Annotated in this window: 51 protein-coding genes and 1 pseudogene (1 of these 52 cut by a window edge); 30 read left to right on the top strand and 22 right to left on the bottom strand. The window is 70.0% G+C overall.

The window, feature by feature from the left end:
- Positions 1-1,303, bottom strand: partial view of a transglycosylase domain-containing protein gene (locus tag ACIRVH_RS18300; RefSeq protein WP_403954911.1) — the 5' portion only. It extends 836 nt beyond the left edge of the window; the window shows 1,303 of its 2,139 coding nt (coding positions 1-1,303); it begins with the start codon at positions 1,301-1,303; its stop codon lies off the left edge, out of view.
- Between the two features lie 333 nt (positions 1,304-1,636).
- On the opposite strand from ACIRVH_RS18300, the gene ACIRVH_RS18295 reads away from it, so the two are divergent.
- Positions 1,637-1,858: a zinc ribbon domain-containing protein gene (locus tag ACIRVH_RS18295; RefSeq protein WP_403954091.1), complete on the top strand. Its 222-nt coding sequence runs from the start codon at positions 1,637-1,639 to the stop codon at positions 1,856-1,858.
- A gap of 15 nt (positions 1,859-1,873) precedes the next feature.
- Here ACIRVH_RS18295 and ACIRVH_RS18290 read toward each other — a convergent pair whose 3' ends face one another.
- Genes ACIRVH_RS18290 through ACIRVH_RS18280 form a run of 3 tightly spaced genes read right to left on the bottom strand, consistent with a single transcriptional unit; the run spans position 1,874 to position 6,322 of the window.
- On the bottom strand, positions 1,874-2,686 hold the full coding sequence (locus ACIRVH_RS18290) for an HAD family hydrolase (RefSeq protein WP_403954088.1): 813 nt from the start codon (positions 2,684-2,686) through the stop codon (positions 1,874-1,876).
- The gene (locus ACIRVH_RS18285) at positions 2,686-5,133 is read right to left on the bottom strand and encodes a phosphoribosyltransferase (protein WP_403954086.1); all 2,448 of its coding nucleotides are present in this window, start codon (positions 5,131-5,133) and stop codon (positions 2,686-2,688) included. The genes ACIRVH_RS18290 and ACIRVH_RS18285 overlap by 1 nt, the downstream gene beginning before the upstream one ends.
- Before the next feature lie 22 nt (positions 5,134-5,155).
- Positions 5,156-6,322, bottom strand: a complete 1,167-nt coding sequence (locus tag ACIRVH_RS18280; RefSeq protein ID WP_403954084.1) for an HpcH/HpaI aldolase/citrate lyase family protein — start codon at positions 6,320-6,322, stop codon at positions 5,156-5,158.
- A gap of 176 nt (positions 6,323-6,498) precedes the next feature.
- On the opposite strand from ACIRVH_RS18280, the gene ACIRVH_RS18275 reads away from it, so the two are divergent.
- Entirely contained in the window at positions 6,499-7,302 is an 804-nt protein-coding gene (locus ACIRVH_RS18275; RefSeq protein WP_403954081.1) for a TerD family protein, read from the top strand.
- Between the two features lie 20 nt (positions 7,303-7,322).
- On the opposite strand, the gene ACIRVH_RS18270 is transcribed toward ACIRVH_RS18275, so the two are convergent.
- From ACIRVH_RS18270 to ACIRVH_RS18245, 6 genes are all read right to left on the bottom strand, one after another.
- Positions 7,323-8,057: a Tellurium resistance gene (locus ACIRVH_RS18270; protein ID WP_403954909.1), complete on the bottom strand. Its 735-nt coding sequence runs from the start codon at positions 8,055-8,057 to the stop codon at positions 7,323-7,325.
- A gap of 147 nt (positions 8,058-8,204) precedes the next feature.
- Positions 8,205-9,350, bottom strand: a complete 1,146-nt coding sequence (locus tag ACIRVH_RS18265; protein ID WP_403954078.1) for a DUF475 domain-containing protein — start codon at positions 9,348-9,350, stop codon at positions 8,205-8,207.
- A 49-nt stretch (positions 9,351-9,399) separates the two neighbouring features.
- Positions 9,400-9,978 carry a TerD family protein gene (locus ACIRVH_RS18260; protein WP_145883343.1) on the bottom strand — a complete coding sequence of 193 codons (579 nt, stop codon included), beginning with the start codon at positions 9,976-9,978 and terminating at the stop codon, positions 9,400-9,402.
- Positions 9,979-10,084: 106 nt separating this feature from the next.
- Complete coding sequence (locus ACIRVH_RS18255) at positions 10,085-10,660, bottom strand: TerD family protein (RefSeq protein WP_403954075.1); 576 nt, start codon at positions 10,658-10,660, stop codon at positions 10,085-10,087.
- 139 nt (positions 10,661-10,799) lie between these two features.
- The gene (locus ACIRVH_RS18250; protein WP_403954072.1) at positions 10,800-11,258 is read right to left on the bottom strand and encodes a peroxiredoxin; all 459 of its coding nucleotides are present in this window, start codon (positions 11,256-11,258) and stop codon (positions 10,800-10,802) included.
- A gap of 146 nt (positions 11,259-11,404) precedes the next feature.
- Positions 11,405-11,845 (bottom strand): DUF3052 domain-containing protein, encoded by a 441-nt coding sequence (locus ACIRVH_RS18245; protein WP_186581706.1) that lies wholly within the window; start codon positions 11,843-11,845, stop codon positions 11,405-11,407.
- A 406-nt stretch (positions 11,846-12,251) separates the two neighbouring features.
- On the opposite strand from ACIRVH_RS18245, the gene aceE reads away from it, so the two are divergent.
- Both aceE and ACIRVH_RS18235 read left to right on the top strand, forming a co-directional pair.
- Positions 12,252-14,999 (top strand): pyruvate dehydrogenase (acetyl-transferring), homodimeric type, encoded by a 2,748-nt coding sequence (gene aceE / locus ACIRVH_RS18240; protein WP_403954069.1) that lies wholly within the window; start codon positions 12,252-12,254, stop codon positions 14,997-14,999.
- Positions 15,000-15,076: 77 nt separating this feature from the next.
- Complete coding sequence (locus tag ACIRVH_RS18235; protein ID WP_403954906.1) at positions 15,077-15,820, top strand: potassium channel family protein; 744 nt, start codon at positions 15,077-15,079, stop codon at positions 15,818-15,820.
- A gap of 365 nt (positions 15,821-16,185) precedes the next feature.
- Here ACIRVH_RS18235 and ACIRVH_RS18230 read toward each other — a convergent pair whose 3' ends face one another.
- Complete coding sequence (locus ACIRVH_RS18230) at positions 16,186-17,805, bottom strand: MFS transporter (protein ID WP_403954066.1); 1,620 nt, start codon at positions 17,803-17,805, stop codon at positions 16,186-16,188.
- Positions 17,806-17,872: 67 nt separating this feature from the next.
- Here ACIRVH_RS18230 and ACIRVH_RS18225 point away from each other — a divergent pair, with 67 nt between their 5' ends.
- The 3 genes from ACIRVH_RS18225 to ACIRVH_RS18215 all read left to right on the top strand — a co-directional run bounded on the left by ACIRVH_RS18225 (position 17,873) and on the right by ACIRVH_RS18215 (position 20,724).
- Positions 17,873-18,499, top strand: a complete 627-nt coding sequence (locus tag ACIRVH_RS18225; protein WP_403954064.1) for a TetR family transcriptional regulator — start codon at positions 17,873-17,875, stop codon at positions 18,497-18,499.
- 92 nt (positions 18,500-18,591) lie between these two features.
- Positions 18,592-19,809 carry an alpha/beta hydrolase gene (locus ACIRVH_RS18220; RefSeq protein WP_403954061.1) on the top strand — a complete coding sequence of 406 codons (1,218 nt, stop codon included), beginning with the start codon at positions 18,592-18,594 and terminating at the stop codon, positions 19,807-19,809.
- Between the two features lie 66 nt (positions 19,810-19,875).
- Positions 19,876-20,724: a DUF4429 domain-containing protein gene (locus tag ACIRVH_RS18215; RefSeq protein WP_403954058.1), complete on the top strand. Its 849-nt coding sequence runs from the start codon at positions 19,876-19,878 to the stop codon at positions 20,722-20,724.
- On the opposite strand, the gene ACIRVH_RS18210 is transcribed toward ACIRVH_RS18215, so the two are convergent.
- Entirely contained in the window at positions 20,725-21,168 is a 444-nt protein-coding gene (locus ACIRVH_RS18210; protein ID WP_393465592.1) for a MerR family transcriptional regulator, read from the bottom strand.
- A 98-nt stretch (positions 21,169-21,266) separates the two neighbouring features.
- On the opposite strand from ACIRVH_RS18210, the gene ACIRVH_RS18205 reads away from it, so the two are divergent.
- Both ACIRVH_RS18205 and ACIRVH_RS18200 read left to right on the top strand, forming a co-directional pair.
- Positions 21,267-21,737, top strand: coding sequence for a GNAT family N-acetyltransferase (locus ACIRVH_RS18205; protein ID WP_403954054.1), 471 nt, complete (start codon positions 21,267-21,269; stop codon positions 21,735-21,737).
- A gap of 18 nt (positions 21,738-21,755) precedes the next feature.
- The gene (locus ACIRVH_RS18200; RefSeq protein WP_403954051.1) at positions 21,756-22,577 is read left to right on the top strand and encodes a serine hydrolase domain-containing protein; all 822 of its coding nucleotides are present in this window, start codon (positions 21,756-21,758) and stop codon (positions 22,575-22,577) included.
- 154 nt (positions 22,578-22,731) lie between these two features.
- On the opposite strand, the gene ACIRVH_RS18195 is transcribed toward ACIRVH_RS18200, so the two are convergent.
- Entirely contained in the window at positions 22,732-23,385 is a 654-nt protein-coding gene (locus tag ACIRVH_RS18195) for a pirin family protein (RefSeq protein ID WP_403954904.1), read from the bottom strand.
- A gap of 107 nt (positions 23,386-23,492) precedes the next feature.
- On the opposite strand from ACIRVH_RS18195, the gene ACIRVH_RS18190 reads away from it, so the two are divergent.
- The 5 genes from ACIRVH_RS18190 (at position 23,493) to fabF (ending at position 28,466) form a co-directional block, all read left to right on the top strand.
- Positions 23,493-24,698: a PucR family transcriptional regulator gene (locus ACIRVH_RS18190; protein WP_403954049.1), complete on the top strand. Its 1,206-nt coding sequence runs from the start codon at positions 23,493-23,495 to the stop codon at positions 24,696-24,698.
- An 89-nt stretch (positions 24,699-24,787) separates the two neighbouring features.
- Entirely contained in the window at positions 24,788-25,741 is a 954-nt protein-coding gene (locus ACIRVH_RS18185; protein ID WP_403954046.1) for an ACP S-malonyltransferase, read from the top strand.
- 15 nt (positions 25,742-25,756) lie between these two features.
- The gene (locus ACIRVH_RS18180; protein WP_403954043.1) at positions 25,757-26,788 is read left to right on the top strand and encodes a ketoacyl-ACP synthase III; all 1,032 of its coding nucleotides are present in this window, start codon (positions 25,757-25,759) and stop codon (positions 26,786-26,788) included.
- A gap of 80 nt (positions 26,789-26,868) precedes the next feature.
- Positions 26,869-27,117, top strand: coding sequence for an acyl carrier protein (locus tag ACIRVH_RS18175; protein WP_046425089.1), 249 nt, complete (start codon positions 26,869-26,871; stop codon positions 27,115-27,117).
- A gap of 86 nt (positions 27,118-27,203) precedes the next feature.
- Positions 27,204-28,466, top strand: coding sequence for a beta-ketoacyl-ACP synthase II (gene fabF, locus ACIRVH_RS18170; RefSeq protein ID WP_403954039.1), 1,263 nt, complete (start codon positions 27,204-27,206; stop codon positions 28,464-28,466).
- A gap of 57 nt (positions 28,467-28,523) precedes the next feature.
- On the opposite strand, the gene ACIRVH_RS18165 is transcribed toward fabF, so the two are convergent.
- Positions 28,524-29,018: a DUF3145 domain-containing protein gene (locus ACIRVH_RS18165; protein WP_403954036.1), complete on the bottom strand. Its 495-nt coding sequence runs from the start codon at positions 29,016-29,018 to the stop codon at positions 28,524-28,526.
- Between the two features lie 256 nt (positions 29,019-29,274).
- Here ACIRVH_RS18165 and ACIRVH_RS18160 point away from each other — a divergent pair, with 256 nt between their 5' ends.
- Positions 29,275-30,174, top strand: coding sequence for an SGNH/GDSL hydrolase family protein (locus ACIRVH_RS18160; protein WP_403954033.1), 900 nt, complete (start codon positions 29,275-29,277; stop codon positions 30,172-30,174).
- 15 nt (positions 30,175-30,189) lie between these two features.
- Positions 30,190-31,200 (top strand): aldose epimerase family protein, encoded by a 1,011-nt coding sequence (locus tag ACIRVH_RS18155; RefSeq protein ID WP_403954030.1) that lies wholly within the window; start codon positions 30,190-30,192, stop codon positions 31,198-31,200.
- 99 nt (positions 31,201-31,299) lie between these two features.
- On the opposite strand, the gene ACIRVH_RS18150 is transcribed toward ACIRVH_RS18155, so the two are convergent.
- A complete protein-coding gene (locus tag ACIRVH_RS18150; protein WP_403954027.1) occupies positions 31,300-33,777 on the bottom strand; it encodes a beta-glucosidase H in 2,478 nt (825 codons plus the stop codon).
- 64 nt (positions 33,778-33,841) lie between these two features.
- Between ACIRVH_RS18150 and ACIRVH_RS18145 the strand changes: the two genes are divergently transcribed.
- Positions 33,842-34,423 carry a TetR/AcrR family transcriptional regulator gene (locus ACIRVH_RS18145; RefSeq protein ID WP_403954901.1) on the top strand — a complete coding sequence of 194 codons (582 nt, stop codon included), beginning with the start codon at positions 33,842-33,844 and terminating at the stop codon, positions 34,421-34,423.
- Between the two features lie 100 nt (positions 34,424-34,523).
- The gene (locus ACIRVH_RS18140) at positions 34,524-35,831 is read left to right on the top strand and encodes a pyroglutamyl peptidase (RefSeq protein ID WP_403954025.1); all 1,308 of its coding nucleotides are present in this window, start codon (positions 34,524-34,526) and stop codon (positions 35,829-35,831) included.
- Here ACIRVH_RS18140 and ACIRVH_RS18135 read toward each other — a convergent pair.
- Positions 35,821-36,612 (bottom strand): EI24 domain-containing protein, encoded by a 792-nt coding sequence (locus ACIRVH_RS18135; protein ID WP_403954023.1) that lies wholly within the window; start codon positions 36,610-36,612, stop codon positions 35,821-35,823. The two genes, ACIRVH_RS18140 and ACIRVH_RS18135, sit on opposite strands and share 11 nt — an antisense overlap.
- Before the next feature lie 61 nt (positions 36,613-36,673).
- Positions 36,674-37,111 carry a MarR family winged helix-turn-helix transcriptional regulator gene (locus ACIRVH_RS18130; RefSeq protein ID WP_403954020.1) on the bottom strand — a complete coding sequence of 146 codons (438 nt, stop codon included), beginning with the start codon at positions 37,109-37,111 and terminating at the stop codon, positions 36,674-36,676.
- A gap of 90 nt (positions 37,112-37,201) precedes the next feature.
- Here ACIRVH_RS18130 and ACIRVH_RS18125 point away from each other — a divergent pair, with 90 nt between their 5' ends.
- Positions 37,202-38,200 carry an NADP-dependent oxidoreductase gene (locus tag ACIRVH_RS18125; protein WP_403954018.1) on the top strand — a complete coding sequence of 333 codons (999 nt, stop codon included), beginning with the start codon at positions 37,202-37,204 and terminating at the stop codon, positions 38,198-38,200.
- A gap of 108 nt (positions 38,201-38,308) precedes the next feature.
- On the top strand, positions 38,309-38,728 hold the full coding sequence (locus tag ACIRVH_RS18120) for an organic hydroperoxide resistance protein (protein ID WP_403954015.1): 420 nt from the start codon (positions 38,309-38,311) through the stop codon (positions 38,726-38,728).
- 146 nt (positions 38,729-38,874) lie between these two features.
- Here the strand turns inward: ACIRVH_RS18120 and ACIRVH_RS18115 are convergent, their stop codons facing one another.
- Both ACIRVH_RS18115 and ACIRVH_RS18110 read right to left on the bottom strand, forming a co-directional pair.
- Positions 38,875-40,032, bottom strand: coding sequence for a serine hydrolase domain-containing protein (locus tag ACIRVH_RS18115; protein WP_403954013.1), 1,158 nt, complete (start codon positions 40,030-40,032; stop codon positions 38,875-38,877).
- A gap of 247 nt (positions 40,033-40,279) precedes the next feature.
- Positions 40,280-41,263 carry a hypothetical protein gene (locus ACIRVH_RS18110; RefSeq protein ID WP_403954010.1) on the bottom strand — a complete coding sequence of 328 codons (984 nt, stop codon included), beginning with the start codon at positions 41,261-41,263 and terminating at the stop codon, positions 40,280-40,282.
- Between the two features lie 201 nt (positions 41,264-41,464).
- Here ACIRVH_RS18110 and ACIRVH_RS18105 point away from each other — a divergent pair, with 201 nt between their 5' ends.
- The 8 genes from ACIRVH_RS18105 to ACIRVH_RS18070 all read left to right on the top strand — a co-directional run bounded on the left by ACIRVH_RS18105 (position 41,465) and on the right by ACIRVH_RS18070 (position 51,994).
- Positions 41,465-42,622 carry a mandelate racemase/muconate lactonizing enzyme family protein gene (locus ACIRVH_RS18105; protein WP_403954007.1) on the top strand — a complete coding sequence of 386 codons (1,158 nt, stop codon included), beginning with the start codon at positions 41,465-41,467 and terminating at the stop codon, positions 42,620-42,622.
- Positions 42,619-43,623: a zinc-binding dehydrogenase gene (locus tag ACIRVH_RS18100; RefSeq protein ID WP_403954005.1), complete on the top strand. Its 1,005-nt coding sequence runs from the start codon at positions 42,619-42,621 to the stop codon at positions 43,621-43,623. Before ACIRVH_RS18105 ends, ACIRVH_RS18100 begins: the two co-directional genes overlap by 4 nt.
- Before the next feature lie 114 nt (positions 43,624-43,737).
- Positions 43,738-44,715, top strand: a complete 978-nt coding sequence (locus tag ACIRVH_RS18095; protein WP_403954002.1) for a hypothetical protein — start codon at positions 43,738-43,740, stop codon at positions 44,713-44,715.
- Between the two features lie 141 nt (positions 44,716-44,856).
- Positions 44,857-45,966, top strand: coding sequence for a multiple monosaccharide ABC transporter substrate-binding protein (gene chvE / locus ACIRVH_RS18090; protein WP_403954000.1), 1,110 nt, complete (start codon positions 44,857-44,859; stop codon positions 45,964-45,966).
- Between the two features lie 44 nt (positions 45,967-46,010).
- Positions 46,011-47,561: a multiple monosaccharide ABC transporter ATP-binding protein gene (mmsA, locus tag ACIRVH_RS18085; RefSeq protein ID WP_403953997.1), complete on the top strand. Its 1,551-nt coding sequence runs from the start codon at positions 46,011-46,013 to the stop codon at positions 47,559-47,561.
- Entirely contained in the window at positions 47,558-48,802 is a 1,245-nt protein-coding gene (gene mmsB / locus ACIRVH_RS18080; protein ID WP_403953994.1) for a multiple monosaccharide ABC transporter permease, read from the top strand. Before mmsA ends, mmsB begins: the two co-directional genes overlap by 4 nt.
- Before the next feature lie 162 nt (positions 48,803-48,964).
- Complete coding sequence (locus ACIRVH_RS18075) at positions 48,965-50,119, top strand: aldose epimerase family protein (RefSeq protein WP_403953991.1); 1,155 nt, start codon at positions 48,965-48,967, stop codon at positions 50,117-50,119.
- 102 nt (positions 50,120-50,221) lie between these two features.
- A complete protein-coding gene (locus ACIRVH_RS18070; RefSeq protein ID WP_403953988.1) occupies positions 50,222-51,994 on the top strand; it encodes a pyridoxal phosphate-dependent aminotransferase in 1,773 nt (590 codons plus the stop codon).
- Here the strand turns inward: ACIRVH_RS18070 and ACIRVH_RS18065 are convergent.
- Positions 51,991-52,722 (bottom strand): hypothetical protein, encoded by a 732-nt coding sequence (locus ACIRVH_RS18065; protein WP_403953985.1) that lies wholly within the window; start codon positions 52,720-52,722, stop codon positions 51,991-51,993. The genes ACIRVH_RS18070 and ACIRVH_RS18065 overlap by 4 nt on opposite strands.
- 116 nt (positions 52,723-52,838) lie before the next feature.
- A pseudogene (locus ACIRVH_RS18060) lies at positions 52,839-52,979 on the bottom strand (arabinan endo-1,5-alpha-L-arabinosidase); the annotation flags it as partial.
- A 111-nt stretch (positions 52,980-53,090) separates the two neighbouring features.
- On the opposite strand from ACIRVH_RS18060, the gene ACIRVH_RS18055 reads away from it, so the two are divergent.
- Positions 53,091-53,855, top strand: a complete 765-nt coding sequence (locus ACIRVH_RS18055; protein ID WP_403953982.1) for an intradiol ring-cleavage dioxygenase — start codon at positions 53,091-53,093, stop codon at positions 53,853-53,855.
- 59 nt (positions 53,856-53,914) lie between these two features.
- Here ACIRVH_RS18055 and ACIRVH_RS18050 read toward each other — a convergent pair whose 3' ends face one another.
- Positions 53,915-55,345 (bottom strand): family 2B encapsulin nanocompartment shell protein, encoded by a 1,431-nt coding sequence (locus ACIRVH_RS18050; RefSeq protein ID WP_403953979.1) that lies wholly within the window; start codon positions 55,343-55,345, stop codon positions 53,915-53,917.
- A gap of 468 nt (positions 55,346-55,813) precedes the next feature.
- Between ACIRVH_RS18050 and ACIRVH_RS18045 the strand changes: the two genes are divergently transcribed.
- Positions 55,814-56,575, top strand: a complete 762-nt coding sequence (locus tag ACIRVH_RS18045) for a hypothetical protein (protein ID WP_403953977.1) — start codon at positions 55,814-55,816, stop codon at positions 56,573-56,575.
- Positions 56,576-56,665 lie beyond the last annotated feature (90 nt).

Raw genomic sequence — 56,665 nt, 5'->3', positions numbered from 1 at the left:
GGTGGTCGGGACCGCCGTAGACGGCGAGGATCCGGCCGTCGGCGGCGACCGAGGCGGCGCCGTAGTGGGCGGTCCTCGCCTGCTCGGGGTGGCCCTTCTTCCCCTGCTCACGGGCCTTGGCGACAGCGCTGGTCAGCGCGGTCTCCCGCTTGCGGTCGAAGGTCGTGTAGATCTGGTAGCCGCCGAGGTCGAAGTCCCGGTCGGAGATGTGGGCGGACTTCTTGGCGTACTGCTGGGCCAGCTCCACCAGATAGTCGCTCTGCGTGCCGGTGTCGTAGACGCGCCCCGACTTGAGCGGCTCGGGGAAGGTCTTGTACTGGGCCCGCTCGGCCGGCGACAGCTTGCCGATGTCGACCATCCGGTCCAGGATCCAGGACCAGCGCTCGACGGCCCGCTTGTGGTTGGCCTCGCTGAGGGTGGGGTCGTAGAGCGCGGCGCCCTTCAGCATGGAGGCGAGTACGGCCGCCTCGCTGGCGTTGAGCTTGCTGACGTCCTTGCCGTAGTAGGCCTGGGAGGCGCGCTGGATGCCGTAGGTGCCGCGGCCGAACCAGCTGGTGTTGAGGTAGCCCTCCAGGATCTCGTCCTTGCTCATCTTGTTGTCGAGCTTGAGGGAGATCATCGCCTCGGTGAACTTACGGCTGACCGTCTGGTTCTGATTCAGGTAGACGTTCTTGACGTACTGCTGGGTGATCGTGGAACCACCCTCGGTGTCCCCCTGTCCGATGGTGCGCCATACGGCGCGGGTGATGCCTTTGACGGAAATACCGGGATCCGAGTAGAAGCTCGCGTTCTCCGCGGCGAGCACCGCCCAGCGCACCTGCTCGGGTATGTCCTTGAGGGGCATGTCCTGGCGCCGCACCCAGCCGGTGCGGGCCATCGGCGTCCCGTCGGACCAGAAGTAGATGTTGTCCTGCTGCGTGGCGAAGGTGTTGAGGTTCTTCGGTATGTCCGTCATCTCGTAGGCGATGAACAGGGACATGCTGATCACGGCGAAGCCGGACAGCACGGCGCCGAGCCACTGGCGCCAGGAGGGTATCCAGCGACGCCAGCCGATACGGCCGGGGCGCGGGTACAGCGGTCTGAGGCGACGGGCGTACGGGGCGAGCGGCGCGAGCCGGGGGCCGGCGACGGCACGCAGCCGGGCGAGGGCGGACGCGGCGGCGACCATGACGCGGTCGCGCGCCGGGAGGCGTTCGCTGCGCCGACGCTGTGCGCGGCCGCCGGAGGCGGGAGGCTCGGGCGGCGGGGGCACACGCAGCTGCATCGTGACGTCCGCACGAAGGGCGTCGACCTTCAGATGCAGAGTCGCGTCCGTCTCCTGCGGCTGCCGCTCCTCGGGCCGGGGACTCTTGTCGTCCCCGTCGCCTTCCGACCGCTGCCATGACTTGGCCAAGGCTGCGTCTCCCCTCGCACTGGTCCTTGCGCGCGCGGTTCAGACTCAGCAAAAGGTGGACACCGCCGCAATGGTCTTCGCGGCGCGGTGAACCCCCCCTTTTCCCCCGGTCTTACGGCTCCTCGCGGCTAAGCTAAGTTATCAGCGATCTTTTCAAAATCTCCGCACCAGTTTCGGGCAAGAGCGAACACTCATAAAACTTTGAAGTGCTGTGACAAGCGCCACTCCGGTTAACCTGTGCGCATGCCTCGCTATGAGTACCGCTGCCGTAACTGTGGTGACACCTTCGAACTGAGCCGTCCGATGGCGGAGTCCGGCGCGCCGGCCACCTGCCCCGCGGGCCACGACGACACGGTCAAGCTGCTGTCGACGGTGGCCGTGGGCGGCACCTCCGCCGCGCCGGCCCCGGCGCCCAGGGCGGGCGGGGGCGGGGGCGGCTGCTGCGGCGGAGGCTGTTGCGGCTGACGCCGACCGTGCGGGTCAGGCCCTCGGGCGGGAGGCCCGCAGGAACTCCCGTACGATCCGCTCCCCGGCCAGCACGCCACGCTCGGGGAGCGCGCTGATCTCCGGTGCGCTCCAGTCGCTGTCTGCCAGTTCGCCGTGGCCGGGGCGCCAGCCCCGGTCGGCGGCCAGCAGCAGGTCGGCGTCGAGCAGCGAGTCCCCGGCGGCCAGGGTGAGGTGGGCGCCGGTGCGCCGGGCCACCTCGCGGACGGCCGCGCTCTTGGTGAGCGGCTTGGGGACGGCGTAGATCTTGCGGCCCTGGAGCGAGACCGTCCAGCCCCGGTTCTCCGCCCAGGCCGCCAGCTCCTTCACCCACTCCTCGGGCAGCAGCTCGCGTTCCACGACGAGATAGGCGAACAGGTCCTCGGCGACCCGGTGCTTGCGCACCCAGGCGGGGTCGGCGGAGGTCATCAGGTGCTCCCGGATCTCCTCCAGCGGCGCGCACTCCTCGGCGAGCCTGGCCAGCACCTGTGCGTGCCAGTCCTGGTCCGTGACGCCGTCGACCAGCAGATGCCCACCGTTGGCGCAGATCGCGTAGGCCGGCTGCGGGCCGGGCAGGTTGATGCGCTGGTACTGCTTGCGGGTGCGGGTCGTGGTCGGCACGAAGACGGCTGTGTCGCCGAGGTCGCTCAGCAGCTGGGCGGCCGTCTCGGTCATGTACGACAGCGGCCTGCTCTCGTGGACCTCGACGCACAGCAGCCGGGGCGCCCGCGCGTCCGGCATGGTCAGCGCGAGGGCCGCCGAGGAGTAGATCAGCGTACGGTCGAGATCGCTCGCCACCAGCACCGGCATCAGACATTCACCGCCTTGCCGTCGGCGCCCGTGGCGCCCCTGGTGTACTTCGGGTGGATCAGCCCCACGCAGGTGTACGGCAACTCGCCGACCTCCTCCACCGGAACCCCTCTCTGTTCGGCCAGCAGTCGCACATGGTCGAGATCGGCGCCCGCACCGGCCTTGGCCAGGATCTTCCACGGCACCCGGCGCAGCAGCACCCGGGTGGTCTCGCCGACGCCGGGCTTGACCAGGTTGACGTCGTGGATGCCGTACTCCTCACTGATCCGCTCGACGGCCTGCCAGCCCTCCCAGGTCGGGGTGCGGTCCTCGGCCATCAGCTCCTTGGCCGCCGCGTCGACGGTGTCGGCGACCTCGGGGAAACAGGCGGAGACGGCGTCGAGGAAGGCCACGGAGACGTCGGCGACAGCGAGTTCGCGGTAGAACTTCGCGCCGTGGAAGTCGTTCGGGCCGACCAGGTCCGCGCGCAGGACCGTACGGGATATCAGTCCGGACACGGTCGAGTTGAGGCAGGCGGACGGGATGAGGAAGTCCTCGCGGGTGCCGTAGGTGCGCACGCACGAGCCCGGGTCGGCGAGTACGGCGATCTCCGGGTCGAAGCCGGTGATGCCCTCCTTGTCCTCGAACTCCTCGATGGCCTGGGCGAGTTCGCGGGTGATGGCGCCCTTGCCGGTCCAGCCGTCGACGAAGACGACGTCCCGGGGGTCGTGGTGGGCGGCCAGCCAGCGCAGGGCGTTGGCGTCGATGCCGCGGCCGCGGACGATCGAGACGGCGTAGTGCGGGAGTTCGAGGCCGTGCCGGAACCCGGCCCAGCGGCGCATGAGCACGCCGACCGGGGTGCCGGCGCGGGCCAGCGAGACCAGCACCGGCCGGGGCGACCGCTCGGCGATGACGGCCTCCGTCACGACACCGACGGCCTGGGCGATCCGGGCGGCGGAGGCGTCCAGGGCACTGTGGAACAGCTCCTGGTACTGCTCGCTGGGCTGGTACTCGACCGGCAGCGACTCGGCGTAGTGGGCGCCGCCGCTCTGGATGGCCTCCTCGCGCTCCTCGGTCGGCGCCTCCAGGGTCACGTCCGAGAGGTCCTGCAGCAGCCAGCCGACCTCTTCGGGGGCGTACGAGGAGAAGGCGGGGCCGCGGAGGGGCTCGGGCAGCATGGCCGGCCTTTCGGGGGAGGCGAGGGGCTCGGGGACGTACGAGGGGACGACCGCGAGCAGGACGTGCGGGGTGTGGGCGGCCAGGCGGGCCGGCAGACCGTCGGGGGCGTGCAGCGCGGAGGTGTCGGCGACCGAGTCGACCACGGCGACGACGGCGTCGAAGCCGGCACCGGCGACGTTGTAGGCGTACCGCTCGCCGGGGCCGTCGGCCGGGTCGTCGTGAGCGGGGAAGACCAGACGGGTGCGTATCGCATAGCCGGGGTCGTCGACCGCGAGGACGGGCGAGCGGGTGGTGGTGGAGAAGCGCACCTCGGCGGGGATCACCTGCTCCAGCTCGCGGGCGATCCGCAGCGGGGCGTACATCAGCTCCTCGAAGCCGAGCACCAGTACCCGCCGGGCGTCGGCGGGCAGCGCCTCGGCGACCCGCGCGGCCATGGCAGGCAGCGCGGCCTCCAGCCGGGCCCGGTGGGCGGGGGTGAACCCGTGCCGACCGCCGTCGGGGAGGCCGGGGGGCCAGTGGAGGTCGACGTGGGTGATCCGGCCGTACGAGGGCTCGGGTGCCTCCTGGACGGGCTCGTGCCGGGCGACCAGCTGCTGCCCCTTCTCCAGCACGCCCTCCGGCAGCCGTACGGTCCCGGTCGCGGCCGCGACGAGGTCCACCCGGGCGCCGATCTCGGTGGCGAACCGCTCCAGGCGGGCGGTGTCCTCGGCGGAGCGCATGTCGACCAGGGCGACCACCACGTACCGCCGTCGCGGATAGCGTTCGTGCAGGTCACGGATGGTGTTGAGGACCGTGTTCCCGGTGGAGAACTCGTCGTCGACCAGGACCAGCGGGCCATCTCCGGCCAGGAGCCCCGCGTCCTCGGGGAGCAGCAGGTGGGAGGTGGCGTGGGAGTGGGACTCCTCGAAGCCGCCCGCCCGGGCGACCCCGGCCACCGGGCGGCGCGTGGAGTGCAGGTACGGGGCGAGGCCCAGACCGTCGGCGACCGAGTGGCCGAGGCCGGTGGCGGTCTCCGCGTAGCCGAGGACGACCGCCGAGGCGGCCTCCGTCTCGCCGAGCAGCTCGCGGACCCGGCGGCCGAGACGGAAGCCGTGGCCGTAGACCACGGACGGCGACTGCGGCACGTGCTTGCCGAGCACGTGGGAGACCAGCAGGTGGGCCCGCTTGGGGTTGCGGCGCAGCGCCAGCCCGAGCAGGGCCCGGAGCCCGTCGTCGCCCTCCAGTCCGACTCCGAGCCGCTCGGCGACCCAGGTGCCGGACCAGACCCCGTCGTTCACTGCGTTCTTCATGCGTTCCTTGGGTTGAAGAGGGTCAGCCGGGTATGCCGGCGGCGAGCAGCTCCACGAAGCCGACGTCCTCGCGTGCGACACCGAAGACCTCGGCGCGGAGCAGGGTCCGCTCGGCCCAGGCACGATGCGGCTTCACTTCATTCATCTTGTTCGTGTAGGCCGACCGGAGTACACCCCCACCGCCGCGTTCCGGCCGCAGAATGTCCTGGGCGTCACTGAACTCCTCGTGACTGACCACGGACAGCGCGTGCACGGGCAGCACGTGGGAGGGGTGGATGCAGGTCTTGCCGAGCAGGCCGTTGGCCTGGTCGAGGGAGATCTCGCGCAGCAGGCCGTCCATCGCGTGCTCGATGAGCTTCTCGCGCAGCTCGACGGCCTGGACCTCCAGGAACGGGCTCTGCCGCAGCTGCGGCTTGAACATGCGCTCGGGGACCCGGAAGTACTCCCAGACCGGCCCGGTCACGGTGAAGCCGGTGCCGTCCGCCCGGCCGAGCATGTTGACCACGTCGGCGATCACGGAGGCGACGACCTGGACGTCGTAGGCGGTCATGTCGGGGGCCCGGCGCAGGCCGTAGGAGGAGCAGAAGTCGGTGACGCCGAGGCGCAGGGCCAGCACCCGGTCGCGGAACTTGTCGACCGCGCGCGCGATGCCCTCCAGGGTGTCCACCCGGGACTCGCGGTACAGCAGCTCGGGCGACTCCAGGACGGGCATGGCGAACAGCCGGCGCCCGCTCTCGGCCTCGGCGGCGGTGAGGGCCTCCAGGAACGGGAGGCCGCGCTCCTCGGTGAACTTCGGCATGACGAAGCCCGACAGCAGCCGCGCGCCGGCACCGAGGCGTCGCACGAGGTCGGGGATCTGCTCGGGGGCGCGCACCCGGATGAAGAGCAGGGGCGGTTCCGCTCCCGGGCGGGAGTCGAGGTCCGCGAACTGCCGGACGAGGTTCTCCTCGCCGGCCGCGACGTCCGCGTCGTCGATCGAGTCCTCCAGGCACAGCACCATCGAGACCACGCCGTTGCCGGTCTGCTTGACGACGTCGTCGGCGAGCCGCGGCCGGGTTGCCGGGCTGTAGAGCGTGGCGCCCAGGGCCGCGGAGAGCAGCCGGGCCGGGGAGTCGGCGGTGAACTCGCACGGCTCCTGGTGGAAGAGGCGCTGCCGCACCTCAGGGGCGATGTGCCCGAAATGACGCATATGGCTCCTTAGTGCGCGCAAGCCGAGCTTGTGGATTGGGTAAAGGGTGGCCGGTAATAGTACGTAGGGATCCATGTCGAAGGTTCCCCTCGGGCATGAATTTCCGGTAACTCACCCGTGTCGGCGCCGACACCCCCGCATTGTCGTGGCCAGGACCAAGAAGGCAGGATGACCGCATGACGCACGCGATGCTGAAGGGGTCGAACGTCCCGCTCGAAGCCACCACGGTGCGCGCCGTGCTGCGCTGGACCCCCGGACAGGGGGTCCCGGACGTGGACGCGTCGGCGCTGCTGCTGGGCACCGACGGCCGCGTGCGCTCCGACGAGGACTTCGTCTTCTACAACCAGCCCCGGCACCCTTCGGGCAAGGTCTGGCGCCTGGGCAAGAAGCGGATCACCGAGGGCCTGACCGACACCATCCAGTCGGATCTCTCCGGGGTCGAGCCCGGCGTCGGCCGCGTCCTGCTGGTCGCCTCCGCGGACGGCGAGACCTTCGACCGCGTCCCGGCCCTGTGCATCCTGCTGTACGACGCCGCCGTCGTCGACGGCGAGCCGCTGGCCCACTTCGAGATCAAGCCGGAGACGGGCGCGGAGACCGCCATGATCTGCGGTGAGCTGTACCGGCGCGGGGAGGGCTGGAAGTTCCGCGCGCTGGGCGAGGGCTACTCGAACGGCCTCAAGGGCCTCGCCACGGACTTCGGCATCTCGGTGGACGAGTCGGAGCCGGAGGAGGAGGCGCACCAGCTCCTGCCCCTGCCCGAGACCACGTCCCAGCCGCTGCCTCCCGAGCAGCCGACGACGGTCCCGCCGCAGTCGGCCTACGGCTACCCCCAGCCGACGTCACCGCAGCAGCCGGCCTACGGCTACCCCCAGCCGACGTCACCGCAGCAGCCCGCCTACGGCTATCCCCAGCCGGCCCTGACAGCCCCGGACCCGAACTTCCGGCTGCCCCCTCAAGGGCCACAGTTCATCGGGCGCTAGGGCAGCCGACTCGTGGGCGACTACTTCTCGGCCTTGGCCTTGTATCCGCGCCCCCAGGTCAGCCCCCACCCGTACAACCGGTCCAGCTCCCCCTGGAACCCGTACACGAACTTCACCTCGCGCCGGACGACCAACTCCCCCTTCACGTTCTCGATCATCACAACCGCACATGACCGAGCCTGAGGATGCCGTTCGTCCAGGCCTATCTCGATACGAGGCCCATTGCTCGGGTAAAGAGTCACGATCGCGTGCGTACGGTCGAACGCCGGCGTCTGGTCGTAGATGTACACGAAGACCAGCAGCCTCTTGATCGCGTCCCGGTGGTCCAGGTTGATGTACATCGTCTCGCCGGACGCCGACCCGAACCGGTCGTCCCCGCTGAGCTTGATGTACGGCGGTGCGTTGACATCGCCGAGGTAGCCGCCGAGCGGCTGGACGACCCCCTTGGTGCCGTCGGTCAGCTCGTACAGACAGCCCAGGTCGAGGTCGACGTTGACCATGCTCTGCCCGTGCCCGAGCACCTCCGGCGGCTTGAGCGCCCTGAACGGGTGCCGGAAGAGGCTGGTGCGCTGGTTGCCGTCGAAGTCGGTGGTCCGCATCCGCCAGGTCAGGTTGACGCGCAGATGGCCGGTGGCCGCGTCCTGCTTGGTGAGCGACACCTGGTGGTGCCGCCTGGTCAGCTCGATCGCGTTGCTCGCCGCGCTGCCCGAGTCGAACTCGGCCCGGCCGCCCCGCAGCCCGTCGAAGAACCCCATTCCCGCCCCCACGTACTCGTCCCGAACGCCGTCGGGGCGGCCGACCACGTCGGCCGCCCCGAACAGAGCGTTCCTCACCGGACGGGATGCCACACCCCGCCACGTCCCTGATCTTGCCCGTAGGGGGCGCTCAGGGGGCGCCGGACGTCAGACTCCGGACGAGATCTCAGCCTTCTCGTCCGAGCCCGCTTCCCCCTCCGTGGCCGCCAGTGCGCGGTTGCGGCGGACGGAGGACCAGAAGGACCAGGCGATCAGGACGACGCCGACGAGACCGGTGATGACCTCGTTGATCTCGTACCGGATGGTGACCATGAGGATCACGGCCAGGGCGCCGATCGCGTAGTGGGCGCCGTGCTCCAGGTAGACGTAGTCGTCGAGGGTGCCCTGGCGGACCAGGTAGACCGTCAGCGAACGGACGTACATCGCGCCGATGCCGAGGCCCAGCGCCATCAGGACGATGTCGTTGGTGATGGCGAAGGCGCCGATCACACCGTCGAAGGAGAAGGAGGCGTCCAGGACCTCGAGGTAGAGGAACATGAAGAACGCGGCCTGGCCGGCCAGGACCACCGGAGAACGTTTCTTCCCGGTGCGGGCGGCCTCTTCCTCCTCCTCGTGCTCGCGCTCCTCCTCTTCCTCCAGCTTGTCCTCGAAGTAGCCGGAGAGACCGCCGACGATCATGTAGGTGATCAAGCCGGCGATGCCGGCGATCAGGACCGTCTGCGCCTTGTCGACGTGGGCGCCGCCGTGCTGGTGGGCGTGGGTGGCGAAGGTGAAGGAGGTGATGAGCAGGACGATCAGGGAGATGCAGACCGACAGCATGTCGACCTTGCCGAGCTTGGCCAGGGGCCGCTCGATCCAGCGCAGCCACTGGATGTCCCGGTCCTCGAAGATGAAGTCGAGGAAGATCATCAGCAGGAACATGCCACCGAAGGCCGCGATCGCCGGGTGGGCGTCCGTGACCAGCTCCTGGTAGCGGACCTTGTTGTTGAGAGCGAGGTCGACGGCCTCGATCGGGCCCATCTTGGCGCTGATCGCGACGATGACGACGGGGAAGACCAGCCGCATGCCGAAGACCGCGATGAGGACGCCGACCGTGAGGAAGATCTTCTGCCAGAAGGCGTTCATCTTCTTCAGGATTCCGGCGTTGACCACCGCGTTGTCGAACGAGAGCGAAATCTCCAGGACGGAGAGGATCGCCACGATGCCGAAGGCCTCCCACCCCCCGTAGAAGACCGCAGCGACCAGACCGATCGCGGTGACCGCGAACGACCAGCCGAAGGTTTTCAGAAGCACTGGCTACCCCATCGTGTTGGTACGGGTCTCCCCCGCGCCGTACTCAGCTTTACGAAACGTTGACTCCGAAGTCTAGAGCGATGCCGCGCAGACCGGACGCGTACCCCTGGCCCACGGCCCGGAACTTCCATTCGCCCTGGTAGCGGTAGAGCTCGCCGAAGATCATGGCGGTCTCGGTGGAGGCGTCCTCGCTGAGGTCGTAGCGGGCCAGCTCCTGGCCGTCGGCCTGGTTGACCACGCGGATGAAGGCGTTGGAGACCTGTCCGAAGGTCTGGCCGCGCTCGTCGGCCAGGTGGATGGAGACGGGGAAGATGACCTTCTCGCACTGGAGCGAGACCTTGGTCAGGTCCACCAGGATCGATTCGTCGTCGCCCTCGCCCTCACCGGTGAGGTTGTCGCCGGTGTGCTCGACCGAGCCGTCGGGGCTCGTGAGCTGGTTGTAGAACACGAACCACTCGTCGCCCAGCACCCGGTTCCCGGCGCCGCACAGCAGGGCGCTGGCGTCCAGGTCGAAGGGGGCGCCGGTGGTGGAGCGCGCGTCCCAGCCGAGCCCGATCAAGACGTTGGTGAGGTTCGGTGCGGCCTTGGAGAGGGAGACATTGCCTCCCTTGGCGAGCGTGACGCCCATGATGCTGGTCCTCCCCTTGTGGTGCTTCTTTGGTTGTCCTGCGCGTCCGGCGCCGACCGTAAACGGTGCGGCGCCGGACGGTATGGGCGTCGGAACCCTGCTGGGATCAGACGTTGACGCCGAAGTCCTGGGCGATGCCGCGCAGACCGGAGGCGTACCCCTGGCCGATGGCACGGAACTTCCACTCCGGGCCGTTCCGGTACAGCTCGCCGAAGACCATGGCGGTCTCGGTCGAGGCGTCCTCGCTGAGGTCGTAGCGGGCGATCTCCTGCTCGCCCGCCTGGTTGACGACGCGGATGAACGCGTTACGGACCTGCCCGAAGGACTGCTGGCGGTTCTCGGCGTCGTAGATCGAAACCGGGAAGACGATCTTGTCCACGTCGGCCGGGACCCCGGCCAGGTTGACCTTGATCTGTTCGTCGTCGCCCTCGCCCTCACCGGTGATGTTGTCACCGGTGTGCTCCACGGAGCCGTCGGGGCTCTTGAGGTTGTTGAAGAAGACGAAGTGCTGGTCGCTCGCGACCTTGCCGGACGTGTTCAGCAGCAGCGCGCTGGCATCGAGGTCGAAGTCGGTGCCGGTCGTGGTGCGCACGTCCCACCCCAGACCGACGATGACGGCGGTCAGGCCCGGGGCCTCCTTCGTCAGCGATACGTTGCCGCCCTTGCTGAGGCTGACTCCCACGAGTCCTCCATGTGGTGTCCAGGGGCGGGGAGCCCCTTCGTGCTCGGATATGGGATCAACGTGCAGATCCTAGTGACGGGTTCCCGCCCCCCGCAGACCCTGGACCCGATGACTCACAGGTGTCGGCCCCGAGGCCGGATCACAGGGTGTCGAGCGCCTTCACGTACTCGTTCAGGTCGCGCGCGTCCGGCAGGCCGTTGATCACGGTCCACCGCACGACGCCCTCCTTGTCGATGATGAAGGTGCCGCGGACGGCGCAGCCCTTGTCCTCGTCGAAGACGCCGTAGGCGCGCGAGACGTTGCCGTGCGGCCAGAAGTCGCTGAGCAGCGGGTACTCCAGGCCCTCCTGCTCGGCGAAGACGCGCAGGGTGTGGATGGAGTCGTTCGAGACGGCGAGCAGCTGGGTGTCGCGGTCCGAGAACTGCGGCAGGCTGTCGCGCAGCGCGCACAGCTCGCCGGTGCACACGCCGGTGAAGGCGAAGGGGTAGAAGAGCACCACCACGTTCTTCTCGCCGCGGAAGTCGGAGAGCTTCACGGTGCGGCCGTGGTTGTCCTTGAGCTCGAAGTCGGGCGCCTTGTCGCCGACCTGGATCGCCATCGTCCTGCATCCCTTCGGTGGACTGATCGGGTGAGAGCGAGCAAACGCTCGGAACCACCCTACGCAGCGATCACCGCGGGTTCAGCACGGACTTTCGGACGGGCCGGGCGCTCCCGGCCCGTCCGACGTCCTCGGGACGAGGCGGGTTACTTCTTGCCGGACTTCGCGGCCTTCGGCGTCGCCAGACGCGAGCCGCTCCAGTCCTTACCGACACTGACGCTCTTGGACGCCGTCAGGCCGGCGGTCGTCGCGGCCTCCGAGATGTCACTCGGCTCCACGTACCCCGTACGGCCGGTCTTCGGCGTGAGCAGCAGGATGGCGCCGCCCTCTTCGATGTACGTGGTGGCATCGACGAGCACATCGGTCAGGTCGCCGTCCTCGTCACGGAACCACAGCACGACGGCGTCGGCCACGTCGTCGTAGTCCTCGTCCATCAGGTCGCCTTCGATGGCTTCCTCAATGGCCTCACGGAGCTCCTGATCGACGTCGTCGTCGTAGCCGATCTCCTGGACCACCTGCCCGGGCTGGAACCCCAGCCTGGCGGCAGGGTTCGTCCGCTCCTCCGCGTGGTCCGCGGTCGCGCTCACGGGTTGCCTCCTGATCATGTCTTGGTGAATGTCTCAGCCACGCGCGTGCGCGAAGCATTGGCCGTAGTCCACACGGGCGGGACGGATCGCGCAAGTACCCGGCCGTTCAGACCGCCGAAACGGTGACGATCCCGGCCGTGTCGCCGCAACTTCTGGCACCGTACCCCGATTCGCCATGACCCACATCACACCGAAGTGCCCGCTTTGCGCCGTTCGGAATCATCCGGCACTACGAGCCTCGAACAAGTTTGCCAAGTCCGTCACGGCCCGGGCGTATCGTTGCGTTTTGACCGGACCCACGCTCGGTTACCCCACGGTAGAGATGACGTGGGCCTTCCCGAGGTACACGATGGGGATCGGTGTAGGCACTAGGAAAAAAGTGGCCCTCTGACAGGTAAGGAACAGCGTGGCTTCCGGATCCGATCGCAATCCGATCATCATTGGCGGCCTTCCGAGTCAGGTTCCTGACTTCGATCCCGAAGAGACCCAGGAGTGGCTCGACTCCCTCGACGCCGCCGTGGACGAGCGCGGCCGTGAGCGGGCCCGCTACCTCATGCTGCGCCTGATCGAGCGGGCCCGCGAGAAGCGCGTGGCCGTGCCCGAGATGCGCAGCACGGACTACGTCAACACGATCCCCACCCGGGCGGAGCCGTTCTTCCCCGGCAACGAGGAGATCGAGCGCCGGATCCTCAACGCGACCCGCTGGAACGCGGCCGTGATGGTCTCGCGCGCCCAGCGCCCCGGCATCGGCGTCGGCGGCCACATCGCCACCTTCGCCTCCTCCGCCTCCCTCTACGACGTGGGCTTCAACCACTTCTTCCGCGGCAAGGACGAGGGCGACGGCGGCGACCAGGTCTTCTTCCAGGGCCACGCCTCCCCGGGCATCTACGCGCGCGCGTACATGCTCGACCGGCTCAGCGCGGACCAGCTCGACGGCTTCCGCCAGGAGAAGTCGAAGTACCCGAACGCGCTGTCCAGCTACCCGCACCCGCGCTCCATGCCGGACTTCTGGGAGTTCCCGACCGTCTCCATGGGCCTCGGCCCGCTGGGCGCGATCTACCAGGCCCGGATGAACCGCTACATGCAGGCCCGCGGCATCGCGGACACCTCCAAGTCGCACGTGTGGGCCTTCCTCGGCGACGGCGAGATGGACGAGCCGGAGTCGCTCGGCCAGCTGACCATCGCCGCGCGCGAGGGCCTGGACAACCTGACCTTCGTCGTCAACTGCAACCTGCAGCGCCTGGACGGCCCGGTGCGCGGCAACGGCAAGATCATCCAGGAGCTGGAGTCGGTCTTCCGGGGCGCCGGCTGGAACGTGATCAAGCTGGTCTGGGACCGCACCTGGGACCCGCTGCTCGCCCAGGACCGCGACGGCGTGCTGGTCAACAAGATGAACACGACCCCGGACGGTCAGTTCCAGACCTACGCCACCGAGTCCGGCGACTACATCCGCCGGCACTTCTTCGGTGACGACCACCGGCTGCGCGCGATGGTCGAGAACATGACCGACGACCAGATCCTGCACCTGGGCCGCGGCGGTCACGACCACCGCAAGATCTACGCGGCCTTCAAGGCGGCCGTCGAGCACAAGGGCCAGCCCACGGTCATCCTCGCGAAGACCATCAAGGGCTGGACGCTGGGCCCGAACTTCGAGGGCCGCAACGCCACGCACCAGATGAAGAAGCTGACGGTCGACGACCTCAAGGGCTTCCGGGACCGCCTGCACCTGCCGATCTCCGACAAGGAGCTGGAGTCCGGCCCGCCGCCGTACTACCACCCGGGGCGGAACTCGGAGGAGATCCAGTACATGCACGACCGGCGCAAGGGGCTCGGTGGGTACGTCCCGACCCGCGTCGTGCGCTCCAAGCCGCTGCAGCTGCCCGACGACAAGACGTACGCGACCGTGAAGAAGGGCACCGGTCAGCAGTCCATCGCCACGACGATGGCCTTTGTCCGGCTCCTCAAGGACCTCATGCGGGACAAGGAGATCGGCCGGCGGTTCGTGCTGATCGCGCCGGACGAGTACCGCACGTTCGGCATGGACTCCTTCTTCCCGAGCGCGAAGATCTACAACCCGCTCGGCCAGCAGTACGAAGCGGTCGACCGCGACCTGCTGCTCGCGTACAAGGAGTCGCCGACCGGCCAGATGCTGCACGACGGCATCTCGGAGGCGGGCTGCACGGCCTCCCTGATCGCGGCGGGCTCGGCCTACGCCACGCACGGCGAGCCGCTCATCCCGGTCTACGTCTTCTACTCGATGTTCGGTTTCCAGCGCACCGGCGACCAGTTCTGGCAGATGGCCGACCAGCTGTCGCGCGGATTCGTGCTGGGCGCGACCGCGGGCCGCACGACCCTGACCGGTGAGGGCCTCCAGCACGCGGACGGCCACTCCCAGCTGCTCGCCTCGACGAACCCGGCGTGCGTGGCCTACGACCCGGCGTACTCGTACGAGATCGCGCACATCGTCCAGGACGGCCTGCGCCGGATGTACGGCAGCGACGCCGAGCACCCGCACGGCGAGGACGTCTTCTACTACCTCACCGTCTACAACGAGCCCATCCAGCACCCGGCCGAGCCGGCGAACGTGGACGTCGAGGGCATCCTCAAGGGCATCCACAGGATCAGCGAGGGTACGGCGGGCTCGGTCCCGGCGCAGATCATGGCGTCCGGTGTCGCGGTGCCGTGGGCGCTGGAGGCGCAGAAGCTCCTCGCCGAGGACTGGAACGTGAAGGCCGACGTCTGGTCGGCGACCTCCTGGAACGAGCTGCGGCGCGAGGCCGTGGCGGTGGAGCAGCACAACCTGCTGCACCCGGAGGAGGAGCAGCGGGTGCCGTACGTGACGCAGAAGCTGAGCGGTGCCGAGGGGCCGTTCGTGGCCGTGTCCGACTGGATGCGATCGGTTCCGGACCAGATCGCCCGGTGGGTGCCCGGCACGTACCAGTCGCTGGGCGCCGACGGCTTCGGCTTCGCGGACACCCGTGGCGCGGCCCGCCGCTTCTTCCACATCGACGCCCAGTCGATCGTGGTGGCGGTGCTGACCGAGCTGGCCCGGGAGGGCAAGGTCGACCGGTCCGTGCTGAAGCAGGCCATCGACCGGTACCAGCTGCTGGACGTCTCGGCGGCGCATCCGGGCGCGGCGGGCGGCGACGCGTAACGCCGTACAGCCTGCGCGGACCGAGGGCGGTGGAGTTGGATTCTCCACCGCCCTTACGTTTTCTTTACGATGCGGGCATGGAGCAACAATCGGCGCAGATGCGATGGGAACGGCGCACCCAACGGCCTCTGCTGGCGCTGGCCGTGGCCTTCGCCGTCGCGTATGCCGTGCCGATCGTGGACAGTTCCGCGGGGCAGGACCTGACGGCCGTGTGCACGGTGGTGGAGTGGACGGTCTGGGGTGCGTTCGCCGTGGACTACGTGATACGGCTCGCGCTCACGCCCCGGCGCACGGAGTTCGTCCGCACGCACTGGCTCGACCTGTGCGCGGTGGTGCTGCCGATCCTGCAGCCGCTCAGGCTGCTGCGGCTGGTGTCGACGCTGATGCTGGTGGGGCGGCGGGCGCGGATGGCTCCGCAGATCCGGCTGACGACGTATGTCGTGGGCTCGGTGGTCGGGTTGTTGATGTTCGGGTCGCTCGCGGTGCTGTCGGTGGAGCGGGAGTCGCCGAACGGGAACATCCGGACGCTGGGTGATGCCGTGTGGTGGTCCTTCACGACGATGACGACCGTGGGATACGGGGATCATGCGCCGACGACCGGTCTGGGGCGGATGATCGCGGTCGGGCTGATGCTGTCGGGGATCGCGCTGTTGGGTGTCGTCACCGCGAACATCGCCGCGTGGTTCATCTCGCGGTTCGAGAAGGACGATGTGGAGGAGCGGCGGCAGACGGAGGCGATCGCTTCTTTGACGGAGGAGGTTCGGCTGCTGCGAGCTGAAGTGGCTCGGTTGGCTGCGGACCGTGAAGAACAACGGAGTTGACCCGGCACCCGGTGCTGCGGCCGGCCGGGGGTGGGTCTCGCCGGCCCGCGCCGGCGGGGTGCCCGCAGCTACGCGCATGCACTGTGCGGGTGCGGCGACTGCAACATCCCAGGGGCGCGGGGCTGTGTTTGACATGCGGCTACCGCCGCGTGGGCGCGACCAGCCCCAACCGGGCCGCAGACGACGCACAGCCAAATCGCCGAAGGCGAAGGCGCGCGCAGCCCCCTCCGCAGCGCGCGCCGCAGCCCGGTCGTCCTCCCATGCCCTGCGGAGGACTTGACCCACTGTGACCTGCGGCGCGTGCCGAGTGCGAGGAATCTTTAGCGGAGTCACCCTGATAGGGGAAATCCGCCTCGGACGGTGCCTCAGATGTGGCCGACTCCCGCGCCCGCCTCCGCGTTCTGCCCCCGCTTGGTGAGCAGCGCGACGAGCACGGCGACCGCCGCCACGCCCGCCGCCACCAGGGACGCGAGGCTCATGCCGGAGATGAACGTGTCATGGGCGACGCCGGTGATCTTCTCGACGATCGGCTCCGGGGTGCCCTTGGCGACCGGGGCCACACCGACCTGAACGGCCTCGGAGGCCTTGTCCAACTGAGCCGGGGTCAGCTGCGGCAGCCCCGCACCGGTCCAGTTGCCCGGCAGGTCGCTGTCGACCTTGGAGGCCATCACGGCACCCAGCACCGCCGTGCCGAGGCTGCCGCCGATCTGCATGGCCGCCTGCTGGAGGCCGCCCGCCACTCCGGACAGCTCCATGGGCGCGTTGCCGACGATGACCTCGGTGGCGCCGACCATGACCGGCGCGAGGCCGAAGCCGAGGAGGGCGAACCAGATCGACATCACACCGCTGCCGGTGTCGGCCTCGAGCGTCGACATGCCGTACATGGCGATCGCGGTCGCGGCCATGCCGCCGGCCAGCGGGATGCGCGGGCCGAGCTTGGTGATCGCGGCGCCCGCGAGCGGGGAGCCGACGATCATCATGCCGGTGAGGGGCAGCAGGTGCAGACCGGCCTTGATGGGGCTCATGCCGTGCACGTTCTGAAGGTAGAACGTCACGAAGAACAGGCCGCCCATGAAGGCGATCGCCATCAGGACCATCAGCACGACGCCCGCGGACAGCGGAACCGAGCGGAACAGGCCCAGCGGGATCAGGGGTTGGGCGACCCTCGCCTCCCAGAAGGCGAAGAAGGCGAAGAGCAGCACCGAGGCGGCGATGAAGAGCCACGTCCGGCCGGAGCCCCAGCCCCAGCTCGGCGCCTTGATCAGGGCCCACACCAGGCAGAACATCGCGCCGGAGAGCAGGACGATGCCGAGGAGGTCGAAGGAGCGCGGGGCGTTCGCGGCGCGGTGGTCGCGCAGGATCAGCACGCCCAGGACCAGGGCCAGCAGACCGACCGGCACGTTGATGAAGAAGACCGACTGCCAGTTGACGTGCTCGACCAGGACACCGCCGAGGATCGGACCGCCGGCGGTGGAGGCGCCGATCACCATGCCCCAGATGCCGATCGCCATGTTGAGCTTCTCGGCCGGGAAGGTGGCCCGCAGCAGACCGAGCGCGGCCGGCATCAGCAGCGCGCCGAACAGGCCCTGGAAGACGCGGAAGGTGACCACCGCGGCGATGCTGTTCGACAGCCCGATGGCGCCGGACGCGGCGGCGAAGCCGGTCACGCCGATGAGGAAGGTCTGCCGGTGGCCGAAGCGGTCACCGAGCTTGCCCGCGGTGATCAGGGAGACCGCGAGGGCGAGGAAGTACCCGTTGGTGATCCACTGGACGTCGGCGAAGCTCGCCTTGAGGTCCTTCTGGATGGCCGGGTTGGCGATCGCCACGATGGTGCCGTCGAGGGCCACCATCATGACCCCTACGGCGACGGTGATGAGGGTGAGCCACGGGTGCCCGCGCAGCCCCGCGGCCGGGGTCGCCTCCGACGGGGCTGCCGGCGCCTCGTCCTCCGGCCCCGTCGTGTCGATGGTGGTCTGACTAGTCATGTGTTCGAGGCTAGTGACAGCTGCTGACAATTGACAAACCAATTCACAAGTCGGTAACTGACACATTATGGAAACACTGCGTGAGCGCAAGAAGCAGCGCACCCGGGACGCCCTGCTGCGCTCCGCCCTCGAACTGTTCACGACCCAGGGCTACGAGCACACGACCGTCGACGAGATCGCCGAGGCCGTCGACGTGTCGCAGCGCACCTTCTTCCGCTACTTCGCCGGCAAGGAGGACGTGGCCTTCGCCGTCCAGGACCTGGCGGAGGCCCGCTTCGTGGCGGCGGTGCGGGAGCGGCCGGCGCACGAGACCCCGATGGAGACGCTGCGGCAGGCCGTACTGGAGGGCTGGGACGGGCTGCGCGAGGCCGTCGAGGCGGTCGTACCGGTCGAGTTGTACGTGCGCATGTACCGGACCATCGAGTCGACCCCGTCCCTGCTCGCCGCCCACCTGCTGCGCTCGGTGGCCACGGAGGAGACCCTGGCGCGGCTGCTCGCCGAACGGGAGGGCGTCGACGTGGACACCGACCCGCGGCCGCGGCTGGCCGTGGCCGTCTTCGGCGGGGTGATAAGGGTCACCGAGCGGCAGTGGAGCACGGGCGACGACTTCAGCGTGGAGGCGATCCGCGAACTCACCGCGTCGTACCTCGATCAGGTGGGTTCGGCGCTCACCGGGAACTGGCGTATCACCTGAGGTCGTTCGGGGTTCGTTCGACGTCTCACGAAACGTGATGCCTGTCACTCGGTTACCGCGAGACCCTCCCGTTCTCCTAGTGTGTCCTCCCAGTGACTTCCTTCGACACCTCCCCGCAACTCAACGTCTGGCGCATGCTGCTCGCGCTGGCCGTGGTGTTCGTGATGCTCGCGACCACGGGCTGGACCGCGCTGCGCACCCACCGGGAAGCGACCGCGCTGCAGGCCTCGCTCGCCAAGTGGGAGCACGGCAGCATCCACGGCCTGCACCTGCCGGACCCCAAGGGCTCCCCCGCGCGACTCGCCCACTTCTTCGCCTCGCTCACCCCGCACGAGCAGGACCGCCTCGCCCACCGCTACCCCCTCGCGGTCGGCAACATGAACGGCGCGCCCGTCTCGCTGCGCTACCGCGCCAACCACGTCGCGCTGGAGCAGGCGCGCAAGGTCGAGAAGAAGCGCATGCACGACGGCCGGCTCAGCACGGCCGGGCAGCAGGAGGCGGGGCGTCGTATGCACCGCTACGAGTCGCTGCTGAACCCCGGGCGGCAGATCCTCGCCTTCGACCCCGAGGGGTCGGGCCGGATCGCCGAGGTGATCGGGAACCTCACCAAGGCCGAGCGGATCTCCGTCGTCGTCCCCGGCGTCGACACCGACCTGCTCACCTTCCAGCGCACGAACCGCAGGTACAGCGCCCCGGTCGGCATGGCCAAGGCCCTGTACGCGGCCGAGCGGGCGCAGAGCCCCACGACCCGTACGGCCGTGATCGCCTGGGCCGACTACACCGCGCCGGACGGACTCGGCGTGGACGCGGCCACGGGGCTGCGCGCCGCGGAGGGCGCCCTGCGCCTGAACGCGCTGCTGGACGCCCTGCCCGGCGAGGCGCCGGTGTCGATGTTCTGCCACAGCTACGGCTCGGTGGTCTGCGGAGTCGCCGCGCACGGCATGCCCCGCCGGGTGACCGACATAGCGGTGGCCGCGAGCCCCGGCATGCGCGTCGGCAAGGCCTCCGACCTGGGCACCTCGGCCCGGGTGTGGGCGATGCGGGACGCCACCGACTGGGTGCAGGACGTGCCGTACCTGGAGGTCGGCGGGCTCGGGCACGGCGCCGACCCGGTCTCCTCGTCGTACGGCGCGCGGGTGCTGTCGGCGCAGGACGCGCAGGGTCACGCGGGCTATTTCCAGCCGGGCACGGACAGCCTGCGCAACCTCGCGGACATCGGGGTGGGCGCGTACGACGCGGTCACCTGCGCACGCGAGAACGATGCGTGCCGGGCCGGTCTGCCCCGCACGTCGATGGCCCAACGCGCGTAGAAACAGCAGGAAGTGCGGTCTGCGCGGGTGGCGACGGAGGAGCACGTGCCGCATACGATGAGCCGCATGGGTGACGTACTGGCGGGTTTTCATGCCGTCTGGGAGTTCGAGTCCGACTCCGTGCTCATCCGCTACGAACGGGGGATTCGAACACCGAAGCTGTTCCAGGCGCTGGGCGAACGGCGGATCCCGCTGTCCGCGGTCGAGGAAGTGACTCTCACGCCGGGCAGGCGCGGCACCGTCGCGCTGCGGCTGCGGCCGCGCGTCGGCGCCGACCCGCTGTGGGAGGCGGCGGCCGGGCAGCTGCGCGAGGGATCCGACCCATACCGGCTGGCGCTGCCGGCCGAGCGGTCGACGCTCGCGGAGTACTACGCCGACGAGCTGAAGGGGCTGCTGACCGAATCCGGACCCACCGACCGGTACCTGGTGGCCGCGCCGGAGGCACCGCTGCAGTTCAAGGCGTACGACGGGAAGGCGTCCTTCGACGGGACGACCGTGCAGTTCCGGTGGTCCTGGACGGGGGCGTCCTCGGAGAAGTGGAAGGCCGGGGACCAGAGCTTCGCGGTCGCCGGCCTGAGCGGGGTGGAGTGGCGGTCACCGGAGGTCTTCGAGGGACATCTGCGGCTGCTGCCCCGCGAGGGCGGCTCCGCCCGGCCGGCACAGCCCGACCAGGATCCGGCGTCCGTCGTCTTCGGGCTCGGCTACGGCCCGGTGCACGAGTCGCTGCCGTTCGCGGCGGCCGTCCTGGAGGCCGTACGCACCCGCGGGCCGGTACCGGCGGTACCGGCCCCGGCACGCCGGGACCCGGCCGACATCGCCGAGCGGATCCGCCACCTCGGGGAGCTGCATCAGGCGGGGCTCCTCACGGACGAGGAGTTCTCGTCGAAGAAGGCGGAACTGCTCGCCGAGCTGTAGTCAGCGCTCCGTGGAGTAGAAGCTGATCTTCCGGTCCAGCACCGAGAGGGTGTCGTGCAGCTCCGCGATCCTGGCCAGCACGTCCCGGCGGGTCGATTCCAGCAGGGCCTGGCGTTCCGGGTAGGTCGTCTCGCCCTCGCGCACCAGCTCCGCGTAGCGGACCATGTCCGCCACCGGCATGCCGGTCAGCCGGAGCTTGGTCACGAAGTCCAGCCAGTCCAGGTCGCGGTTGCTGTAGCGGCGCTGGCCGGTGTGGGAGCGGTCGATGTGGGACATCAGCCCGATCCGCTCGTACCAACGCAGGGTGTGCGCGGTCAGGCCGGTGAAGGCGACGACCTCGCTGATCGTGTAGCGGTCCTGGCCGTCGGGGCGTGGGTGCCGCCGGGGCGGGGCTGCGCAGATGTCGGTACTGCTCGCGTTCTCCTCGGTCTGCATCACCGTCATGGCCCCCACGCTATGGCCTTCGAGTGCACTCCAAGCAAGCGGAACCCGGTAAGAAATACCCACGACGGGCCCGGGGTGCGGTCATTAGCGTGCGGGACATGACTCTCGTACGCCGGGCGCTGCCCGAGGACGCCGAGGAAGTGCTGCGACTGCGGCAGGTGATGATCGATTCGATGGCGGGCGCCGACCCTTCCACCGACTGGCACGAGGAGTCCCTGCCGGGACTGCGCGCCCGGCTGGGCGAGCCGGACGGGGGCTTCGCCGCCTTCGTCGTGGATCACCCGGAGCGGCCGGGGGCACTGGCCGCGCTGGTGGCCGGGACGGTCGACTACCGGATCGGGAAGGCGGGCGATCCGTCCGGGACGGTCGGGTTCGTCTTCAGCGTCGCCACCGACCCGGGCACCCGGCGCCGGGGGTACGCGCGGGCGTGCATGGACACGCTGCTGGACTGGTTCCGCGAGCGCGGTGCCGGTCGCGTCCACCTCACCGCGTCCGCCGAGGCCGCGCCGCTCTACGCCGACCTCGGCTTCCTGCCCAGGCCCGACCCCTTGATGGAGCTGAAGCTCTGAGCGCTTAGGCTCGACGGCATGTCGCTGAAGAGCCTCGCGTTGATCGAGAACTGGCCGGTTCCCACCGCCGCGGCCGGTGTCGTACGGGCCGACGGGACCGTCCTCGGGACCCATGGGCCCGTCGGGCACCGGTTTCCGCTGGCCTCGGTGACCAAGCCGCTGGCGGCCTACGCGGCGCTGGTCGCGTACGAGGAGGGTGCCGTCGAGCTGGACGAGCCGGCCGGGCCGGCCGGGGCGACCGTCCGCCATCTGCTCGCGCACACCTCCGGGCTGGCCTTCGACGAGCACAGGGTGATGGCGCCTCCCGGGGAGCGGCGGCTGTACTCCAACGCCGGGTTCGAGCAGCTCGGGGATCACATCGCCAAGGCGACGGACATTCCGTTCACGGAATATCTGCGGCAGGCGGTGCTGGAGCCGTTGGGGATGACGCGGACGTCGCTCGACGGGTCCCCTGCCAAGGACGGCGTTTCCACGGTGGACGACCTGCTGCGGTTCGCGGCGGAGGTGCAGGCACCGAGACTGCTGGACCCGCGTACGGTCGCCGAGGCGATGACGGTGCAGTACCCGGGGACGAAGGGTGTCCTCCCCGGCTACGGGCACCAGAACCCCAACGACTGGGGGCTGGGCTTCGAGATCCGTGACTCCAAGTCGCCGCACTGGACGGGGTCTTCGTCCTCACCGCGCACCTTCGGACACTTCGGCCAGTCCGGTACGTTCCTGTGGATCGACCCGGCCGCGGGTGTGGCCGGAATCGCCCTGACGGACAGGGCGTTCGGCCCTTGGGCGACCGAGGCGTGGCCGGTGTTCACGGACGCGGTGCTCGCGGAGCTGCGGGGCTGAGGTCCACTGCTGCCGGCCGGGGGTGGGTCTCGCTCACGGTGCGTATGCAGCCGGCGGGGCCACAACTCCCCAGGGGCGCGGGCTGTATCGATGTGCGGCTCCGCCGCGTGGGAGCGACCGGCCCCCACCGGCCCGCAGCCAAAAGACGCTCCCCTTACGGCGCCATCTCCCACAGCAGCAGTTCCGCCGACGTGACCCCGACCGCTTCCAGGCCCTCCGCAGCCGTGATCCGGGCCGAGTCGCCCGGGCCCAGGGTCTCCCCCGCCAGGCGGACGTCGCCGCGCACGACGTGGACGTAGACATGCGCCGCGTCCGGCACGGCCGTGCGCTCCCCCGGGGCCAGGCGGCGGACGTGGAGCATCGCGCCGGCGGCGGGGACGGCGTACGGGGTGGAGTCGGCGATGCCCGGGACGATCGCGTAGGACGGGTCGCCGCCGGGGGTCAGGGGGGCCAGCCACATCTGGAGGAAGGTCAGCGGGGTGGAGCCGTCGTTGCGCTCCACGTGGCGGACGCCCGCCGCCGCGCTGAGGTGCTGGACGTCTCCGGGGCGGACCCGGGTCTCGTGGCCCGTGGAGTCGCGGTGGGTCAGTTCGCCCTCGACGACCCAGGTGACGATCTCCGTGTGGCTGTGCGGGTGCTCGTCGAATCCGGCGCCGGGGGCGAGCCGCTCCTCGTTGCAGGCGATCACCGCGCAGAAGCGCAGGTTCTCGGGGTCGTAGTGCGGGCCGAAGGAGAAGGCGTGGCGGGTGTCGATCCCGGTCCCGGGGTCCCCTCCGGGGTAGCGCTCTGCGGCGCGCCGTACGTCCATCACGGCACCACCGTAGACCGCGCGCACACCCCTTCGGCCCGGCGGGGCGTCTCACCTGCTGACCCCGGCGACGCACGCTCAGGTCCGGATAAGGCAGTCTTGTCCACGTGCCCGAACCCGAATCCCGTCACAGCGAACCCGCAGCACACGTCGCCCACCCGCACTCCGCAACCCTGAAGCGGCTGGAGAAGTCCTCCGGGAGTCTCGCCGCGCAGGCCATCGCACGCATGGACGAGAGCCTGTCGTGGTACCGGGCCATGCCTCCGGAGAACCGTTCCTGGATCGGGCTCGTGGCCCAGGCGGGCATCGCCGCCTTCACCGAGTGGTTCCGGCATCCCGATGCTCCGCAGGCCATCTCGACGGACGTCTTCGGGACGGCGCCCCGTGAGCTGACCCGGGCCATCACGCTGCGGCAGACCGTGGAGATGGTGCGCACCACCATCGAGGTCATGGAGAGCGCCATCGACGAGGTGGCGGCGCCCGGCGACGAGAACGTGCTGCGCGAGGCGCTGCTCGTGTACGCCCGCGAGATCGCCTTCGCCACCGCCCAGGTGTACGCCCAGGCCGCCGAGGCACGCGGTGCCTGGGACGCGCGGCTGGAGTCGCTCGTCGTCAACGCCGTGCTGAGCGGGGAGGCCGACGAGGGGGCCGTGAGCCGGGCCGCCGCGCTCGGCTGGAACTCGCCCGAGCATGTGTGTGTCGTGCTCGGGACCGCGCCCGACGGCGACAGCGAGCTGACCGTGGAGGCGATCAGGCGGGCGTCGCGGCACGCCAAGCTCCAGGTGCTCACCGGGGTGCTCGGCGACCGGCTCGTCGTCATCGCAGGTGGCAGCTCGAATCCGCTCGCCGTCGCCAAGTCGCTGATCGGGCCGTTCGCGGCCGGACCGGTCGTCGCCGGGCCCGTCGTACCCGATCTGCTGGCCGCCACGCGGTCCGCGCAGGCCGCCGCCGCGGGGCTGAAGGCGTGTTCCGCCTGGCAGGACGCGCCGCGGCCGGTGCTGGCGGACGATCTCCTGCCGGAGCGCGCCATGGCGGGCGATCCGGGCGCCCGCGAGCAGCTGGTGGAGGAGATCTACAGACCGCTGGAAGAAGCTGGATCGGCGCTCCTGGAAACGCTGAGTGTCTACCTGGAGCAGGCGAGCAGCCTGGAGGGCGCGGCCCGGATGCTCTTCGTTCACCCGAACACCGTGCGCTACCGGCTCCGACGTGTGACAGACGTCACCGGCTGGTCGCCTTCGGATGTACGATCCGCCTTCACACTGCGGATCGCGCTGATCCTGGGGCGTCTGGCCGAAGGAGACGCCCAACCCTAGGCTTTTGTCGGGGGCCCACAAAAGCCCCCCGTGTTCTTCGTCCCTGTCCCCACGGGCGGCCTTGGCCGTCCCCAAGAGAGAGTGTGAGAGTGCTCGTACTCGTCGCTCCCGGCCAGGGCGCCCAGACGCCCGGCTTCCTGACTCCCTGGCTCGACCTCCCCGGTGCCGCCGACCGTGTCGCCGCATGGTCGGACGCCATCGGACTGGACCTGGTCCACTACGGCACCCAGGCCGACGCGGACGCCATCCGCGACACCGCGGTGGCGCAGCCGCTGCTGGTCGCCGCCGGCATCCTGTCCGCCGCGGCACTCGGTGACATCTCGGAGATCGCCCCGGGCGCCGTCGCCGGCCACAGCGTCGGTGAGATCACCGCCGCCGCCTTCGCGGGCGTCCTGGACGACACCGCCGCACTCGGCCTCGTCCGCAGGCGTGGTCTGGCCATGGCCGACGCCGCCGCGATCACCGAGACTGGCATGTCCGCGCTGCTCGGCGGTGACCCCGAGGTCTCCGTCGCGCACCTGGAGAAGCTGGGCCTGACCCCCGCGAACGTCAACGGCGCGGGCCAGATCGTCGCCGCGGGCACGCTGGAGCAGCTCGCCGTGCTGAACGAGGACATGCCCGAGGGCGTCCGCAAGGTCGTCCAGCTGAAGGTCGCCGGCGCCTTCCACACGCACCACATGGCTCCTGCCGTGGACGCGCTGGCCAAGGCCGCCGCGGAGCTGACGCCCGGCGACCCGAAGATCACCTACGTCTCCAACAAGGACGGCCTGACCGTCACCACCGGCGCCGAGGTGCTGGAGCGGCTGGTCGGCCAGGTCGCCAACCCGGTGCGCTGGGACCTGTGCATGGAGACGTTCAAGGCACTGGGTGTCACCGCGCTCATCGAGGTGTGCCCGGGCGGCACGCTGACCGGCCTGGCCAAGCGGGCCCTTCCGGGCGTCAAGACGCTGGCCCTGAAGACCCCCGACGACCTCGACGCGGCCCGCGAGCTCATCGCCGCAGCAGCTGATTCCGCTGCTGCCGCAGCGGGCGCCGACGCTTAAGGAGCCGTACCGATCATGGCGAAGATCAAGCCCAGCAAGGGCGCCCCGTACGCGCGCATCCTCGGTGTCGGCGGCTACCGGCCGGTCCGGGTCGTGCCCAACGAGGTGATCCTGGAGAAGATCGACTCGTCCGACGAGTGGATCCGTTCGCGCTCCGGCATCGAGACCCGGCACTGGGCCGGCCCCGACGAGACGGTCGCCGCGATGGCCATCGAGGCCTCCGGCAAGGCGATCGCCGACGCGGGCATCGCCGCCGAGCAGATCGGCGCCGTGGTCGTCTCGACGGTCTCGCACTTCAGCCAGACCCCGGCCGTCGCCACCGAGATCGCCGACAAGCTGGGCACCGACAAGGCCGCCGCCTTCGACATCTCGGCGGGCTGCGCGGGGTTCGGCTACGGCCTCACCCTCGCCAAGGGCATGGTGGTGGAAGGTTCCGCCGACTACGTGCTCGTCATCGGCGTGGAGCGGCTGAGCGACCTGACCGACCTGGAGGACCGGGCCACGGCCTTCCTGTTCGGTGACGGCGCCGGCGCGGTCGTGGTCGGCCCCTCCGAGGAGCCGGCGATCGGCCCGACCGTGTGGGGCTCCGAGGGCGACAAGTCCGAGACCATCAAGCAGACCGTCCCCTGGGACCGGTTCCACGTCGGAGACCTCTCCGAACTGCCCGTCGACAGTGAGGGCAACATCAAGTTCCCTGCGATCACGCAGGAGGGCCAGGCGGTGTTCCGCTGGGCCGTGTTCGAGATGGCGAAGGTCGCCCAGCAGGCGCTGGACGCGGCCGGAATCAGCCCGGACGACCTGGACGTCTTCATTCCGCACCAGGCCAACGTGCGGATCATCGACTCGATGGTGAAGACACTGAAGCTGCCGGAGCACGTCACGGTCGCCCGTGACATCCGCACCACCGGCAACACCTCGGCCGCCTCGATTCCGCTCGCGATGGAGCGGCTTCTGGCGACCGGGGAGGCGAAGAGCGGCGACACCGCGCTCGTCATCGGATTCGGGGCGGGTCTCGTCTACGCCGCCACGGTCGTTACCCTCCCCTAGGCACTCCGTGCCGGATCATGCGAACCGGTACGGGATCATCTGCCACAAACCGTCTGGATTATTGAAGAAGGAGCGCCAACATGGCCGCCACTCAGGAAGAGATCGTCGAAGGTCTCGCCGAGATCGTGAACGAGATCGCCGGCATCCCGGTTGAGGACGTCCAGCTGGACAAGTCCTTCACCGACGACCTGGACGTCGACTCGCTGTCCATGGTCGAGGTCGTCGTCGCCGCCGAGGAGCGCTTCGACGTCAAGATCCCCGACGAGGACGTCAAGAACCTCAAGACCGTCGGCGACGCCACCGACTACATCCTCAAGCACCAGGCCTGAGCCACCCCTTAGGCCACAGGCTGCAAGGCCCCGCCACCCGGCGGTGGCGCCGTATGAATCCCGCATCCGTTGGAGAAAGAATTCCCGTGAGCCCGACCAATCGCACCGTGGTCGTCACCGGTATCGGCGCAACCACACCGCTGGGTGGCGACGCAGCTTCGTTCTGGGAGGCCCTGCTCGCCGGCAAGTCCGGTGTCAGTGTCCTCGAGCAGGACTGGGCGGCCGAACTGCCGGTCCGTATCGCCGCGCAGATCGCCGTCGAGCCGGGCGAGATCATCCCCCGCCCGCAGGCCCGCAAGCTGGACCGGTCCGCGCAGTTCGCGCTGATCGCCGCTCAGGAGGCCTGGAAGGACGCCGGATTCACCGCCAAGGCCGGTGAGGACGTGTCCGTGAACCCGGACCGGCTGGGTGCGGTCATCGCCTCCGGAATCGGCGGTGTGACGACGCTCCTGGACCAGTACGACGTGCTCAAGGAGAAGGGCGTACGCCGTGTCTCCCCGCACACCGTGCCGATGCTGATGCCCAACTCCCCGGCGGCCAACGTCGGTATCGAGATCGGTGCCCGCGCCGGTGTGCACACCCCGGTCTCGGCCTGCGCCTCGGGCGCGGAGGCCATCGGGTACGCGATCGAGATGATCCGCACCGGGCGTGCGGACGTGGTCGTGGCCGGTGGTACCGAGGCCGCCATCCACCCGCTTCCCATCGCCGCGTTCGGCAACATGATGGCGATGTCCAAGAACAACGACGACCCCGAGGGCGCCTCGCGTCCCTACGACTCGGGCCGCGACGGCTTCGTGCTCGGTGAGGGCGCCGGTGTCATCGTCCTGGAGTCCGAGGAGCACGCGAAGGCCCGCGGCGCGCGGATCTACGCGGAGGCGGTCGGCCAGGGCATCTCCGCCGACGCCCACCACATCACGCAGCCCGAGCCGTCCGGCAACGGCATCGCGCACGCGCTGCAGAACCTGCTGGACAGCACGGACCTGAAGCCGGCCGAGATCGTGCACGTGAACGCGCACGCCACCTCGACGCCGCAGGGTGACGTGGCCGAGATCAAGGCGCTGCGGAAGGTGTTCGGCGACGACGTCGACCACATGGCGATCTCCGCGACCAAGTCGATGACGGGTCACCTGCTCGGTGGCGCCGGCGGTATCGAGACGGTCGCGTCGATCCTGGCGCTGGTGAACCGTACGGCTCCGCCGACGATCAACCTGCGCGAGCTGGACCCCGAGGTCAACGCGGACGTCGTCGTCGGTGAGGCGCGTGCTCTCCCCGAGGGTCGGATCGCTGCGCTGAACGACTCGTTCGGGTTCGGCGGGCACAACGTGGTCCTGGCGTTCCGGACCATCTGAGAGACATGAGGAAGGGCCCCCGCCTGCCGGCGGGGGCCCTTCCTCATGTCCCGGTACTCACACCACCTGGTGCAACCAGCGCACGGGCGCGCCCTCTCCCGCGTACCTGAAGGGCTCCAGTTCGTCGTCCCACGGCTTGCCGAGGAGCTTGAGGAGTTCTGCTTCCAGGTCGGTCTCTCCGCGCTGGCTGCGGAGCAGGGCGGCGCGGAGGCGGTCCTCGGGGATGAGGATGTCGCCGTGGATGCCGGTGACGGCGTGGAAGATGCCGAGGTCCGGGGTGCAGCTGTAGCGCTCGCCCTCGGCGGTGGGGCAGGGCTCGGCGGTGACCTCGAAGCGCAGGAGGTGCCAGCCGCGCAGGGCGGAGGCCAGCTTGGAGGCCGTGCCCACCTCGCCCTGCCAGGAGAACTCCGAGCGCCAGGTGCCGGGGGCCGCGGGCTGCCGGATCCAGTCGAGGTTGACGCGCGTGCCGAGCACCCCGGCGACGGCCCACTCGACGTGCGGGCACAGCGCGCGCGGCGCGGAGTGCACGTACAGAACTCCACGTGTCGTCACCGGAACCTCCGGGCAGAGCGGGACATCTTGCGGACTGGCTGGGCGGCAGTGGCGCGACGGCCGCGTTGATGGCGAGGCTACCCTGCGGCGGCGCAAGGAGTGTGACGTACCGTCGGTCCCAGTGCCAGGAAACTCCCGCCATTCACCCAGGGGGACGCTTGTACGGGGGTGAGCCGTTCCAAGGTCCCCGGGCCGGGAACCCTCGCGCGTTGTTATGGGAGGGAGCACTGCACGTCGAGCGAGGGGATCAGCAGGGATGCGGAAACGAAGCCACCGTGCGCGGGCTGCCCTTGCCGTGGTGACGGCGGCCGTGCTGAGCACGGCGGGGTGTGACGCCTTCGGTGGTGGCGGTGACGGTACGAAGGATTCCGGGGCGAGCGCGTCCCGTCCCTCGCCCCGGCCCACGCCGGTGTGGAACCGCAGCCCGGACTCGATCGCCGCGGTCGGGGACTCCATCACCCGCGGGTTCGACGCCTGCACGGTGCTCTCCGACTGCCCCGAGGTGTCGTGGGCGACGGGCAGCGACGCCACGGTGGACAGCCTGGCGGTGCGGCTGCTGGGGGTGACGGGGGCGGCGGAGCGCAGCTGGAACTACGCGGTGACCGGTGCCCGGATGGCCGACCTCCCGGAGCAGATGGCCCAGGCGGCCACCCGCGCCCCCCAGTTGGTGACGGTCATGGTCGGCGCGAACGACGCGTGCCGCTCGTCGGCCCGGGCGATGACCTCGGTGGCCTCCTTCCGCGCGGACTTCGAGGAGTCGCTGGCCACCCTGCGCACGGCGCTGCCGAAGACGCAGGTGTACGTGGCGAGCGTGCCGAACCTGAAGCGGCTGTGGTCGGCGGGCCGGACGAACCCGCTGGGCAAACAGGTGTGGAAGCTGGGCATCTGCCCGTCGATGCTGGGGGACGCGGACGACCTGACCGGCAGGGCCACGCTGCGCCGGGACAAGGTGCAGAAGCGGGTGGAGGCCTACAACGCGGTGCTGAAGGACGTGTGCGCCAAGGACCGCCGCTGCCGCTTCGACCGGAACGCGGTCTTCGACTACCGCTTCGACACGGAACAGCTCAGCCACTGGGACTGGTTCCACCCGAGCCGGAACGGCCAGGCACGGCTCGCCGAGATCGCCTATCGCACGGTGACCGCGGAGCAGCCGTGACCTAGGGTTTCCCACATGAGGGAACTTTTCGGCACACTTTCCGACGGCACCCCGGTGCACCGCTGGACGCTGGAGCGGGCCGGGGTGCGGGTGCGGGTGTTGTCGTACGGCGGGATCGTGCAGTCGGTCGAGGTCCCGGACCGATGGGGGTCCCCCCGCTCGAGCGAAGCCGAGAGCGGGGGAGGGCATACGACGAACGTGGTGCTGGGGTTCCCGGGGCTCGACGGCTACCGGGAGCATCCGGAGCCGTTTCTCGGCGCTCTGGTCGGCCGGTACGCCAACCGCATCGCGGGCGGCCGCTTCCCGCTGGACGGCTGTACTTACGCGCTGGAGCAGAACAGCGGCCCCAACTCGCTGCACGGCGGCGTGCAGGGGTTCGACAAGCGGGTGTGGGAGGCCGAGCCGGTCGAGGACGGGCTGCGGCTGAGCCGGGTGAGCCCGCACGGCGAGGAGGGCTTCCCGGGCCGGCTGGAGGTGACGGCCACGTACACGCTGGACGCGTCCGGCGCGCTGCGGATCGCCTACGAGGCCGTCACGGACGCGCCGACCGTCATCAACCTCACCAACCACACGTACTGGAACCTGAGCGGCTCCGGCCACGCGGGCGGGCACGAACTGCGGCTGGCCGCCTCCCGGTACACCCCGGTGGACGCCGACATGATTCCCACCGGAGCGCTGACGGACGTCGCCGGCTCCCGCTTCGACTTCCGTGCGGCCCGCAAGGTGGGCTCCGGCTACGACCACAACTTCGTGCTGGACAAGGGCGTGACCGAGGCGGCCGAGCAGGTGGCCGAGCTGTACGACCCGGCGTCGGGCCGGGTGCTCACCGTGGCCACGACCGAGCCGGGCCTCCAGCTCTACACCGCCGACCACCTCGCGGACCCGTTCGCCCCCGGCGACGGCATCGCCCTGGAGACCGAGCACTTCCCGGACTCCCCGAACCACCCGGACTTCCCGAGCACCGAGCTGCGGCCGGGCCGGGTCTTCCGCTCGGAGACGGTGTACGGCTTCGGCGTGCGGAGCTAGCCCGGCCCTACGCGCACGATTGCCCCGGTCCAGGGGTCAGGTCCCGGACCGGGGCGGCTCGTGGGGGCTTTGTCCCCGGTGTGTGGGGACTGTCCCGGATCAGACGTTAATCGGCGCGGTGAGCTTGAGGTCGGAGATCGAGCGGGCGACGGTGATCTCGTACGAACCCTTCACACATGCCCACGCCTTCGTCGTGTCGTCCCACACCTCGAAGGCGCGGCGGGGCAGTTCGACGGTCACCTCGACGCTCTCCCCCGGCCCGGCCTCGGCGCCCGCGAATCCGGCCAGGAGGCGCGCCGGGCGCCGGGCGTCGGGCTCGGCCGGGGCGACGTAGACCTGGACGACCTCCCGGCCGGGCCGCTCGCCGGTGTTGCGCAGCCGGACGCGGGCGGTGGTGCCGTCCGTCTCCAGGGACTCGTAGGCCCAGTCGGTGTAGCCGAGGCCGTGGCCGAAGGGGTACGACGGGGTGCGGCCGGCCTTCTCCCAGGCGCGGTAGCCGATGAGCACGTCCTCGGTGTAGGACAGTGCGCCGCCGGTGGGGACGACCTGGGTGACGGGGGCGTCGGTGAGGGAGCCCCAGGTGGTGGGGAGGCGGCCGCCGGGCTCGTGGGCGCCGGTCAGGACGTCGGCGAGGGCGGCACCGCCCTCCTGGCCGGGGAACCAGGTCAGCAGCACGGCGGCGACCTCGTCGCGCCAGGGCAGTTCGACCGGGGAGCCGGAGTTGACGATCACGACGGTGTTCGGGTTGGCGGCGGCGACGGCGCGGACCAGGTCGTCCTGGCGGCCGGGGAGGCGGAGGTCGGTGCGGTCGAAGCCCTCGGACTCGACGCGGTCGGTGGTGGCGACCATGACGACGGCCGTGCCGGCGCCGCGGGCGGCCTCGACCGCCTCGGCGATCAGCTCGTCGGGGGCGCGCCGGGGGCCGGAGTGGGCGAGGCCGAAGGTGACGACCTTCATGGGGATGTTCTCGGGGATCCGGACCACGTAGGTCAGGGAGACGTCGACCGTCTCGCCCGCGACGAGTTCGGCCTGGGCGCGGGGCGCCGGGGGTGCGAAGAGGGTCTCGAAGGGGTCCTCGCTCTCGGGGCGCTGGACGTCGTCGTAGTACGTCGTCCCGTCGATGACGAGGGTGAAGGCGCCGATACCCTTGATGCCGAAGGTGTGCGGGCCGGACTCGCGCGGGGTGAACGTGCCGGTCAGCTCGACGGTGTGAAGGGTCTCGTGCGTGACGCCCTCGGGGAGGTCTGCGCCCATCCACTGGATCTGGCCGCCCGGGGCGGTACCCGTGCCGACGACGTTGCCGTCGGTGTCGCGGCAGACCGCGCGGAGCGTGAAGCCCTGGCCGGCGGGGGCGAGTTCCGTGGTCGGGTCGGCGCCGACGGCGTAGGTGAGGGTGCCCTCGGGGAGGGCCGCGGTGAGGCCGTCGAGCGGGGAGACGATCCGGGCGGGGAAGACGGTGGCGGAGCCGCCGCCGAGGACGCGGGCGTCGCGGGCGGCGGCGCCGATCAGGGCGACCGTGCCGGCCTTCAGCGGGAGTGCGCCGTTCTCGTTGCGCACGAGGACGAAGGAGCGGCGGGCGATCTCGCGGGCCAGGGCCTCGCCGTCGACCGGCGCGGGCGGCTCGGCGACGACGGGTTCGGCGCCGTCCAGGATGCCGACGCGGGCCGCGAGGCGCAGCACCCGGCGGACGGCCGCGTCGACGGAGGCCTCGGCGACCCGGCCGTCCCGGACGGCCCGGGCGAGGGCCTCGCCGTAGACGGTCTCGGGGCCGGGCATGGCGACGTCGAGGCCGCCCTCGATGTCGCCGACGGTGTCGCGGGCGGCCATCCAGTCGGAGACGTTGAAGCCGTCGAAGCCCCACTCGCCGCGCAGGACTTCGTTGACCAGGTAGTGGTGCTCGGTCATCGTCGTGCCGTTGACCTGGTTGTAGGCGGTCATGATCCCCCAGGGGTGGGCGTTCGCGACGATCGCCTCGAAGGGAGCCAGGTACAGCTCGCGCAGGGCGCGTTCGGAGACCAGGTTGTTCACGGTGAAGCGGTCGGTCTCGGCGTCGTTGGCGACGAAGTGCTTGACGGTGGTGCCGACACCGCCGGACTGGACGCCGGTCACATAGCCGGAGCCGATCTCGCCGGTCAGGTACGGGTCCTCGCTGTACGCCTCGAAGTGGCGGCCGCCGAGCGGGGAGCGGTGCAGGTTCACGGTCGGCGCGAGCAGGACGTGGACGCCCTTGCGGCGGGCCTCCTGGGCGAGCAGCACGCCGGCGCGGCGGGCGAGGGCCGGGTCCCAGGTGGCGGCGAGCGCGGTCGGCGAGGGCAGGGCGACGGAGGGGTCGTCGGCGGTCCAGCGCACGCCCCGGACGCCGATCGGGCCGTCGGACATGACGAGGGACTTCAGGCCGATCTCCGGCAGGGCGGGCAGGGTCCACATGTCCTGCCCGGCCAGCAGCCGTGCCTTGGCGTCGAGATCGAGCCGTCCCAGCGCGGCCTCCACGACCGTCTCGCGGACCTCGTCTGCGCGCGCCTTACCTGTCTCCGCCACGGCGGTGCCTCCTCGCTGAGTGCCTTGGGTCCCCCTCATCCTGCATCCGCTACCTGTAGATCGGTAGGTTTTGTTATCTTGCCGTTATAGTCATGGTGTGGGGATGCCGTACGGTGACGTCATGAACGCGAGGGTCAGGAGCGAGGAGCGGCGCGCGGAGATCGTGGGTGCGGCCCTGGAGGTGATCGCCGAGCGCGGCTACCGGGGGGCGAGCCTGGGCGCGGTGGCCGAGCGGGTCGGGCTGACCCAGCAGGGGCTGCTGCACTACTTCCCGACGAAGGACGCCCTGCTGGTGGCCGTGCTCCGGGAGCGGGACCGGTGGGACGCGGTGCCGGACACCCGGTGGCGGGTCGACCTGCTGGCCTCGCTGGTCGAGTACAACGCGATGCGCCCGGCCATCATCCAGACCTTCTCGGCGCTGCTCGGCGAGAGCGTGACGGAGGGCCACCCGGCGCGCTCCTACTTCACCGAGCGCTACGCCCAGGTCCGCGCGAGCATGACGGCGGTCCTGCGCACCGAGTACGGCGACCAACTGCCCAACGGCCTCACCCCCGAGCGCACCGCCCCGCTGCTCATCGCGGTGATGGACGGCCTCCAGTACCAGTGGCTGCTGGATCCCGAGTCGGTCGACATGCCGGGCGCGTTCCGGGACTTCCTGCGGCTGCTGGGCGAACCGGTGGCGTGAGGAACCGTTTTCCCTTTCGCACCATGGCGTAGACCACTCCCCGCACGCGATACTTCCGCCGCACCACGCGTCCCGCAGCGACGGAAGGACTTCCACTCCCGTGACCTCGTTACGTATACGGACCGCCGTGCTCGGTATGGCTCTGCTGGCGGGGCTGTCGGCTCCCGCGACCACGGCCTGTGCCACCCAGACGGCCGCCCCCTCCCCGACCGTCGAGGAGCAGCGGCTCGACAAGGCCGTACCGCAGGAGATCCTCCGCCGCTCCGGATTCGACGGCGTGGCACCGGAGTTCGCCGAGGCCCTGGAGCGCGCGCACTCCTACACACAGGCCCGCCGCATCGTCGTACGCGAGGGGTCCGCGCTGTGGCGGCGGGCCGTGGAGCGGGCGCAGGGGCGGGGGCCGGCGGATTCAGAAAGGCGCGAAGCGCTTCCTTGGAAGGGTGCTGGTGGGCAACGGGCGGGCCTGAGCCGGGACGACGACCGGCCGCTGTACTGGGCGCGCCTGGGGATGACCCGGGAAGTGCGTACCTGGGCGCCGGAGTTCAGTCTCGGCGACACGCAACGTTCCGCCCTGCTGGATCAGTTGGAGCGCACGTCACGCGGTCAGACCGACATCCGCTATCCCGGGCAGCCGCACCTCAGGCGGGTCCTCCTCACCGGTTTCGACCCCTTCACGCTCGACCGGGACATCCGGATCTCCAACCCCTCCGGGGCGAGCGCGCTGGCGCTGGACGGCACGGTGATCGAGACGGCCGAGGGTCCGGCCCGGGTGGAGACCGCCGTGTTCCCGGTGCGCTGGCAGGACTTCGCCGAGGGCACGGTGGAGCGGACCCTCCGGCCCTACCTGCCGAAAGTCGACCTGTTCACGACGGTGAGTCAGGGCCGGGTCGGGCGCTTCGACATCGAGCGCAGCAACGGCGCCTGGCGGGGCGGCTTCCCGGACAACGACAACGTCTCCCGCACCGAGACCGTCCCCGTCACCGATCCGGCCACCCAGCCCCAGTGGACGACGACGACCCTGCCGTACGCCGCCATCACGGCCGCGGACACGGGCCGGTTCCCGGTGTACGACCACACGGAGGTGACCGAGGTCCCGGCGGGCGGCACCGATCCCGTCGTACGGCCGGACGGCCCGACCACCGGCTCGACGGCCCGTGCGGGAGGCGGCGGCAACTACCTCTCCAACGAGATCGCCTACCGCGCGACCCTGCTCCGGGACCGGCTGGGCCTGCACGACACGCTGCCGGGCGGCCACGTGCACACGCCCGTGCTGCAGTTCGGCGCGGGCAACACCGACCCGGCGACGGGCACGGTGACCGACCCGGACTTCGTCCGGAACCGGCTGGACATCATCGCGCAGGTGCGGTCGATCGTGACGGTGGCGGCACAGGCCACGTTCAGGAAGTGACCCGCTCGCCGTCCTCGGCCTCCTCTTCCTCGGCACTCTCCTCGCCCAGCAGGTCACGGGCGAGGAGCGTGGCGCCGGCGACCGCGCCCGGCATCAGGAACACCGCGACGAACGGGACCAGGAAGGACAGGCCGAGGGGCGTGCCGAAGCCCCAGACCAGGCTCTTGCGGGAGCGGAGCAGGGTGAGCCGGGCGCGGAGTTCGACCCCGCGGCGCTGGAGGGCCACGGCGGTCAGTTCCTCGGTGAGGAAGAAACCGGTGACGAAGAAGCCGAGCACCGGGACGACCGTCTGGCCGACCACGGGCACGAAGCCGAGACCGAAGAGGAGGATGCCCCACAGCATGGCCCGGACCAGGATCCGCAGGCTGTCGCGGGCCGAGATCCACAGTTCGCGCCAGAGCGGGAGGCCGGAGCGGGGCGCGGTGCCGTCGGGCGAGACGTCGTCGTCGACCTTCTCCGACAGGCTCTCGTAGAAGGGCTGGCCGATCAGCAGGGTGACGGCCGTGAAGGTGAGGACGGCCATCAGCAGGCCGAGCGCGAAGAGGACGACCGTGAGGAAGCCGCGGAACAGACCCTGCCAGGGGCTCGACCAGTCGTCCGCGAACGGGGTCGCCCAGCCGACGCCGCTCTCGCCCCACACGGCGAGCGCGACCAGCGCCGCCGCGTACAGGACCAGCGTGATCAGGCCGGGCAGCAGGCCGAAGCCGTACTGCTTGCCGTGCCGGCCCACCCACCGCTGGCCCTTGAGGAGATAACCGAAACCCACCCCGAGATCGCGCATGGGCAAACCCTATCGGGGGACGCCGTTGACTTGTTCATGACCTTGTCCTGGCCGGCGGGCGCTACCCGTCCAGCATGCGGCGCAGCAGGTCCCTGAGGGAGCTTCGCTCCTCGTCGGTGAGGCCGGCCAGGGGCTCGCGGGCGAAGCGGAGACCCTCGCGGAGGTCACGGGCGACCCGGAGACCCTCGTCGGTCGGGGCGGCCAGCTTCACCCGGCGGTCGGCGGGGTCGGGGCGGCGCGCCACCAGGCCGCGCACCTCCAGGCGGTCCACGATCCCGGTCACGTTCGACGGCTCACACTTCAGCTTCTGGGCCAGCTTGCGCATCGGCAGCGGCTCCAGCGACAGCAGGCTGAGCAGGCGCGCCTGCGGACCGGTCAGTGCGTGTTCGCCCGCCGCCAGCTCGTAGTCCGCGTAGAAGCGGGCCACGACGTCCCCGATCAACTCGACGACCTCCATGGTCACGGCGTCGGGGCGGCGGGTCTTCTCTGGGGTGGACATGCGCCCCAGGATACTCCGTTGCTTGACATTCTGAAATATTCAGGCGCATGGTTGTTTCAGGTACTGAAGTAAATCTCGAAAGGCACTGTCATGATCAACCGCGAATGGCACCTGCTCAGCCGCCCGGTCGGCTGGCCGAAGCCCGAAGACTTCGCCCAGGTCGAGACGGAGGTCCCGACGCCGGGTGAGGGCCAGATTCTGGTACGGAACAAGTACCTCTCCGTGGACCCGTACATGCGCGGCCGGATGAGTGCCGCGAAGTCGTACGCCGCCCCCTTCGAGCTGGGCAAGGTCATGCAGGGCGGCGCGGTCGGCGAGGTCGTCGCCTCCAACGCCGAGGGCATCGCGGTCGGCGACCACGTCCTGCACTTCTTCGGCTGGCGCGAGTACGCGGCCCTGGACGCGAAGCACGTGGTCAAGGTCGACCCCGCGGCCGCACCGCTGTCGACGTACCTCGGCGTGCTCGGCATGACCGGCCTGACCGCCTACGCCGGCCTGCTGCGCACCGCCTCCCTCAAGGAGGGCGACGTCGTGTTCGTGTCCGGCGCCGCGGGTGCCGTGGGCAGCCAGGTCGGACAGATCGCCAAACTGAAGGGCGCCTCGCGGGTCATCGGCTCGGCCGGTTCCGACGAGAAGGTCAAGCTGCTGGTGGAGGAGTACGGCTTCGACGCCGCCTTCAACTACAAGAACGGCCCGGTGGCCGAGCAGCTGCGCGAGGCCGCTCCCGACGGCATCGACGTCTACTTCGACAACGTCGGCGGCGACCACCTGGAGGCGGCCATCGGCTCGCTCAACGAGGGCGGCCGGATCGCGGTCTGCGGCATGATCTCCGTCTACAACAACACCGAGCCCGCCCCCGGCCCGAGGAACCTCGCCCGGCTGATCCAGACCCGCGGCCGCATCGAGGGCTTCCTGGTCGGCGACCACTACGACCTGCAGCCGCAGTTCGTGGCCGAGGTCGGTCCCTGGGTGGCCTCCGGGCAGCTGAAGTACGGCGAGACGGTCGTCGAGGGCATCGAGAACACCCTGGAGGCGTTCCTCGGGGTCCTGCGCGGCGACAACACCGGCAAGATGATCGTCAAGCTCTGACGAGCCCCGACCTCTGGCCCGAGCTTTCCGGCATGCGGTAACTTCTTTCCGAAATCCGCCGTCGATCGTGGGCGCGAGTCGCGGCGGACCGAGGAGGAAGACAACCGCATGCCCATTCAGCAGTCCGACGTCCTGTACACCGCCGTCGCCACCGCGGAGAACGGTCGCGACGGCCGGGTCGCCACCGACGACGGCAAGCTCGACGTCGTCGTGAACCCGCCCAAGGAGATGGGCGGCAACGGCGCCGGCACCAACCCCGAGCAGCTGTTCGCCGCCGGGTACAGCGCCTGCTTCCAGGGCGCGCTCGGCGTGGTCGCCCGGCAGGAGGGCGCCGACGTCTCCGGCTCCACCGTCACCGCGAAGGTGGGGATCGGACGGAACGAGGAAGGGTTCGGGATTATCGTGGAGATCTCCGCGAACATCCCGACCGTCGAGGAGAGTGTCGCTCGGGAGCTGATCGAGAAGGCGCATCAGGTGTGCCCGTACTCGAAGGCGACTCGTGGCAACATCACCGTGACGCTGGTCTGAGAACCGTCGTTGCGTACAACGGCAGCCGCATCCTTGGACGTGGGGTGCGGCTGCGCTGCGCCGGCTTTGGCGGGTTTAGTCTGCCGGGTGCGGTGAGCGTTCGGGTGCGGGTGCGTTGCGGCTGGTCGCGCAGTTCCCCGCGCCCCTTAGGTAGTGAGCGCCGCCCGGTGCAGTGCCGCCACCAACTTTTCGTTCTCTGGCGCCGCGCCTCCTGGAAATGCGAACCGGCGGCGTGTGTAGCCGTATGCCAGGCCGCTGCGGGGGTCCGCGAAGGCCTGGGAGCCTGCTGCTCCGCTGTGGCCGATCGCGCCGGCGCCCAGGAACGGGTGCCAGGTGTCGGCCGTGGCCTGGAAACCGAGGCCGTACGACTTGTGGGTGCGGGCCACCAGGTCGTACCCGACGGAGTGCAGCTGGCCGAACTCCGCGACCGTGTCCTCCTTCAGCAGCGGTGCCTTGCCGTCGACCTCGCTGATCATCGCCGCGTACATCCCGGCCAGGCCGCGCGCCGAGGCGACACCGCCCACCGAAGCGGGGCCCTTGGCACGGACACCGCGCTCGTTCGGCAGGGCGACCAGGTCGGTCGGCTCGGACGTGTGCCGATTGAAGGCGATCGCGGAGAGGCTGTGCGGTCCGGACGGCAGCGCGTCGAGCACCGCCTGCTGCTCGGGGGTCGGCAGCATCGGCTGGACCGTGCGGAAGCGGGGCTCGCGGGAGACCGGCAGGCCCAGGTGGAAGTCCAGGGCGTAGGGGGCGCGCACCCGCTCCTCGTACAGCTCCTGGATCGTGCGGCCCGTCGCCCGGCGGACGACCTCGCCGGTCAGCGCGCCGATCACCAGCGCGTGGTAGCCGAAGGCCGTGCCCGGCCGCCAGAACGGCCGCTGGTCGGCGAGGCGTTCGGCCAGCGCACGGTCGTCGGCCAGCTCGGCGGCGCTGAAGCCGGTGTCGGTGCCGACCAGGCCCGCGCGGTGCGCGAGCACGTCGCGCAGGGTCAGCGCTCCCTTGCCCTCGGCGCTGAACTCCGGCCAGTAGTAGGTGACTTTGCGGTCCAGCTCCAGCGTGCCCTCCTGCACGAGCAGGGCCACGACGAGATGGGCGGCGCCCTTGGTGGACGAGAACACGCCGTACAGCGAGTCCCCGTCGGCACCCTCGCCCGCCCACAGGTCGACGACCCGCCGGCCGTGGACGTAGGCGCACAACTGGCCCTCGTAGTCGTCCCGTTCTTCGGCGACGAAGGCGGCGAACTCCTCGCGCACCGCTTCGAATCCCTCGGCGACCGTGCCGTGCACGGTGGTCCCCTGCGTCATCCGCTCTCCTCCGCTGAGCCGCTGCTCGCTGCTCCCCCTGTGCACAACGCCCGTTCCGCCGTCGCGCGTTCCCTGGATCGTGTACGGCGAGATGTACCTGTCCGACTCAACCGCCTCGGAGGCGTGTTGGTGTCATCGATACCCCGGATGGCCGATGGCACGGGGTGGTACGTGACAGGGGGAACCCGGTGAGGGATCAGGAGGAGGGATCACAGGGAGGGAACAGCGGCGCGGCGGAAGCGGCCGTCTACGTGCACCACCACAGGAAACGGTTGCACGTCTTCGTCGGCGACGGCAGCGGGGTCGGGTCCGAGGTCGTCGGGTCGGCGGTCGGGGTGGACGTCGGGTGGGAGGTGGCCGGGGCGGTCGGTGCCGTGCTCGGCCTGCCCGCGCCCGATGTGGCGGACTGTTCCGCCTGGTCCGTGGCGGACGGCGACTTGGAGGCCTTGTCCTTCGGTGACTTGGAGGCGGAGGCCGAGGCGTCCGGGGAGGCGGAGGCGCCCGCCTTTCCCGCGGCGCCCGAGGCGTCGTCGAGGGGCTTCGCCGTCCGGTCCGGGGACGCGGAGGAGGTACCGCCGTCCACCGACGTGTCCGCGGACGTCGCCGGCTCGTCGCTCGAGAACGGGGAGAAGGGGGCGTCCGTGCCGAGTTCGGCGGCGCCGAGGCCGCCGGCCACCAGCACGAAGCCCGCGGCGATCAGGACGGTACGACGGCGGCGGCGCCGGTGCGCGGCGGCCTTGCGATCGCGACGGCTGGCGTCGGCGGCGCCGGGGCCGCTGTCCGCGTCGCCGCCGCCCGTGGCTCCACCGCGGCCCCGGCCGCGCGACTGCCGCCGGGCGGCACGGCCCCCGGGCTCGTCGGGGGTGTCGTCGGCGTCGCCGTGCGCCTCGTCATGAGCGTCGTCAGGGGCGTCCTGGTCGGCGTGGTCGTGCGGGCCGGTGTGGCCGTCCGAGCCGTCGTACGCGTACTCCTCCGCGCCCGTGTACGCGTCCGCCGCCTCCGCGGCGCCGAACTGCGTGGGCACGCGGGGGGACTCGTGGGGGTAGTAGGCGTACTGCTGGGCCGCTGCACTCGTGAAGGTTTCCTGACCGTACGGACCCGCCGTCGCGCCCGCGTGTCCGTGCGCGACGGGCGCTTCCGCGCGCGCGGCGAGAGAGGGCGCCGGCGCGCCGCACCCGGGGCAGGCCAGGGCGCCGTTGAGGTGCCGTTGGCACGGGTGGCAGAAGTCCATGACGCCGGAAGACTAGATTCCCCATCGGTCACGTTCCTAGGCGCCGCTGTGAAGGTTTGGTGCGGGACCGAAAAGGTTCTCGAAAGTCTTGTCGAAACCGTTACCCGTTCGACCCATTGACACCCCCGCCGCGCCGTCCTTACTGTCACGCCAGCATTTCGAACATGTGACGAAATCTCGAACAGCTGAGGGGCAACTGCCGTGCGCATCACCGGAATCAGCACACACGTGGTCGGGACGCCGTGGCGCAACCTGACCTACGTCCAGGTGCACACCGACGAAGGGATCACGGGAGTCGGCGAGACCCGGATGCTCGGTCACACCGACGCGCTGATCGGCTATCTGCGGGAGGCCGAGGCCAACCACATTCTCGGATCGGACCCGTTCGCTGTCGAGGACCTCGTCCGCCGGATGAAGTACGGCGACTACGGCCGGGCGGGCGAGATCGTCATGTCCGGCATCGCGGTCGTCGAGATGGCGTGCTGGGACATCAAGGGCAAGGCCCTCGGTGTGCCGGTGTGGCAGCTGCTGGGCGGCAAGGTCACCGACAAGGTCAAGGCGTACGCCAACGGGTGGTACACGACCGAGCGAACGCCCGAGGCGTACCACAAGGCCGCCCAGGGCGTGATGGAGCGCGGGTACAAGGCGCTCAAGATCGACCCGTTCGGCACCGGGCACTTCGAGCTGGACCACGAGCAGACCCTGTACGCCGTCTCGCTCATCGAGGCCGTGCGCGACGCCATCGGTCCGGACGCCGAGCTGATGCTGGAGATGCACGGCCGCTTCTCCCCCGCCACCGCCGTCCGGCTCGCCCACGAGCTGGCGCCGTTCAAGCCCGCCTGGCTGGAGGAGCCGGTGCCCCCGGAGAACCTGAAGGCGCTGGAAAAGGTCGCCGCCAAGGTGGACGTCCCGGTCGCCACCGGTGAACGCATCCACGACCGGATCGAGTTCCGCGAGCTGTTCGAGAGCCAGGCCGCGGACATCCTCCAGCCCGACGTCGGCCACATCGGCGGCATCTGGGAGACCCGGAAGCTGGCCGCCACCGCCGAGACCCACTACATGCTGCTCGCCCCGCACAACGTGGGCGGGTCCGTACTGACCGCCGCCTCGCTCCAAGTCGGCTTCACCTCACCGAACTTCAAGATCCTGGAGCACTTCAACGACTTCGCGGACGCGGAGATCAAGAAGGTGGTCAAGGGGGCGCCGGAGGTCGTGGACGGCTACTTCCACCTCTCCGACAAGCCCGGTCTCGGCGTCGAGCTGGACACCGACGCGGCCGCCGAGTTCCCGCAGCAGCAGGCCCGGTTCGACCTGTGGGCCGACGGCTGGGAGCAGCGCAAGCCGAAGGGCTCGAAGTGAGTTCCCAGGTCCTGATCGAGGCGCCGGGCGCGCACCGGGTCGAGGAGCACACGCCCCGGGATCCCGGTCCCGGCGAGGCGCTGGTGGCCGTGCACGCGGTGGGCATCTGCGGCAGCGACCGCGAGGTGTACCAGGGCAACCGGCCCGAGGGATACGTGCGTTATCCGCTCACGCCCGGCCACGAGTGGTCGGGGACCGTGCGCGCGGTGGGCGCGGGTGTGCCCGAGAGCCTGGTCGGCCGCAAGGTCGTCGGCGAGGGCTTCCGCAACTGCCAGGTGTGCGAGCGCTGTCACGCGGGCGAGACCACGCTGTGCACGGCCGGGTACGAGGAGACCGGGTTCACCCAGCCGGGTGCCATGGCCGCCACGCTCACCCTGCCCGCCCGGCTGCTGCACCCGCTGCCGGACGACGCCGACCTCACGGCCGCCGCCCTCCTGGAGCCGGCCGCCTGCATCGCGGCCGCCGCGCTGAAGGCGAAGGGCCACCCGGGTGAGCGGGTCGCGGTGGTGGGCACGGGGACGCTCGGGATGTTCGCCGTGCAGTTCCTGAAGGCGATCTCGCCGGTGGAACTGCTCGTCGTGGGCACCCGGGGCGACCGGGAGGCGCTGTCCCGGCAGTTCGGGGCGACCGACTTCCGGCTCAGGGACCAGCACCTGCCCGACGACTTCGACGTGGTGATCGAGACCGCCGGGTCCGCGTCCGCCGCGCGCACCGCCGCCTCCCTGCTCAGGCGCGGCGGACGCCTGGTCCTGACGGGCATCCCGGCGCCGGGCGCCGACGGGCTCGACCCGACCGATCTCGTCGTACGGCAGCTGGAGGTGCACACCGTCTTCGGAGCGCCGCCGGACGCCTGGGCGCACACCGTGCGGGTGTTCGGCGCCGGGCTGCTGGACCCGCTGCCGCTGGTCACGCACGAGCTGCCGCTGACCGAGTTCCCGCGCGCCATCGAGCTGGTGGGAGCCGGCGATCCGAAGGTGGGCAAGGTGCTGCTCCGCCCCTGACCGTACGCCGGTCGGGGCGTGACCTGACGGCGCCCTGACCGGCGTACCACCAAGGCCTTTTTTCTTCCCAGAGCCGCGAACCTTGTCCGAAATACCGAACACGAAGGACAGCTTGTGACCGACGCTTCCGCCCCGGCGGCCCGCAGGCCCGGCGAGCAGGTGCTCGCCGCACTCGGCCTGGACGCGCCCGCCCTCGACCCCGCCGACACCTCCGCCCACAGCTTCCCGGGCGGCGGTCGCTGGCGCACCGAGATCCCCTCGTGCGAGGGTCCCGAGGCGCTGGCGGTCGTACTGAAGGAGGCCTCCCGCCTCGACGTGCCGATCCACCGGATCAGCCAGGGCAGCGGCGTGTGGATGCTGACCGACGCCGAGATCACCGAGATGGTCGACGCGACCGGCGAACGGGACATCGAACTCTGCCTGTTCACCGGCCCGCGCGGCACCTGGGACATCGGCGGCTCGGTGCGCACCGACTCGCGGGGGGCCGGACTGCGCGTCCGTGGCCACGACGCCGTCGCCGGCTGTGTCGAGGACGCCGTCCGCGCCACCGAGCTGGGCGTCAAGTGCCTCCTCGTCGCCGACGAGGGCGTGCTGTGGACCCTGCACCGGGCCCGCCGGGCAGGGATCATCCCGGCCGACACCACCCTGAAGGTCTCGGCCCTGATCGGACCGGTCAACCCCGCCTCGTATGCGGTGTACGAGGGGCTGGGGGCCGACTCCATCAACGTGCCCAGCGATCTGACGCTGGATCACCTCACCGAGATCCGCCGGGTGTCCGGCGCCCCCATGGACATGTACATCGAGGCCCCCGACGACCTCGGCGGCTATGTGCGGATGTACGAGGTCGCCGAGCTGATCCGGCGCGGCGCACCGCTCTACCTGAAGTTCGGCCTGTCCAAGGCTCCCGGCATCTACCCGTGGGGCACCCACCTGCGGGACGTGACCCTGGACACGGCCCGGGAGCGGGTGCGGCGCGGCCGGCTCGCCCTCGACCTGCTCGCCCGGCACGGCGCGGACGGCGACATGGCGCCGCTCGGCTCCCGGCTGCCGGGGTCCTTGAACCGGTTCCCCGCCGAAGGTGCCACTGGATGACCGATGGGGGCTGCGGGTCCGTCGTGGCTGGTCGCGTCCACGCGGCGGAGCCGCACATGTCCCCGCCCCGCGCCCCCTTTGGGGCGTTTCACCGACCTCGCTCGAAACATCTCAACGAAGAGAAGAACAGGGACGATCACTATGCGCACTCGTAGAAGCGCCCTCACCCTCATAGCCGGAGCCGCCTCCCTCGCCCTCACCCTGTCCGCCTGCGGCCAGAGCGGCGAGGGCGGCAGCAAGGAGGAGAAGGGCAGCGCCAAGGGCGGCACCATCGGCATCGCCATGCCGACCAAGTCCTCCGAGCGGTGGATCAACGACGGCAACAACGTCGTGAAGAACCTCCAGTCGGCCGGCTACAAGACCAAGCTGGTCTACGGCGAGGACGACCCGGACACCCAGGTCTCCCAGATCGAGAACCTGATCACGCAGGGCGTCAAGGGCCTGATCGTCGCGGCCATCGACAACAAGTCCCTGAACAACGTGCTCCAGGAGGCCGCGGACGCGAACATCCCGGTCATCGCCTACGACCGTCTGATCCTCGGCACCAAGAACGTCGACTACTACGCCTCGTTCGACAACACCAAGGTCGGCGTGGAGCAGGGCACGTACATCGTGCACAAGCTCGGCCTGGACGGCGGCAAGAAGGGCCCGTTCAACATCGAGCTGTTCGCCGGCTCGAACGACGACAACAACACCAAGTACTTCTTCAACGGCGCGATGAGCGTGCTCCAGCCGTACATCGACAAGAAGCAGCTGGTGGTCAAGTCGAGCCAGACCGCGCTGAACAAGGTCACCACCCTGCGCTGGGACGGCGCGACCGCCCAGAAGCGCATGGAGGACATCCTCACCTCCTCCTACAAGTCCGGCAAGGTCGACGCGGTGCTCTCGCCGTACGACGGCATCTCGATCGGCATCCTCGCCGCGCTGAAGTCGGACGGCTACGGCTCCAAGAGCCAGCCGCTGCCCGTCATCACCGGCCAGGACGCCGAGCTGGCCTCGGTGAAGTCGATCATCGCCGGCGAGCAGACGCAGACCGTCTACAAGGACACCCGCCAGCTCGCGAAGGTCGCCGCGACCATGGTCGACGACGCGCTCAAGGGCAAGAAGCCGCAGGTCAACGACACCAAGACGTACGACAACGGCACCAAGGTCGTCCCGGCCTACCTGCTCCAGCCGGTGAGCGTCGACAAGTCCAACTACGAGGACGTGCTGGTCAAGGGCGGCTACTACACGGACGCCGAACTCAAGTAGTCCAGACGAACCCGGCCGAACCACACTGATTGGAAGGCACGACCATGGCGGGACCCGTCCTGGAAATGCGCTCGATCGTCAAGACCTTTCCCGGTGTCAAGGCGCTGTCGGACGTCACCCTGACCGTCCGGCAGGGCGAGGTCCACGCCATCTGCGGCGAGAACGGCGCCGGCAAGTCCACCTTGATGAAGGTGCTCTCCGGCGTCCATCCGCACGGCACGTACGAGGGCGACATCCTGTTCGAGGGAGAAGTCTGCCGCTTCAGGGACATCCGGGCGAGCGAGCAGCACGGCATCGTCATCATCCACCAGGAACTGGCGCTGTCTCCCTATCTCTCCCTGGCGGAGAACATCTTCCTCGGCAACGAGCACGCCAAGCGCGGGTTCGTCGACTGGAGGGAGACCCTGCGGCACGCCACCGAGCTGCTGCGCCGGGTCGGTCTCGACGACCACCCGGAGACCCGCGTCGCCGACATCGGCGTGGGCAAACAGCAGCTCGTGGAGATCGCGAAGGCGCTGTCGAAGAAGGTGAAGCTGCTCATCCTGGACGAGCCGACGGCGGCGCTGAACGACGAGGACAGCGACAAACTCCTGGGCCTCATCCTGGAGTTGAAGAAGCAGGGCATCACCTCGATCATCATCTCCCACAAGCTCAACGAGATCCGCAAGGTCGCCGACTCGGTGACGATCATCCGCGACGGCCATTCCATCGAGACCCTCGATGTGAAGTCGCCGGAGACGACCGAGGACCGGATCATCAGCGGCATGGTGGGCCGCGACCTGGACCACCGCTTCCCCGAGCGCACGTCGTACGACGGCGCGCCGGACGCGGCCCCGGCCCTGGAGATCCGCAACTGGACCGTGCACCACCCCATCGACCAGGAACGCAAGGTGGTCGACGACGTGTCGATCAACGTGCGCCGCGGGGAGATCGTCGGCATCGCCGGCCTGATGGGCGCGGGCCGCACCGAGCTGGCGATGAACGTGTTCGGGCGGACGTACGGCCGGTACGCGGGCGGCTCGGTCCTCAAGGACGGCACGGAGATCCGTACGAAGACCGTCGCGGAGGCGGTCGACCACGGCATCGCGTACGTCACCGAGGACCGCAAGCACTACGGCCTCAACCTCATCGACACCATCAACCGCAACATCTCGCTGACCGCGCTGAGGAAGGTCGCCAAGCGGGGCGTCGTCGACGAGCACGAGGAGCGGCAGGTCTCCGAGGGCTTCCGCAAGTCCATGAACATCAAGGCGCCGACCGTGTTCGAACCGGTGGGCAAGCTGTCGGGCGGCAATCAGCAGAAGGTCGTCCTCAGCAAGTGGATCTTCGCGGGTCCGGACGTGCTGATCCTGGACGAGCCCACGCGCGGCATCGACGTGGGCGCCAAGTACGAGATCTACACGGTCATCGACCAACTGGCCGCCCAGGGGAAGGCGGTCGTCTTCATCTCCTCCGAGCTGCCCGAGCTGCTCGGCATGTGCGACCGCATCTACACGATGGCCGCCGGGCGACTGACCGGTGAGGTGCCGCGGGCCGAGGCCACGCAGGAAGTGCTGATGCGTCATATGACGAAGGACAAAGAGGTAACGCGATGAGCACCGATGTCACCGACAAGATCCCGGCCTCGGCGCCGCCGGGCAGGAGCGGATCGGCCTCCGGCGCCGGACTGCTCCAGCTGATGCTGGACGGGCTGCGCCGCAACATGCGGCAGTACGGCATGCTGATCGCGCTCGGTCTGATCGTCGTCCTCTTCACCGTCTGGACCGACGGGGACCTGCTGCTGCCGCGCAACGTCTCCAACCTGGTGCTGCAGAACAGCTACATCCTGATCCTCGCGATCGGCATGATGCTGGTCATCATCGCGGGCCACATCGATCTGTCGGTCGGCTCGCTGACGGCGTTCGTGGGCGCGTTCGCGGCCGTGCTGACCGTGCAGCACGGCGTGTCGTGGCCGATCGCCCTGGTCCTGTGCCTGCTGATCGGCGCGGTCGCCGGCTCCGTCCAGGGCTTCCTGATCGCCTATCTCGGCATACCGTCGTTCATCGTCACCCTCGCCGGCATGCTGCTCTTCCGCGGCCTGACGGAGATCCTGCTCAAGGGGCAGACCCTCGGCCCGTTCCCGGACGGCCTGCAGAAGATGGGCAACGGCTTCCTGCCCGAGGCCGGCCCGAACACCAACTACCACAACCTGACCCTGCTGCTCGGGCTCGCCCTGATCGTGGCCGTGGTGTGGCAGGAGGTCCGCGACCGCAGCCGCCAGCAGGAGTTCGCGCTGGACGTGCTGCCCACCCGGCTCTTCCTGCTCAAGCTGGTCGCCCTGGTCGCCGCGATCCTCAGCCTCACGATGCTGCTCGCCAGCTACAAGGGCGCCCCGATCGTGCTGATCATCCTCGGCGCGCTGGTCGTCGGCTACGGCTACGTCATGCGCAACGCGGTGTTCGGCCGCCACATCTACGCGATCGGCGGCAACCTGCCGGCGGCCAAGCTGTCCGGCGTGAAGGACAAGAAGGTCACCTTCTACGTCTTCCTGAACATGGGCGTGCTCGCGGCCCTGGCGGGTCTGGTGGTCGCCGCCCGCCTGAACGCGGCCTCGCCGAAGGCGGGCGTCAACTTCGAACTCGAGGCGATCGCCTCGTCGTTCATCGGTGGCGCGTCCATGAGCGGCGGTGTCGGCACCGTCCTCGGCGCGATCATCGGCGGTCTCGTCCTCGGCGTGCTGAACAACGGCATGAACCTCCTCAGCGTCGGCACCGACTGGCAGCAGGTCATCAAGGGCCTCGCCCTGCTGGTGGCGGTCGGATTCGACGTGTGGAACAAGCGCAAGTCCGCTTCGTAAGTCAGCGCGAACGCTCCGCTGGGAAGGCCGAATCAAAGCTGCGGGCCGTCGGGGGCTGGTCGCGCCCACGCGGCGGCAGCCGCACATTCGGTACGGCCCGCGCCCCTTTGGGGCGCGGGGCTCAGCGGGCGCCTTTCAACTCTCTTCTCAAGGAGCCGCTAGATGGAACTGAACAGACGCACGGTCATTGCGGGCGCGGCAGCCGCGGGCCTCGCCGCCACCACCCTCGGCACGGGCACGGCCGAGGCCGCCTCGGGAGGCAGGAAGCCGGTGAAGGAGTCCTTCGGGAAGCTCGCCGACGGCACGAAGATCTACCGCTGGTCGCTGGAGAACGGCGGCACGCGGCTGAAGGTCCTCAACTGGGGCGGTGTCGTCCAGAGCCTGGAGATCCCGGACCGGCACGGCCACCACGCCAACGTCTCGCTGGGCTTCGACGACATCGACGACTACGTGGCCAAGACCCCGTACTTCGGCGCCCTCATCGGCCGCTACGGCAACCGCATCGCCAAGGGGCAGTTCACCCTCGACGGCAAGAGCCACCAGCTGTCCGTCAACGACGGCGTGAACAGCCTGCACGGCGGCAAGCAGGGCTTCGACAAGCACGTGTGGGACGTGGAGCCGTTCACCAAGGGCACCGACGTCGGCCTGCACCTGCACTACACCAGCGTCGACGGCGAGATGGGCTACCCCGGCACGCTCAAGGCGACGGTGACGTACACCCTCACCCGGCACGGCGAGTGGCGCATCGACTACGAGGCCACCACCGACCGGGCGACCGTCGTCAACCTCACCAGCCATGTCTACTGGAACCTGGCCGGCGAGGGCAGCGGCACGATCGAGGACCACGAGCTCCGCATCGCCGCCTCCCGCTACACCCCCACCGACTCGGGTCTGATCCCCACCGGTGAACTGGCCGAGGTCGCGGGCACCCCCTTCGACTTCCGGCACGCCAAGCCGATCGGCCGCGACATCCGCGCCGGCCACGAGCAGCAGGTGCAGGCCAAGGGTTACGACCACAACTGGGCCCTGGACAAGGGCATCACCGCGGGGCCCGAGCACGTCGCCACGCTGCGCGACCCGCGCTCCGGCCGCACCCTGAAGATCGCCACCGACCAGCCGGGCCTGCAGTTCTACTCCGGCAACTTCCTCGACGGCACCCTGACCGGCACCGGCGGCCGCACCTACCGTCAGGGCGACGCCCTGTGCCTGGAGACCCAGCACTTCCCGGACTCGCCGAACCACGCGAACTTCCCGTCCACCGTGCTGCGGCCGGGCCAGACCTACCGGACGACGACGGTCCACACGTTCTCGGCGTGAAGCGGCTCACACAGCAGGTGAGTTGAACGCCACTGCTGTGTCCTCCGTATCCAAGGGTGGCCCGGGCTCCCCCGCCCGGGCCACCCTTCGACGGAGGTTCCCTTGCCTGACAACGTCACCTCGTTGTTCCGCAACACAGCAGCGCACAGCCCTTCGATGGCGGCGCTGACGCGGGAGAGCGACGGGTCGGGCCCGGTGGACTTCTGCATCCCGTGCAATCCGTACTTCCCCACTCCCGCCATGTTCGAGGAGATGGCGGTCCGGCTGCGCGAGATCATCACGTACTACCCGAGCGGCGCCGACACCATCACGGCCGAGCTGTGCAGTCTGCTCCAGCTGCCGCCGCAGTGCGTGGCGATGGGCAACGGCTCGACGGAGCTGATCACCTGGATCGATCATCTCCTGGTCCGTGAGTCCCTGGCCATCCCCGTCCCCACGTTCGGCCGCTGGACCGACCAGCCGATGGAGACCGGCAAGCGGGTCGACATGTTCCCGCTGCAGGAGGCGAACGGCTTCGCGCTGGACCTCGCCCAGTACGCCGAGTTCATCCGCGCCCGCGGCACCCGTGTGGCGGTCATCTGCAACCCGAACAACCCCGACGGCGGCTATCTGCGCAAGCAGTCGGTGGTGCAGTTCATGGACGCGATGACGGACCTGGACCTGGTGGTCGTGGACGAGTCGTTCCTGGAGTTCGCCGACGCGGAGACCGACCCGAGCGTCGTCCAGGAGGCCATGCTCCGGCCCAACGTGGTCGTGCTCCGCAGCCTCGGCAAGAACTTCGGACTGCACGGCATCCGCTTCGGCTACCTGGTGGCGAACCCGGCCCTGGCCGGCCGCGTCCGCTCGATGCTCCCGAAGTGGAACCTCAACTCCTTCGCCGAGTACGTGGTGTTCATGCTGAAGGAGCACGGTGCCGAGTACGCGCAGAGCCTGCTGCAGGTGCGCCGGGACCGTCTGGAGATGGCCAGCCATCTCTCCGCCCTGCCCGGCCTCACGGTCTATCCCTCCCAGGGCAACTTCCTGTTCGTGCGCCTCCCCGTGGGAGCCGAGGGCACAGTGGTCCGGGACCGGATGCTCACCGAGCACCGGATCCTGGTCCGCGAGTGCGGCAACAAGATCGGCTCCTCCAGCCGCTTCCTGAGACTCGTGGTGCGCCCCCAGGTCGACGTGCGTCGCCTGGTGTCCGGCCTGGAGCAGGTGCTCTACGGGTCCAGGAGGGGAGCCGCCGTACCCGAGCTGGGCACAGGGACCAGCTACAGCTCGGGTACGGCGGCCGTGGATCGGCTGGTGAGTGCGACCAACGGCGCCGGAATGCTGGGGCTTGCCGCGCAGGCCGTCGGCACCGGCGCCGCCCCGGCCGCCGGCACCGGCATGCCGCTCCCCACCGCCGCAGCGCCGACCGGCGGCGGGATGCCGATGCCGGCGGCAGCCCAGGCGATGCCGGTACTGCAGCCGGCACCGGCCCAGCCGGTACCGGTCCCGGTGCAGCAGCCGGTGGCACCCGCACCGGTGCCTGTCCCGGCTCCGGTACCGGTACCTGTCCCGCCGCCGGCTCCGGTGCCTGCGCCGACGCCGTACCCGACACCGGTACCCGCACCCGTTCCTGTCCCCCTGGCTCCTGTGCCCGTGGCCCCTGTCCCCGTGGCCCCTGTCCCCGTGGCTCCTGCGCCGGTCCCGGTCGCGACCCCGGCCGCCGCTCTCGGCCCCACCCCGCCGGGAGTCCCGGCCCGCGGGGGCCTCACGGCGGCCCAGGTACGCGGCATGACGGCCCCCGGCACCCCGGCCCCGGCCGCCGGTCTGACCCCGGCCCCGGCGACCGGCTGGCCCAACGCACAGAGCTGGCCGAACGCGGCTGGTATGGGGCAGACGGGCTAGGGCAGCGGGAGTGCCTTGACGCCCGAGAGGATGGGAACGGGGACGAAGTTTCCGTCTCCTGGACCGCACGACGGCGTCGTGTCGGCCGTGTCGGAGATGTTCGTCCCGGCCGCGAACCGCCCGTCACGGCTCGTCACGACCGTCGTGAAGTGATCCTTGAGGGAGCTGGAGTAGTACACGCACTGGTGCAGGTTCAGATAGCGCCCGGCGTGCAGGTCCAGTGCTTTGGCGCTCGACAGCAGGGGGATGACCTCATAGCTCCCGATCTGCGTTCCAGGACCGCACGACGGCGTCGTGTCGGCCGTGTCGGAGATGTTCGTCCCGGCCCCGGCCTGGCCACCCGGGTTCGGCACCACCGTCGTCTCGTGGTCCTCCCAGTAGGTGGAGTAGTACGCGCACTGGTGCAGGTTCAGATAGCGTCCGGCGTTCAGGGCCAGGTTCGTGACGAGGTCCAGTGCGACCGAGTGGATGTAGTTCCCGTCTCCGCCACCACAGGTGACCCGGGAGTCCGCGGTGTTGGAGATGTTCGTCCCGGTCGCGAACCGCCCGTCGAGGCTCGGCACCACTGTGGTGAGGTCTTCGGTCTGCACGCGCCCCCAGTAGAGGCACTGGTGCAGGTTCAGGTACGGGGGGTCCGCGGCTGCGGTGGCCGGGCCCGGCGCGAGCGACAGCGCGACGGCGGATACGGCGGCGATGAGCCACGTCCGGAGGTGTCCCTGGTGACGCACTCTTGTCTCCCTTTCTCGGTGGGGCGAGGAGCGAGGAGGCGGAACAGCAGTCAGCACAGCAGGTGACGGTGGGTGAGGCGACAACGACTCTCCGAAACCGACCGAACCCGTGGGCCGTCGGTGGAGATCCCGTAGGCCAGGCCGTCACCGGTGGAGTAGAGCAAGTAGCGGCCGGCGGAGGCACGGATCATGGTGGGGTCATGGACGACGACGTCACCGATGACCGCGCCCGGGTCGGGATACGCCGACTGGTTTCCGAGTCAACAGTTCCCATATCAACTCTCTTGTCTCATCAGCCATCTTGACGGTCAGTCACTTTGCCCGACCGACAGCCTGCGGACAGCAAGCGTTCCTAGGGGGCCGTGTCCATGACAGAAAACTCAGATGCCCGCCCGGTCGGGCGCCGCACCGTACTGATCGCCACCGGCACCACGGCCGCCGCCCTGGCCGTGGGTGCCGCGACGGCCCAGCAGGCCCCCGCGGCCACCCGCACCCCCGACACCGCACCGGCCGCCGCGGCGGCGGTCTGCACCCTCACGAAGGAGATGACCGAAGGCCCCTACTACCTCGACGGAGCGCTCGTCCGCTCCGACATCACCGAAGGCAAGGCGGGTGTCCCGCTCAAGCTCGCCCTGACCGTCGTCAACTCCGCCTGCACCCCGATCGGCAACGCCCTGGTGGAGATCTGGCACGCCGACGCGCTCGGCGAGTACTCCGGCTACGTCGGCAGGAACGGCCACAACGAGTCGGACGACGGCACCTTCCTGCGCGGCGGCGTCCTCACCGACTCCAGCGGGGTCGCCGACATCACCACGATCCACCCGGGTTGGTACCGCAGCCGCTGCATCCACATCCACGTGAAGGTCCACACCGGCGTCACGCTCACCTCCGACGGCTCCTTCACCGGCGGCTCCACCCTCCACACCGGCCAGCTCTTCTTCAGCGAGACGGTCACGACGGCGGTGGCGAGGGTCTCCCCGTACTCGACCAACACCGTCACCCGCACCACCCTCTCCCAGGACTCCGTCTACGACGGCGGCGGCGCCTTCTCCGGCCTGCTGACCCTCACCGCCCTGGGCAGCTCGGCCTCCTCCGGCTACACCGGCACCCTCACCCTGGGCGTGTCCGGCTGACCGAAGGCGCACTGAAGCGACCGCCTCGTGGGGCCGGCCCGTTCGGGCCCGGCTCCACGTCAGCTCCCGTTCGTACGGGCGATCTCGACGTTCTCCAGGACACCGAGGGCGTCGGGCACCAGGACGGCGGCCGAGTAGTAGGTGCTGACCAGGTAGGAGATGATCGCCTTCTCGTCGATGCCCATGAACCGCACGTTCAGGCCCGGCTCCACCTCGTCCGGGATCCCGGTCTGGTACAGGCCGATGACACCCTGGTCGTCCTCGCCGGTGCGCATGGCGATGATCGACGACGTGCCCTGCGCACTGATCGGGATCTTGCTGCACGGCAGCAGCGGCACCCCGCGCCAGGCGGGCAGATGGTTACCGTGCAGCTCGATGCCGCCGAAGTAGAGGCCCCGCTTGTTGCACTGGCGGCCGAACGCGGCGATCGCCTTGGGATGGGCGAGGAAGCAGCGGGTCTTGCGCCGCATGCTCAGCAGCTCGTCCATGTCGTCCGGGGTCGGCGGGCCCGAGTAGGTGGAGATCCGCTGGTCGAAGTCGGCGTTGTGGAGCAGGCCGAACTCCTCGTTGTTGATCAGCTCGTGCTCCTGCCGCTCCCGCAGCGCCTCGATGGTCAGCCGCAACTGCTGCTGCGTCTGGTTCATCGGCTCGTTGTAGAGGTCGGCGACCCGGCTGTGCACCCGCAGCACCGTCTGCGCCACGCTCAACTCGTACTCGCGCGGAGAGAGTTCGTAGTCGGCGAAGGCGTGCGGCAGGGTCGCCTCGCCCGCGTGTCCCGAGCTGAGCTCGATCACCGCCTCGCCCGACCGGTTCACCTTGCGGTGCCCGTCGGAGCTGATCTGCTGCACATGCCTGCGCAGCGCCTCGTGCCGGTCCGCGACCGCCTTGTACGCCGTCATCGGCAGCGCGAGCACCGTGGTGGCGGTCGTCGCGCGGGCCGTGAACTCCCACTTCCCGGCCTGTCCGGCCAGCACCTGACCACCGAAGGTGTCCCCGTCGGCCATCAGCCCGAGCACGGACTCGTCCCCGTACGGCCCCTCACCGATCTTCTCGACCTTGCCGTGCGCGATCAGGTACACGTGATCGGCCTTGCGGCCCGCCTGGACGACGACCTGGCCCGGCGCGAAGTCCTTCTGCACGAACCTGTCGGCCAGCGCGCCGAGCACGTCGGTGTCCGAGAACCCGCGCAGCAGCGGCAGTTCGCCCAGCTCGGCGGGGACCACCTGGACCTTCGAGCCGGTCTTCACGAACGACACCCGGCCGTCCCCGACGGTGAACGACAGGCGGCGGTTGACCCGGTACGTCGCACCGGGCACGTTCACCCAGGGCAGCATGCGGGAAGCCCAGCGCGAGCTGATGCCCTGCATCTGGGGTTCGGACTTGGTGGTGGTGGCGAGATTGCGCGCCGCCGCGGTGCTGAGGCTCTGCTGCTCCCGCTGCCGGGCCGACTCCGCGCCCGCGTCCGGTGCTGTCGCCGTCTCGAGTGGCATGACTCTCCCTCGTATCCCGTGGCACATGAGAACACGACGACGTGATGTCGTCACGCTGCGTACACAGTGCTACCAGAGCGGTCGTCACGTTGAGTGAGCACAGCGGACGGCGCGCGAGGGGAGTCCCGCTCGCAACCTGCGCCCCCACGCGCCCCGACCGACAGGAGCGGCTGCTCAGATCACGTACCGGTCAACGCCGAACCACCGGCCACTCATGCGGGGGTCAACCACGCAAAGTATTCGACTTCCGTCGGGACAACGGCAGGTCGACCGCCGGACCGGCGGCAGAGAGGTCATGCGTGAGGCCGTCGGTCACCTGCGCAAAGGTGGTCGGCGTCCCCAACCGCCGTTGTGCCAGGATGCGTTCACAGACTCCGCCGGCCGAGGACTCGGCGAGCCTGCTGGAACAGATGCAAGGAGACCTATGAGCACCTCCGACTTCCGCACGCACGCCGCGAAGTGGGCGGCATGACCGTGAACGCGGCGCTCGCCGACATCCTCGACCGTGGTGCCGCCGCGACGGAGTCGGACCAGCTCCTCGCCGCCCTCGCCGACCACGGCGTCTTCGTGCCCGTGCAGGCGAACGGGTCGGTGATGTTCCTTCGGAACGAGGACGGCAGCCCCCTCCTGCCCGGCTACGTCAGCGAAGCGTGCCGCGTCGAGCGGCTCCCGCAGGCCGTCGGCGCTGTCCACTGCGACGCCCTGCGGCTGATGGACATCGCCGGGCAGACCGGCGTCGGCGTCCTCGGGCTCTTCTCCGCCGCCGAGTGGGCCCGCGTACCCATGCCGTTGCTGTACCGGACCATGCGTGAGCGCGGTCAGCGGTCCGGGGGCGAGCGGCTGAAGCTGACCTGGTCCACCCATCCGGTGGCGCGGGCCCTGCGGGACGCGGTGGCCCGCCGGATCCGGGAGTTCCCGGCGGTCCGCACGGTCTGGGTGTCACAGGCGCGACGTGTCGACACCGGCATGGAGCACCTGATGCTGCACGTGGCCGTCGACGAGCCGCTGCCGTCGGCCTCCGCGCACCGCATGATGGAGACCCTGCTGGCCGAGGAGGTGGTGCTCGGCGACGGCGGCCCCCAGGTCGCCATGCTGCCGCTGAACACCGGCGAGCACGCCTCCACCATCGCCGAGTTGGAGCCCATGGGCCTGGACACCGTACGGTCCGATCCGGCCACCGGACGGGTCGAGGTGGTGTCCCGCGAGTACGACGCCCCGGACGCGAGCTAGTACTCCAGCAGCGCTTTGACGTTTTCCCTGTTCAGGGGTGGTTTGGGTGAGTGTAGTGGGCTGATTGACGGCTCGTGTTCTCTTTCCCGG

Source organism: Streptomyces sp. NPDC101165 (assembly GCF_044768135.1).
GTDB lineage: Bacteria > Actinomycetota > Actinomycetes > Streptomycetales > Streptomycetaceae > Streptomyces.
The sequence above is the reverse complement of the archived record's forward strand: the minus strand, read 5'-3'. Positions and strand labels throughout refer to the sequence as shown.

Excerpts from the sequence above, each read along its gene's own strand:
- ACIRVH_RS18295 (WP_403954091.1), top strand. The coding sequence starts at position 1,637 with ATGCCTCGCTATGAGTACCGCTGCCGTAACTGTGGTGACACCTTCGAA.
- ACIRVH_RS18290 (WP_403954088.1), bottom strand. The coding sequence starts at position 2,686 with ATGCCGGTGCTGGTGGCGAGCGATCTCGACCGTACGCTGATCTACTCC.
- ACIRVH_RS18285 (WP_403954086.1), bottom strand. The coding sequence starts at position 5,133 with ATGAAGAACGCAGTGAACGACGGGGTCTGGTCCGGCACCTGGGTCGCC.
- ACIRVH_RS18280 (WP_403954084.1), bottom strand. The coding sequence starts at position 6,322 with ATGCGTCATTTCGGGCACATCGCCCCTGAGGTGCGGCAGCGCCTCTTC.
- ACIRVH_RS18275 (WP_403954081.1), top strand. The coding sequence starts at position 6,499 with ATGACGCACGCGATGCTGAAGGGGTCGAACGTCCCGCTCGAAGCCACC.
- ACIRVH_RS18270 (WP_403954909.1), bottom strand. The coding sequence starts at position 8,057 with ATGGGGTTCTTCGACGGGCTGCGGGGCGGCCGGGCCGAGTTCGACTCG.
- ACIRVH_RS18260 (WP_145883343.1), bottom strand. The coding sequence starts at position 9,978 with ATGGGCGTCACGCTCGCCAAGGGAGGCAATGTCTCCCTCTCCAAGGCC.
- ACIRVH_RS18250 (WP_403954072.1), bottom strand. The coding sequence starts at position 11,258 with ATGGCGATCCAGGTCGGCGACAAGGCGCCCGACTTCGAGCTCAAGGAC.
- ACIRVH_RS18235 (WP_403954906.1), top strand. The coding sequence starts at position 15,077 with ATGGAGCAACAATCGGCGCAGATGCGATGGGAACGGCGCACCCAACGG.
- ACIRVH_RS18230 (WP_403954066.1), bottom strand. The coding sequence starts at position 17,805 with ATGACTAGTCAGACCACCATCGACACGACGGGGCCGGAGGACGAGGCG.
- ACIRVH_RS18225 (WP_403954064.1), top strand. The coding sequence starts at position 17,873 with ATGGAAACACTGCGTGAGCGCAAGAAGCAGCGCACCCGGGACGCCCTG.
- ACIRVH_RS18215 (WP_403954058.1), top strand. The coding sequence starts at position 19,876 with ATGGGTGACGTACTGGCGGGTTTTCATGCCGTCTGGGAGTTCGAGTCC.
- ACIRVH_RS18210 (WP_393465592.1), bottom strand. The coding sequence starts at position 21,168 with ATGACGGTGATGCAGACCGAGGAGAACGCGAGCAGTACCGACATCTGC.
- ACIRVH_RS18205 (WP_403954054.1), top strand. The coding sequence starts at position 21,267 with ATGACTCTCGTACGCCGGGCGCTGCCCGAGGACGCCGAGGAAGTGCTG.
- ACIRVH_RS18200 (WP_403954051.1), top strand. The coding sequence starts at position 21,756 with ATGTCGCTGAAGAGCCTCGCGTTGATCGAGAACTGGCCGGTTCCCACC.
- ACIRVH_RS18195 (WP_403954904.1), bottom strand. The coding sequence starts at position 23,385 with ATGGACGTACGGCGCGCCGCAGAGCGCTACCCCGGAGGGGACCCCGGG.
- ACIRVH_RS18180 (WP_403954043.1), top strand. The coding sequence starts at position 25,757 with ATGGCGAAGATCAAGCCCAGCAAGGGCGCCCCGTACGCGCGCATCCTC.
- ACIRVH_RS18175 (WP_046425089.1), top strand. The coding sequence starts at position 26,869 with ATGGCCGCCACTCAGGAAGAGATCGTCGAAGGTCTCGCCGAGATCGTG.
- ACIRVH_RS18160 (WP_403954033.1), top strand. The coding sequence starts at position 29,275 with ATGCGGAAACGAAGCCACCGTGCGCGGGCTGCCCTTGCCGTGGTGACG.
- ACIRVH_RS18155 (WP_403954030.1), top strand. The coding sequence starts at position 30,190 with ATGAGGGAACTTTTCGGCACACTTTCCGACGGCACCCCGGTGCACCGC.
- ACIRVH_RS18150 (WP_403954027.1), bottom strand. The coding sequence starts at position 33,777 with ATGAGGGGGACCCAAGGCACTCAGCGAGGAGGCACCGCCGTGGCGGAG.
- ACIRVH_RS18145 (WP_403954901.1), top strand. The coding sequence starts at position 33,842 with ATGCCGTACGGTGACGTCATGAACGCGAGGGTCAGGAGCGAGGAGCGG.
- ACIRVH_RS18135 (WP_403954023.1), bottom strand. The coding sequence starts at position 36,612 with ATGCGCGATCTCGGGGTGGGTTTCGGTTATCTCCTCAAGGGCCAGCGG.
- ACIRVH_RS18130 (WP_403954020.1), bottom strand. The coding sequence starts at position 37,111 with ATGTCCACCCCAGAGAAGACCCGCCGCCCCGACGCCGTGACCATGGAG.
- ACIRVH_RS18125 (WP_403954018.1), top strand. The coding sequence starts at position 37,202 with ATGATCAACCGCGAATGGCACCTGCTCAGCCGCCCGGTCGGCTGGCCG.
- ACIRVH_RS18120 (WP_403954015.1), top strand. The coding sequence starts at position 38,309 with ATGCCCATTCAGCAGTCCGACGTCCTGTACACCGCCGTCGCCACCGCG.
- ACIRVH_RS18115 (WP_403954013.1), bottom strand. The coding sequence starts at position 40,032 with ATGACGCAGGGGACCACCGTGCACGGCACGGTCGCCGAGGGATTCGAA.
- ACIRVH_RS18110 (WP_403954010.1), bottom strand. The coding sequence starts at position 41,263 with ATGGACTTCTGCCACCCGTGCCAACGGCACCTCAACGGCGCCCTGGCC.
- chvE (WP_403954000.1), top strand. The coding sequence starts at position 44,857 with ATGCGCACTCGTAGAAGCGCCCTCACCCTCATAGCCGGAGCCGCCTCC.
- mmsA (WP_403953997.1), top strand. The coding sequence starts at position 46,011 with ATGGCGGGACCCGTCCTGGAAATGCGCTCGATCGTCAAGACCTTTCCC.
- mmsB (WP_403953994.1), top strand. The coding sequence starts at position 47,558 with ATGAGCACCGATGTCACCGACAAGATCCCGGCCTCGGCGCCGCCGGGC.
- ACIRVH_RS18075 (WP_403953991.1), top strand. The coding sequence starts at position 48,965 with ATGGAACTGAACAGACGCACGGTCATTGCGGGCGCGGCAGCCGCGGGC.
- ACIRVH_RS18055 (WP_403953982.1), top strand. The coding sequence starts at position 53,091 with ATGACAGAAAACTCAGATGCCCGCCCGGTCGGGCGCCGCACCGTACTG.
- ACIRVH_RS18050 (WP_403953979.1), bottom strand. The coding sequence starts at position 55,345 with ATGCCACTCGAGACGGCGACAGCACCGGACGCGGGCGCGGAGTCGGCC.
- ACIRVH_RS18045 (WP_403953977.1), top strand. The coding sequence starts at position 55,814 with ATGACCGTGAACGCGGCGCTCGCCGACATCCTCGACCGTGGTGCCGCC.